Raw genomic sequence first — 57,671 nt, forward strand, 5'->3', positions numbered from 1 at the left:
TTTTTTGATAAAAATACACAAAAACCCCGAATCATGGGGCTTTTTTTAAGTGTCCATGATTCGGGGTACAGTTCATTTTTATAGAAGAGTCTTTTTTATTTAACTTCGCTTTTTTTAATGATATATCTCGCTAACTTTTTTAATTCTCTATAGTTCGGATACACTTTATTTATTTTACAAATGTATCGGACATCCACTCATAAAACTTTTCCTTCTCTTCAAATTGCGGATAATGCGCGGATTTTTCAAAATTAATAAATTCTTTTTTCTCTGCTTCAATTGTATTAAAATATGTTTTTGCTGCATGAGATGAAGTGTTATAGTCATATTTCCCCATAAGGAAATAAAACGGTAGCTTCAGTTTCGTCACCTTAGTAGGCAATGGATTCTTTAAATCCTTTTCTAATAAGATTGTTTGAGATTTTGATAATCCAACGTTATAACGAATTACGTCGAACAAGTTATATTCATTACTGAGTAACATTCCGATGTTATCACCATCTGGATTTTCAATGCGTCTTGATGTTCCACCATATTTCGCAACATAATTTCGCGGAGTGTATGTATCGCCATTTTTAATTTTTTCAGTCAATCCATTAAAATAGGAAACTTCATCTGTATTCCCAGCACTTTGTGCCTGTTCAATTACATAGTTTAAACTATCCATTTCACTTTCTACTGTATCACTCATCTGCCCTATCCCAACATACGCTTCGTATTTTTCAGGTGCTTTATTAGCAGCTTGCATTCCGATATATGTACCGTAAGAATGACCAATTAATATTACCTTTTCTTTTCCCATACGTTTTGAAATATACTCTGTCATAGCTAATAAATCCTCTACAAGAAGATCTGATGTAAGATTTGAATAGTCCTCAAAGAAATGATACGATTTCCCGCTTCCTCTTTGATCATAATTAACTACGGTGAATTTCTCTTCCAATAATTTTTGATACTTTTGAGCATATGGTATTTCTGAAGTACCTGGTCCACCATGTACAAAAATAATTACCGGATTGTTCTTATCTTTGCCGCGTATCATAATTTCATGACCACTTCCATTTATCTCTACTTGCTCTAATGTACTTATACTATTTTCCCTATTTATTTGCGAGGTCCATGTAGGAAATACTAGCGCTACCATTAGTGTGAGTGTAGTTATGACTCCAATAAATGTTATTAATTTTTTTATCTTCTTCATAAGACGCATCCTTTCTTATAAATTTGTAAAAATAACAATTTAATTCTATAAAACTACATTATTAATATCCTATACACTTCTTAACATTCCGCTATATAAACTCTTAATATTTTCTTAATTTTCAATACATTAATCGTAGAAAAACTTGATCACTGGTATTACAAATATAGAAAAAAAGCCCTTGTTTTCAAACAAGGACTCTTTTCATAAACTACTTAGCTACCTCTTCTTTCGGCATTACCATACCTTTATAAAGTTGAACAGTTATCCAGTAATAGATGAAATAAATGACTAAGAAAATCCCAATTGGCACCCACACTTTTACAAACGGGTCAACTAATATGAAGCTAAATAAGTTTAGCCCTACTAACACGTGGGAAATTCCAATAACCGCTGGGAAGATAAATAAATATGAAATTTCTTTATATATACTTTTTGTTAACATACTACGTCTCACACCAATTTTTCGTAACATTTCATAACGTCGTACGTCACGAGAAGCACCTGTTAATATTTTGAACATAAGGGAACTTGCCATCATTGCTAAAAATGCAATTCCGAGGAAAAATCCCATAAACATTGTTCCGCTCATGAAGCTGTTCATAAATTGATAAATTGTCATTTTCGTAAATAAGTCTACTTTTGCACCTGTTGCTTTTTCAATTTGTTCTTTTTGTCTCTTATCTATATCAATCAACAACGGTTTATATTTTTTCATATCGTCTACTTTTGCTAATGTTACAGTGTGTTCTGTTCCTTGAATTCCTTTATAATGTGCTTCATCTGCAATTCTTACAGGTTTTCCGTTAAATTGATTATGTGTAATTTGTATTTCTCTTACAATTGCATCTTCCCAATCTCTCGGCATACGAGGAAATTTTGCTAATTCAGGAGACTCTAAAGCAGAATATACTGGTTCAGTTAAAGGTTCAGTCACACGTTTACGAACAGGCTCTTTTAAGGTTTTTGTATCAAAGTGGTCTGAAACAAGTGGCGGTTTCGCAGTTAAATCGTTACGTAAGTAATAAACCGCTTCTCCATCAACTTTATACTTGTACTGGCTTTCTTCAACAATTTCCATTTCTTTTAATGCAGCTGTATCTTGTTCATTTGGATCATGAATTACGACATCATATACACGTGAGAAGTCTGTCATAATACCTACATTTTTTTGGAATGCCATACCTGCAGTCATCGCACCTGCGCCCAATGCAATTAACATTGCTACAGTACCTAGTACTCTCGATAAGCTATTCACTCGGAAACGTAGCTGTGCATATGTAAAACTATTTAAGCCTGTTTCATTTCGTTTTTTATTCCCTTTAATTTTCATCACAAAAAATGGGAGCAATGAACTAAAGATAAAATATGTTCCAAGTGTTGTAACGATTGTTGCTATTATAAAACCGAGTTCAGCAAACGTTTTTATATTTATCATAAAATAGTATCCTGTACTTACTAGTAATACACCAAGTACAGTCATTATAATAATGCGAGTTTTACTTTTCTTCACTTCATCTAGTGTTTCATCTTCACGTATTAATTCTAGTTCTGTTTTTCGTAATAAACGGATACTATTCATTAAACCAGTAATAAAAAATAGTATTACGAAGAAAATAGCTGTAACTAAGATTGCTGGTGTATATACAGATGAATAACTACCTTTTGCTGAAATTTCCATACCATTCATTAAAAAATTTCCTGCTACACTTGCAAGTAACATCCCTACTAAAATTCCTATAATAATACTAACAATACCCATACCGAATGTTTCAATAAATAATAACTGTGCTACTTTTTTCTTTTTCGCTCCGAGCATCATGTACATACCGAGTTCTTTTCTTCTTAATGTGAGTAAGAAAGAATTGGCATATATAATATAAAATACAGTAATGAAAGATAATAGTATGGCACCTACCCAAAATACGAGTCTAATACTACTAATGAGACTATTATCTTTCGTAAATTCACTATTCATCGCCATCGTTTGGAACATGTAGAAAATACTAATGCTAATAACGAGACCGATAAGTAAAACCATATAATCTTTTAACATTTTTTTCATACTATGACGTGATAATTTGAATAACATAGTCTCACCCCCTACTTAGACTCTGCAGCTGAGCCCATATGAGCAAGCACACCTAATATATCTTGATAGAAATCTTCTCGCGTTCCTTGACGCTTTAACTCTTTATATAGAAGACCATCTTGAATAAATAATATACGCTCACAATAACTTGCACTAAATGCATCGTGTGTAACCATCAAAATACTTACATTGTGATTTTCATGTAAATCTTGCATCGCTTCTAATAAGCTTTTTGCATTTTTACTATCAAGCGCTCCTGTCGGTTCATCTGCTAATACGATTGCTGGATTATGTACTAAAGCTCGTGCTGCCGCTGTTCTTTGCTTTTGTCCACCAGAAACAGCAGTTGGATATTTTGTTAAAATTTCAGTAATCCCTAATTTCTTCGCCACCTCATTTACCTTTCCAGTAATCTCACTTGAAGGTACACCTTGCAGAGAAAGTGGTAAAGCAATATTTTCATAAATTGATAAGTTTTCTAGTAAGTTAAAATCTTGAAAGATGAACCCTAATTTTTGAGATCGAAAATCTGATAATGCATTCCCCTTCATAGAAGTAATATTTGTACCAGCTATTGTCACACTACCACCTGTCGCTTGATCCAATGTACTAATCACATTCAATAAAGTTGTTTTTCCAGATCCAGAAGGACCCATAATCCCGACAAATTCCCCTTCTTTAATATTTAATGACACACCCCTTAATGCTTTTGACTGATTCTCATTTCTTTTCCCATACGTTTTTTCTACACTTTCTACAGTAACTACATTTGTTGACATCTCTTTCACTCCATCCCTTTTGTATAAATTTAATTTCTCACACATTTCTTATCTTTTTCTCATGTAAATTCTTAATAATTTTTTAATTATTCTAACTAAAAAGGTTATACAGATAACATAAACCTATTTCCTACTTCATATTCTCATCTTTCTACAACTCGTTCCTTCGATTTCGCTTACATTTACCTTACATTTTTGTAAGGTAAACAAGAAAACACACCAATTTTTAATGGTGTGTTTTCTTTACACTCAATATCCTCTATTCTTTATTTCCTCTTCAATACTTGAGACAAATACATCTAGCGCAACAACTTCTGACTTCTCTCCTCCATATTTACGTACATTCACAGCTCCGTTCTCCAGTTCCTTATCCCCAATAACAAGTACATAAGGAATTTTTTGCATTTGTGCTTCTCTAATTTTATATCCTAATTTTTCATCTCGTACATCTCGTTCGACACGAACACCAGCTTGTGCTAATTTATCCGCAACCTCATCTGCGTATTGTACATGGACTGCATTCGAAACTGGAATGACCTTCACTTGAACTGGCGCCACCCATGCCGGGAATGCACCTCCAAAGTGCTCAATTAATATTGCTAAGAAACGATCTAAAGATCCTAATACTGCCCTATGAATGACAACTGGTCTTTTCTTTTCATTCTTCTCATCTATATAATTTAAATCAAATTTCTCTGGCATTTGGAAATCAAGCTGGATTGTTCCGCACTGGTGACTTCTATTTAAAGCATCTTTAATATGGAAGTCAATTTTTGGTCCGTAAAATGCACCGTCACCTTCATTTAGTCTATATTTATAATTCAATGAATGTAATACATTTGCTAACGCCGATTCTGCTTGTTCCCACAACTTATCATCGCCCATTGAATCTTCTGGACGTGTAGAAAGCTCTACTTCATACTGGAATCCAAAAGTTTTATATACGTAATCAATTTGCGCCATTACGGATTTAATTTCATCTTCAATTTGTTCTGGAGTTACAAATAAATGAGCATCATCTTGGCAAAAAGTACGAACTCTTAATAGTCCATTTAATGCACCGCTAAATTCATGTCGATGCACTTGACCGAACTCACACATACGGATTGGCAATTCGCGATAAGAGTGTAATTTATTTTTGAACATTAACATATGACCAGGACAGTTCATTGGCTTTAATGCAAAGCTCTTATTATCTACTTCTGAGAAATACATGTTGTCCTTGTAATGTCCCCAGTGTCCTGATTTCTCCCACAACTCTTGGTTCATCATAAACGGAGTACGTACTTCTTGATACTTATACTCTTTTTGAATTTCTCTTAAAAATGCTTCTAACTCATTTCGGATAATTTGACCTTTCGGTAAATAAAACGGCATTCCCGGAGCCTCTTCAGAAAACATAAATAACTCAAGCTCACTACCTAATTTACGATGATTTCTTTTTGCTGCTTCTTCAACGAAATGTAAATACTCTTCTAATTCTTTTTGAGAAGCGAACGCAACACCATATATGCGCTGAAGCACTTGGTTATTACTATCACCTCGCCAATATGCACCGGAAACGTGAGTTAATTGAAATGCTTTCAAATAACCTGTAGATGGTAAATGTGGTCCTCTACATAAATCTACAAATTCACCTTGTTTATATAGTGTTACACTTTCCCCACTAGGAATTGCTTCTAAAAGTTCTAATTTCAAGCGGTCGTTCATTTCTTGAAACAGTTTAGCTGCTTCTTCTCGAGAAACCTCAACTCGTTCTATCTTTATATTTTCATTTATGATTTTTTTCATTTCTTTTTGGATTTTCCGTAAATCTTCTATGTTTACACTACTTGGAAGATCCATATCATAATAAAATCCATTTTCAATAACAGGCCCTACTCCAAGATTTATATCACCATACAATCTTTTTACAGCTTGCGCTAAAATATGTGCCGCGGAGTGTCTTGCAATTTCTACACCTTCATCTGAATCTATAGTAATGATTTCTACTTCCGCATTTTCTTCAATATTTCGGCGTAAATCATATAACCCATCATTTACTTTCCCCGCAACTGCTTTCTTTTTTAAACTATTGCTAATGGATCCCGCAATTTCTTCTAAAGTAATTCCTTTTACAAATTCTTTCACACTACCATCTGGAAATTTAATTTCAATCATTTGTTCTTTCATTTTTCATCTCTCCATTTCATAATAAAAAGCACACTCATCCCTAAAATAGGGACGAGCGTGCTTATACCCGTGGTTCCACCCAGATTCCCATCATAAAAAACATAATGGCTTCATTTACGGTAACGTCGTTTACACGGCACTAGATACTTCATTTCCCCAGTGCAGCTCTAAGGTGGTAAGTTATTTTTCTGCGTTAGGAAGTTCTCAGCTTTCCTTCCTTCTCTGTATAACCGGGGAAAATAACTCGTGTCCTTTTCTTCGCTTATTATGAAATTGAATGCAAAAAAGCATATTCATCCCTAAAATAGGGACGAATATGCTTATATCCGTGGTTCCACCCAGATTCCCATCACAAAAAACATAATGGCTTCTTTTGCGATAACGTCGCTTACACGGCACTAGATACTTCGTTTCCCTAGTGCAGCTCTAAGGTGGTAAGTTATTTTTCTGCGTTAGGAAGTTCTCAGCTTTCCTTCCTTCTCTGTATAACCGGGGAAAATAACTCGTGTCCTTTTCTTTGCTTTTTTTAATACATCCATTAATTGTTATTTACTATATCTTATTCATTTTATTTTTGCAAGTGTTTGGAAAAGATTTTTTATTTAATAAAAAAAGAAACCAAAAAATGTTTTTGGTTTCTCCTTCTCAATTTTACCAATCTTGTGGTTCATAATTTAAGTCTGCAAATAGACGTCGTTTCTCTTTCTTCGTTAAATCTCTCCACTGTCCAACAGGTAAATTATTCAATTCGATATTCATAATTCTCGTACGTTTTAACGTGTATACTTGATAACCTAAAGCTTCACACATACGACGAATTTGGCGATTCAACCCTTGTGTTAAAATAATTTTGAACTCATATTTTGATAACTGTGTGATCTCACAAGGAAGTGTTTTTGTACCTAGAATTTTAACACCCGCTGCCATTTTTTCTAAGAAATCAGGTGTAATTGGCTTATCTACTGAAACGATATATTCTTTCTCATGTTTGTTTTCAGCACGTAAAATTTCATTAACGATATCACCATCATTCGTTAACAAAATTAAACCGTCTGAGTCTTTATCAAGACGTCCAATATGGCTAATTCGTAAAGGGTGATTCACTAAATCGATAATATTACCTTTTACTGATTTTTCACTCGTACATGTAATACCTACTGGTTTATTTAAAGCGATATATACGTGATCTCGAGCAATACGAAGTTGCTCTCCATTTACACGTACATCATCACCTGGATTCACTTGGTCACCAATTTTTGCAACCTTACCGTTAATAATTACTCTTCTCTCATTAATTAATTTATCTGCTCCGCGTCGAGACGCTTTTCCAGCTTCACTAATAAATTTATTGATACGCAAATTAGGCACATCCTTTTCTAAAAAAATTTCAAGCTCACACTGCTTCTACCTTACAATACAAAAGGGTAAGCCTCCTATTATAACTTAAATATATTAACATGAAAGGGTATATAACGTCTTCTATTAATTTCTTGTTTATAAGAATTATCTTTATTATACATTCATTTATGCACTTTTTCTGTGCTTAATATACAAGCCATTCTTCCTTACATATAGCTTGTTTACCTCTTATATCTTCTATATCTTCATGAATATTAGCTAGTTTATACAACTCAGGGAAAATCTCTTCTACATAATTTTGATGCGCCATTCCATCTTTCCAATAAGTTAACACTATGTAACGATTTTCATTTTTTAAAGACTTCCCAACAACGCCAGCTAACATTCCTTTTGCTTTTTCCATCCCTTTATTCCAAATTGTTTCTTGTTTATGTAAAAAATACTTTTCTTTTTCCACTTTAATATCACATATAGCAACTCTTACGAATGATCCCTCTGTAACAACGTCTTTCAGAGGCGTATCAGTTATATCATACAAAGTTTGAAATAATTCAATTTCACATGAAAGAAACGTATCCTCTTGATTACTATTTAAATAAATTGTATCGTGGGCACCATTCATAAATGATTGATATGCACTTTTATCTTCCCATAAAGTAAATACACACGCCTCATCTTCATTCCATCCACCAAATTGCCAATGAAATCCATCTAGATGCTGTATATCACACCATTGTTCTTGTGCTTTTGAAAACAATTCCTTTTTCTCTTCTTCTACCTTACAATAGATTGTTTTTAGTAGCATATCTAATTCCCCCTTATCTTACATTCCATTTCTCATCTGCAATACTTTCTACTTTTCCCCTAAACGAACATTATTTTTACTCTCTATTTCTTCAGCTCTTATATATTAAAGAGGACCATTTCATCTCGTATCCTTGTTCAACACGCATATTTATCTTTTTACTTTAAAAGATACGCTGTTAAACATCCATTTGAACTTCCTGTTGCCACGTCTTTCGGAATCCCATAATAGTCTGCAAAATCACGAACATTTAGATCACCTGTTTGTTTACATAACATAATTATATCCTTCTAGTTATCTATAGTATTCAAAAAATCATCCGCTCTTTCTATCAGCCATTCACCAAACGTACTTAAAAATAATAAAATTTCATTTATATCATTTATCGGTTCAATTACATATTGTAATGCCTTTCTCATATTTTTTTCTTGTTCGGGAAAATGCTTACTAAATAATTCATAGGCAGGATATAAGTCTCTGGAGTAAAGTCCTTCTCTCTCAATTGTCAATGCTAGACCTGACCTGATTATTATCTTCATAATCCAACGGCAACAATCCACAATATCATCCACGCCTTTATTATGAATTAATTCTTCGCGTGCTTGTCCAATTTGTTTCCGCAATTGAATAAGGTGTTCATAGGCTAACTCCTCACTTACTTTATATTTAGGTAAAGACAATGTTACATCTTGACCAAATATACATACTCCATGTGTCTGTATCATAAAGCTTATAAAAGAAAAACTCTTGGAATTTATCACTTCTTTTTCACTGTAAAAACTCAATTCCACTCCTGTTATACAATTAAACTTTTGCAAACTTTGAACTTCTAGTTTCTTTCGCCAGCTTAAGTCTATTAATTTAGGATCCTTTCGTACTACTATAATCACATCTATATCTGCAATTCCTTCAATTCCAATCCCTCTTGGAATTGAGCCTCTTATATAAACACTGTGTAAATCATCCTGTAGCAATTCACAACAAGTATTTTTTATTTCTTGTATTACCTCCATAAATATAGGTTGAACTTTTTCAATATGTGCATCATTTATAATATATCCTTCATCATCAGTAGGACAAAAACGACCTATCTTTTTTATATTTGGCAATTTATTATCTCATCTCCATACTAAATATTATTTTATTCTATACACATAGTAATTATAATTTAAATAATTCAGAATTAAAAATCAAAAGAGATAGAAAGTAAACAATTCTACAATATCATTCACTTCCTATCTCTTTTATTATCAATTATTTTTCAAATATATAATACGTAATTTCTCCTGGGTAATGTAATATCTTTACCTTTCTTTCCACTTTTTAAAACTAACAGTATACCCGCTTTCCCCTCCGCTCCACTTACCAGTGTAATAAGCATTACACTCATATATTTATACTCCTCTTCCTTATCATCATTAATATGAATTACTGACATTAGCACTGGAAAATCTTTAATTTTAGATTCTTTATTCATAAATATGAATGCAATTAAACCAACTAATAATACAGTCATTGAAATATTTGAAACTAGTTTTCTTCTATTCATTTTCACTAAAACTCCTATTTTCTCTACTTTAAACAACATTATTGTTATATATTATAATTATAAGTTTTTAAATTTTGGAGGCGTTACATATTGCAAAAATTACTTTTTACTAAATGGACAGTTTTTATTTCTATTCTCATCATTTTCGGTACAATTTTCTACGTTACGAATGGTAAAAATAACACCGAAAAAGCCCCTGTAGAAACAGCGGATACAAAAACTTTCAAAACGAAATTACAGCCTAAAATTAATGAATTGACTACTAATTATAATGATATTATCGAAAAGGATTGGTTGCCTGCCTGGGAAGAGATTAACACGAACGGTGATTCAGTAGACAGAGATAAACTATTTGTTACAATGAATGCTGTTTCCAAACAATATGAAAACATTATGAATGAAATAGACATTTTGAAAATTAAAGAAAATATATCGGAAGTACAAATACAAGAACAACTTCTTTATTTCACAACTGAATTTAAGGCTGCTTCTAAATTTATGAAAAACGCGGCAGATTTAATTATAGATGGAGCCACTAACTCTACTCTAAACAGTGCAACAATTGAAAATACGAAACATGCTTTAGGGCTTGCGGATCAACATATTGTTATTGCTTTATCTACTTTAACTGAAGTTGAAGAGAAATTAGGACTTTCGAAAAAATAGAATTCTTTACTATTTTAAAATAAAAAATGATTGCATTTCACTAATAGTATATCTATAATATTTTTATTGATCTTATACACATTCAATGCGTATAGGTTATTAATTTTATAATTCGGATGAACCATTCAGGAGAAGGTCTATTGATCTACCGACGGGGCAAAAAGTTGTTAACCGACTTTGAAACTCTCAGGTCTTGTTTACAAGTAGAACTGCATGGGGACGAATCTCTGGAGAGACTCCCTCTCGCTTTATATAGCGTAGAGGAAAACGAGCACCGAAGGAGCAAATCCGCTACTATAGCGGATAATCTCTCAGGTAAAAGGACAGAGACAAGCGAAAGAAAATGCCGATTTGTATCGGTTTATTTTTCTATCCCTTGTTTCTCCAGAGACCATTTCATTTACTTGAAGTGGTTTTTATTTTTTCTAAAAAAGGAGAATAAAGATGGAGACAGTAAGTAAAGTATTAGAACAAATCAATCACTATGTGTGGGGATTACCAACGTTGTTGTTACTCGTTGGTACTGGTATCATTCTCACAGTGCGTTTAAAAGGTTTACAGTTTAGTAAACTATTATACGCTCACAAACTAGCTTTTAAAAAATCAGAAGATACATCTTCCTCCGGAGATATTAGCCACTTCCAAGCACTTATGACAGCTATGGCGGCAACGATCGGTATGGGAAATATAGCTGGTGTTGCAACTGCTGTGACGATCGGTGGACCTGGTGCCATCTTTTGGATGTGGATTACTGCTTTGTTCGGTATGGCAACAAAGTATGCCGAAGCAATTCTTGCGGTGAAATACCGTGTTAGTAATGAAAATGGTGAATATTCAGGTGGGCCAATGTACTATTTAGAACGTGGTTTAGGTAAGAAATGGCTTGCAGTTTTATTCGCTATATTCGGTACAACTGCTTCTTTCGGTATCGGGAATATGGTGCAATCTAATTCAGTTGCAGAGGCAATGCGAATTAATTTCTCTTTCCCTCCTGCTTTAACTGGTATAGTAATGTCATTTTTAATCGCTATCGTTATTTTAGGCGGTGTAAAAAAAATCGGGAAAGTAACAGGATATGTTGTTCCTATTAAAGCTTTCTTTTATATCATTGCTGGTCTTATTATTATTTTCTATCACTACGATCAAATTCCAGAAGCATTTTCACTTATTTTTTCTGGTGCATTTAGCGGTACTGCAGCTGCTGGTGGTTTTATCGGTGCAACAGTTGCATCAGCTATTCAAATTGGAATGGCGCGCGGCGTATTTGCGAACGAAGCTGGTTTAGGGAGTGCCCCTATTGCCGCGGCGGCTGCAAAAACTGATTCCCCTGCAAAGCAAGCTTTAGTTTCAATGACTGGTACTTTTCTAGATACGTTTATTGTATGTACAATTACAGGGCTAGTATTAATTACAACAGGCGCATGGAAGTCTGGTAAAACTGGCGTTGAAGCTACAACACTTGCGTTCCAATCTGTATTCGGTACTGCTGGTAGTATGATTCTTGGTATCGCAATTATTTTATTCGCCTACTCTACTATTTTAGGCTGGTCGTATTACGGTGAGAAATGCGTGGCTTATTTATTTGGAGAACGTGCTGTTAAATATTATAAAGCAATCTTTATTGTCATGATTGCTATTGGTGCGAATTTAAAATTAGGCATCGTATGGACATTTGCGGATATTGCAAATGGACTTATGGCGATTCCAAACTTAATTGGTCTTATTGGGTTAAGTGGTATTGTTGTTGCTGAAACGAATCGCTTTTTACAAGCAGAGAAATTGAAAGAAAATAATAAAAAACAGGCAAGTTAATCTATGAAAAAAGGAATGACTCATACATGATGAGCATTCCTTTTTTCATCCCCTCTTTTACTTTATTACTATCATTAAAAATATATTTATATCAATGTTTACTCCTTTTTATTCCTCCAAAAGTTTTTCACATAAATGTCATAAATCGTATGGTCTAACTATATAGTTGAAAAGGAATGCGACATTAAAGTGTCGCTGAAAAACTCATCCAAGAAAAGGGAGGAAAAATCTTTTGAAAAACAAAATCATTGTTTTCCTATCTGTTTTATCATTTATTATTGGTGGTTTCTTCTTTAACACGAATACTTCAAGTGCTGAAACATCATCTACTGATTACGTTCCTAACCAATTAATCGTTAAGTTCAAGCAAAATGCATCTTTAAGTAATGTGCAATCTTTTCATAAATCTGTCGGAGCTAATGTCTTATCTAAAGATGATAAGTTAGGTTTTGAAGTCGTTCAATTTTCAAAAGGTACTGTAAAAGAAAAAATAAAAAGTTATAAAAATAATCCAGATGTAGAATATGCGGAGCCTAACTATTACGTTCATGCATTTTGGACTCCGAACGATCCTTATTTTAATAATCAATACGGATTACAAAAAATTCAAGCCCCGCAAGCTTGGGATAGTCAAAGAAGCGATTCTGGTGTAAAAGTGGCTATTATTGATACAGGAGTTCAAGGATCACATCCCGATTTAGCTTCTAAAGTTATTTACGGACATGATTATGTTGATAATGACAATATCTCTGATGATGGCAATGGACACGGTACACACTGTGCAGGAATTACTGGGGCACTTACGAATAATGGCGTCGGAATAGCTGGTGTTGCACCACAAGCATCGATTTATGCTGTTCGTGTATTAGACAGTCAAGGAAGTGGTACTCTTGACGCTGTTGCCCAAGGTATTAGAGAAGCTGCAGATTCAGGTGCAAAAGTAATTAGTTTAAGTTTAGGTGCTCCAAATGGTGGTACTGCATTACAACAAGCTGTACAATATGCTTGGAATAAAGGCTCTGTTATTGTTGCAGCTGCTGGGAATGCTGGAAACACAAAAGCTAATTACCCTGCTTATTACAACGAAGTTATTTCAGTCGCTTCTACAGATCAATCAGATAAAAAATCTTCATTCTCTACTTATGGTAGCTGGGTAGATGTTGCAGCTCCAGGATCAAATATATATTCTACTTATAAAGGAAGCACGTATCAATCATTAAGTGGTACATCTATGGCAACACCTCACGTTGCAGGAGTCGCTGCTCTTTTAGCAAATCAAGGATATAGCAATACACAAATTCGCCAAATTATTGAGTCAACTTCTGATAAAATTAGTGGTACAGGTACGTACTGGAAAAACGGTAGAGTCAATGCATATAAGGCTGTACAATATGCGAAGCAATTACAAGAAAATAAAGCTTCTTAAGAAATAAAGTAAAACTTTAATCAGTTGATCTACTAAAATAGAAGGAGAGACTTCCACAACTAAAGCCTCTCCCTCTCCTTCTTATAAACTATATTACTCTCCCTGCTTTTTAACCATATGTAAATACAGAACAAAATCCATCATTGTCGACGAATGACCAAGTTGACGGATCATCGCTGTTATATTTCCTCTATGATATGTACCATGATTTACAACATGTTGTACTAACTCTAAAATTGAAGTTTCTAATTTTCCTACATATGGATTCTCGATAACAAATACAGCATTCACATCTTGTATTGTACTTAAAAAGTCTTTATATTGATTTGCCATGTTTTCAAACATTTTTTCTAATTCATGTAACGATTTGTTTTCCATTTGTTTTCGTAATTCTTCTCGGCCTTGTATTGCTTCATTCATACTTTTACCATGCAATATGTGTAACCACACTTGATCTGTAATATAAATATGGGCAAACGTATCCTTGATTGATGGAAATACACTCTGCATCTGTTCAGTAAAAATAGTATCATAGTTTGGTAATTCTTTTAGTCGATTGAATAATCGTAGATTAGCCCAAGCATGGTAATCCACTTGTTTTAACATGTACTCTTTCAATCGAAATCGCCTCCTTATTGTATGAAACGAATAGTTTGTTTCTTCATTTCTGATTCTCTATCAGCCTTTACAATTCCTTTTTCTTCAATTTCACGTTTATCTATAGTTTTATATTTTACATGTGTATGAAATTCCGTTTGAAATGGAAACGGTGTAATCCGAATAGTTTCCTCATCTATCCATTCAGCTTGAATAGGTTTCTCCTCTTTACTATTAAACATTTCTGTTCCTTCAAAACCATCTTTAAACAAATCAATTTCCTCTTCCTTTTCTACACCTGGTTTATTCATACAGACATATAAAGAAAGTTCATCGCAAAACTTTAATAATCTATAATGCTTATCGAACATCACAAATTGCTCTTTTGTTAGCGTTGTCAATATTCTTTTTTGTCGTTTCAATTCACCTGCATAAAATGTCATCATCTCTTCATCTTCCTCATTTAATGGAAATGATAAAAAATGCTTACTACAAAGTAATGCTCCGTATGGATTGGAATCTTCAATTTCATTCAAACCAATCGTATAAAAGACAAAGCGTAATGAACTTGGACAATCCATAAATGTATATGGGATATTTTTAGCATCATTCAAAATTGGTACTTTATCAAGTTCTATCCATCCTCTATCATGCTCATATATTGCATCAATTGTCTCTTTTAAATATGTATCATCTTCAAAAAAATCTTCTTTTATATGCTTTGCAATCTCTCCAGCTAAAAAACCATGATCATGTTGACGAATTAATATACTTTCTTTCTCATCCTTTTCACGAAAAATCATCCGTATACTCCCCCTCATCCTCATATTACAGCGTTTTCTATTCATCAATTCTTAATTAATCCCTAATTGTTAGCAGGGATTCAGTTTCTTGCAACGAAATTAACATAACTATATAGCATTCTTTCTAACAATATAAATAGCTTTATCTTTACTATCTATTATACTAAATCATTCATTCCAAAAAATTTTTTTATGAGGTGAAAACATGAACAAAACAGAATTAATTAAAAATGTCGCACAATCAGCTGATATTTCTCAAAAGGATGCTTCTGCAGCTGTACAATCTGTATTTGACACAATTGCTACTGCATTACAGTCTGGCGATAAAGTTCAATTAATCGGCTTTGGAACTTTTGAAGTACGTGAAAGATCTGCTCGTACAGGACGTAATCCACAAACCGGCGAAGAAATTCAAATCGCTGCTGGTAAAGTTCCTGCATTTAAAGCAGGTAAAGAGTTAAAAGAAGCTGTGAAATAAACAAGAAACCAGCCATTTTATAGGCTGGTTTCTTGTTTTAATTTAGTAATTGCTTTATATTTTCTGCATGATACACCTCGCAAATATAAAATATGCATCTGCAGTTACTTACAATTTGATATTTTCTTGTTGGATACACATGCGCCGAAACAGAGCATCCATCGAACAATTCAATAATATTCCCAGAAGGCTGATATCCTTCATATAATACGTTCCTTCTTACTTCCATCTTTTCTATAAGTTTTTCAACTGGAATGTTTCCACTCTCTAGCTCCCTCTTTATTGTATTTGGTAAAAACGAGGTATCCGCAAAAATGAGATTTTCAGATAATACTTTTCCTTTATAACTAATATTGGATACACGGTAAAGAAATGTTCCGTTTTTATCAAAGAAACTCTTTGCTTCTTTCGGGATATACTGTCTATCCAGCACCTCTTGTTCTAGAACATCAAACTGAACTGTATCATTCAATAACTTTTCTAAAGCATGAATAGATGATGTATCTCCAGAAAATAAAATATTTTTAATTGCTTGTACATTATAAGTGAATTCATTTGTTCTATTTTCCGCTACTAGCATGAGGAACACCTCTTCTATAAAATATTTTATTAAACTTATTTATAATTTAAAAGCGCTACTGCATCCAGCTGTATGATTTCGGTGACTTCTTTACTAAATATTGCAATTGAAGCCATATAATCTACACTTGGCCTTAAATCTCTCATCACTGTATTTTCTACTAACTCTTGTCTATCCTTAAAAACTAACAAGTTTGGAGAATCATTTGGAGCTGATATAGTAATATCCACTGGTGGAATCATTAGACCTTCACCTGTCGCTTTGAGCACAGCTTCCTTTCTAGTCCAATATGTTAAAAAACCTTCTATTTTTTGTTCATTAGGTAATTTCATAACTTGCGCTATTTCAATGTCGGTTAATACGCCTTCTGCCATTTTCATAACATCAACATTTGGATTCATTTGTTCAACATCAACGCCTACAGGTGCAGACTTTGTAAATGCAACAACAACCCACTCACCCGAATGTGAAACCGATAACTGCGGCATCCCCTCTGGTAATTGTGGTCTACCATGTTGTAGCTTACATACTGGGCACATTCGATTAATTGGAACTTGAACTGGCGACATAGAAAGCATTTTACCTAGAACTAATCTACTAATTACACAGCCTATTATAAAACGGGCACGATCTGCCGAATGATGATATGAATTTGCTTTTTCTCGTTCAACATCATTTAGTAAATTGTAATGCCATGATTGTAAATCCGAAATTCTTCCCCACCATATTTGACAATCATTCTCATTCAAAATTGGTATAGAATCTACAACTTTACTTTCTATCATGTAAACTCTCTCCTTCTAAATACCCAATGTAGATTTATTCCAAAATAATATTACCAAACTTATTCATTGACAATTTCTTTCTCTTTTTGTAATACAGGTAACGGTTTTTTCTTCTTTTTTGACATTACCTCTTTATCAGAAATACGTAAAGAAAATAGTAATGCTACGAGTAAAAATATTGCTGATCCAATTAATGCTGCTTGATATGGCAATAAATCTGAATGAGTATTATGTTGTACACTGCTATTTCCAAAACCGGCTAGTATACTAGCTAAAACAGCAACTCCTATCGCTGAACCTAATCGATTTTGCACATTAAATATAGTAGTTGCTCTCCCCATAGAAGGCGGCGTTATATTGTTAAATGCAGAAAATTGAACTGCTCCAACTGATTGGCCTAAGAAAATACCTATGCCAAACAATAATACCCGTATTTGCCAAGGGTTCGTATCGTGATTTACAAAACTTAATAAAATAAAGATAATTGCCGTACAAATTAACCCTATAGAAATTACCTTACGAGCTCCTAATTTCTTATATGACCATGGTACGATCTGTGACGATATCATTAATCCAATGGCCTCTGGGAATGTAGTAAGGCCTGATTCCAGTGCGGATACCCCTATTACATTTTGATACATAAGCGGAAAAACAAATAACATTCCTAGTAAACCAGCTGAAGAAAACAATGAAATAAGACTCATTTTTCTAAAGATTGGTTCTTTGAATAAGCGTAAATCTAGCATCGGTTGCTTTACTTTAAGTTCTACAATGATAAACAGTGTAATAAATACAATCCCAGCTATTCCAGTACTTATAACCTCTGTAGAAATCCAGCCTCTTGATGGTCCTTGACTGAGCGCATAGATTAGCATCGCAAACCCTGGTGCTGAAAAAACAAAACCGAGGTAATCAAAGCGACCAGCTGATCTTTCAATATGCTCTTTTAAAAATAGAAGACCGAATAGTAACGCCATAATTCCAAATGGTAAATTAATATAAAATGCCCAGCGCCAAGACATTTGATCTACAAAAAAGCCACCAATAATTGGTCCTACTGCCGGTGCGACAGCAATTGGCAACACAATAAACCGAGAAATTCTCGGCCTTTCCTCTGGTGAAAATGTTCGGAATAACATCGCCATCCCAACTGGTGTTAGAAGCCCCCCACCAGCACCTTGAATAATACGAAAAATATTCAATGAAGTAATATCGTTCGCTATCCCACATAACGCAGATGCGGTTGTAAATACGAAAAGAGCAGTTAGAAATACTCTTTTCGTACCGAATCGATCTCCTAGCCAACCAGAAATCGGCAGGAAAACAGCTAAGCTAACTAAATACCCAACATTAACTGTCCCCATAGCAGATGGTGGCACTTGCAGTTCCTTACTTATCGTTTGTAGTGCTACATTTACAATCGTTGCATCCATAGCAGCCATAAACATCGCTGTTATATATACGATACTTACCACTACTTTTGGATTTATTTTTTCTTTCATTATCGTTTTCCTGCTATTATTTTTTCGTCAGCTTGATTATTTTTTGGATTCAAATCTTTCCAGTTATTCTCAACATATTGTAAGCAATCGTGCCTGCTAGCTTCTTCATGTACGACATTCCACCCAATAGGTACATCAAGAAAGACAGGCCAGAGAGAATACTGGCCCTCCTCATTTATTAATACTTTATATGTGTAATTATCATTTTCAAATGGATTCGTCATACTCTCCCTACCCCTTTCTTATTCTGCAAATATTTCGCTAATACTTGTCCAATTTCCGTAAGTGGCCCTGGTTGACATAAATCTTTATGTCTACAATCAATATCATGTTGCACAATTTGTCCGTCTAAATAATTTAACCATGTATTTGGAGAGATAGGATCAAACCAGTCCGGTATTACAGTAGATCTAAAGAATAAAATATCTCCGTTATAAACTTTCGGTACGTATCTCCCTAACAATCCTACCGAATTTACATATGTTTCTTTCAAATTTAAAATGGTCTCTTCTTCAAGACTTGCTAATGCACTTCCATCTTTACGAAGTATTTCAATCGCACTTTCCATCGTAAGTGGTTTGCCATCCATGTTGTCTGGATCATATCCACCTAGAGCCAGTAGTGCGATTAACGCTTCTTCTTCAGTAGGCGCTTCCGTATTCGGTAGGAAGTGACCAGGATAAGAATCTAGCATAACGAGTAATTCTACTTCTTCCCCTTCATTTTGTAGTTGCGCTGCCATTGCATGCACAACATTTCCTCCGAGCGACCAACCGAGTAAACGATATGGTCCGTGAGGCTGTACTTCACGAACGTGTTTTAAATAATCTGCTGCCATTTCCTCTAAACTTCTTGGAAGTTCTTCATTTTTAGCGATACCACGTGCTTGCACGCCGTAGATTGGATAATCTGTTCCTAAAGATTTCATAAGTCCTGCATAGCACCAACTTAATCCACCTGCTGGGTGTACACAAAATAGTGGCAATTGGTTTCCGCTTGCTCGTAACGGAAGCAACACATCGAGTGCACTTTGTCCATTTCCCACTTCAAGTCTTTCAGCAAGGCCTGCAACAGTAGGTGCTGCAAATAAAGTTCCGATATTTAATTCGATCCCAAGCGCTTCTTTAATACGGCTCATAAGCTGCACTGCAAGGAGTGAATGACCACCTAAATCAAAGAATCCGTCATCAATTCCAATTTGAGGTACACTTAGCACTTCTGTAAACAAGTCACATAACAGTTCTTCTTGCGGTGTTCTTGGTCCACGACTAGAAGATGATGCGATAAATTCTGGAACTGGCAATGCCTTTCTATCTAATTTACCGTTTGGAGTTAAAGGCAACTCATTTACTACTACAAAAGCATATGGAACCATATAATCTGGTAGACTACCACTAGCAAACAGACGCATTTCATTCGTATCAATCGCTTCATTATTTGATGCGACGATATAAGAAACTAATCGTTTATCCCCTGGTTGATCTTCCCGTACAATAACTGCTACTTGCTCAACTGTAGGGTGTTTCATTATGACCGCTTCTATTTCTCCTAATTCAATTCGGAATCCGCGAATTTTTATTTGATGATCTGCACGTCCTATATAATCGAGCGTCCCATCATGACGCCAACGAGCTAAGTCTCCAGTACGATACATTCTTGTACCTAGCTTGCCAAATGGATCTGCAATAAAACGTTCTGCAGTTAAACCTGCCCTTCCTAAATATCCACGAGCAAGCCCTGCACCTGCAACATACATTTCTCCCACTACTCCAGGTGGCACTGGTTGTAAATAATGATCTAATACGTATATTTTAAGGTCAGGTATACTGCACCCAATTAAACTGTTTGCTCGTAAAGAAACGATTGTTTCGTCTAACTCAATATAACTAACATGTACTGTCGTCTCAGTAATACCGTACATATTAATAAGCTTCGGTGCGTCATGAGGATGTCGACTATACCAATCTTCTAATCGACTTAGCTCAAGTGCCTCACCTCCAAAAACAACATATCGTAAAGATAATTTTTGGCCAATCTCTTCATTTTCACGATCTGCTTGCATCAATTGATAGAACGCTGATGGAGTTTGGTTTAAAACAGTTACCTTTTCTTTAACAAGAAGTTGTAAAAATTCTTTCGGCGAGCGACTTACAGTATGTGGAACTACAACTAAACGCCCTCCGTATAATAAAGGTCCCCAAATTTCCCAAACCGAGAAATCAAAAGCATATGAATGGAACATCGTCCACACATCGTTTCCATCAAACTGGAACCAATGATCAGTTGCTCCTAAAAGTCTTACTACATTTTGATAAGGTATCATAACACCTTTCGGTCTACCTGTTGAACCTGATGTATAAATAACGTAAGCAATATGTGATGGAGTTAATGGCTTCACGCGCTCCATTTCATCAATATTGTCTTCACTATGTTTCTCAATTTCTTCTATTACTTTTACATTATCAACTAAAACTTTTAGTGCCTCATTACATTCAATTTCCACTTCTGAATTCGTTAAAACACATGATGGTTTCGCATCGTGTAGCATAAATGAAATACGGTCTGCTGGGTAATCTGGATCTAACGGAAGGTATCCAGCACCAGCTTTAAGAACAGCTAATAAACTTACAACCATGTTTAATGATCTTGGCATCGCTAAAGCAACGAGTTGATCAGGACCAATTCCTTTTGCTATTAGGAATCGAGCTATTTTATTTGCTTTTCTATTTAACTCTTCATAAGTTAATTTCTTATTTTCAAAGACGACAGCAATAGCATTTGGATTTATATGAACCTGTTTTTCAAATAATTGTGATACTGTCATTTCTGGTACAATTTGAAAACCACCATTCCACTTTTCTAACACTGTATTTTTCTCTGCTAAAGTTAATATTTCTAATCTGCCAATGGATTGATCCGGATTTGTCGCCGCATCATCTAATAACAAAATGAATCGTTCTATTAGTTTTTGAACCGTTTCACGTTTATATAAATCGGTACTAAACTCTAGTAATCCATGTAAACCGTTCGGAGTACCATCAACCCCGTTACTCTCACTAATTTCAAATGTTAAATCAAACTTCGCAGAGCCAACACTTTGAATTTCAAGGCTCGCTTCTATATCCGGGACATCAAAGATTGCTTCTGGCGTATTTTGGAAAGCTAACATAACTTGAAATAGCGGATGACTATTTCGAGTACGCACCGGGTTTAACACTTCAACGAGTCGTTCAAATGGAACATCTTGATTTTCATAAGCTGCAAGATTTGCCTCCTTCACTCTATTCAATAATTCTTTAAAACTTGGATCTCCTGAAGTATTTGTACGTAACACTAACGTATTTACAAATAAACCAACAATATCTGAAAGTACATCATCATTTCTTCCAGCAATCGGACTTCCAATTGGTATATCAGTACCTGCACCTAATCTTGTAAATAGCGCACTTAGTCCTGCTTGCAATACCATAAACAAACTAACTCCGTTTTTCCGTGCGAGCTCTACTAACCTACTATGCATACCTGCATCTATATGAAAATGAATGGTTTCTCCTCTGTAACTCGTTTCCATTGGACGCTGATAATCTGTAGGCAACTCCAATTGATCTGGTAATCCCTTTAACTCTTTCTTCCAAAAATCTAATTGTGTTGAAATGAGACTTTCTTGTGTAGTTTCATCCCCTAACAATTGTTGTTGCCAAAGTGCATAATCTGCGTATTGAACCGGAAGTGTCTCTAGCTGTACTTTGTTACCTTGACATCGCGCTTTATACGCCGCTGTAAAATCTCTCGTTAACGGTTGTAATGACCAGCCATCCCCTACAATATGGTGTAATAGAATTAATATTACATGTTCGTTTTCACTCACTGTAAAAAGTTGCAAACGAACTGCTGGTTCAACATCGAGGTTAAAGCTATATCTTACCGCTTCCGCAAGTGCACTTTCTAATTCACCTTTACATGTTTTTGTTTTAATCATTTCTAGATTTAAATTTTCCATATGTAAAATTTCCTGGTAGGAACTACCTAATACGTTAGGGAAAATTGTTCTAAGTGTTTCATGTTTCTCGACTACATCATTAAAGGCACCTTGCAATGCTTCCTCGTTCAACTTTCCAGACAAACGTATAACTAACGGAATATTATAAGTAGGGCTTGGACCTTCTAAACAATTCAAGAACCATAATCTACGTTGTGCAAATGAAAGTGGAACTTCATTTGGTCTTCTTACTTTCTTAATCGCTGGTCTTGCAGTTTTCGCTTGATCCAATTGTTTCGCTAATTCAGCAACAGTTGGCGATTCAAATAGTTTTCCAATTCCTAATTCGACACTTAACATTTCACGAATTCTTGCCATTAAACGCGATGCAAGAAGCGAATGTCCACCCATTTCAAAGAAATTATCATCAATGCTAATGCGAGAAACACTAAGTACTTCTGCAAATAAATGACATAATATTTCTTCTTTCGGATTTCTAGCAACCCTCTCATTGTTCATTCCATTAAAATCAGGAGCAGGTAATTTCTTTCTGTCAACCTTACCATTTGGCGTTAATGGTAATTCTTCTAGCAATACAAATGCTGATGGCACCATATAATTCGCTAAACTTTCTGAAACATAAGAACGAATTTCTGCAAGGTTAATCATTTCCTTATCTTTGGCAACAATATACGCAATGATTCGTTTATCATTGGGACGATCTTCTCGTACCATAACCAATGCTTCCTTAACATTTTCATGTCGTTGTATTACCATTTCGATTTCAGCTAATTCAATTCGGAAACCACGAATTTTAATTTGATAATCTGCGCGGTTCATGTACTCTAAAACACCATCACTGCGCCATTTTACTAGATCACCTGTACGGTACATGCGCTGCCCTGGTTTTCCATAAGGATTTGCAACAAACCGTTCAGCTGTTAACTCTGGTTTTCCTAAATATCCGCTTGCAAGTCCTTCCCCTGCAATATATAATTCACCAATAACTCCAGGTGGAACTGGTTGTAACCCTGCATCCAATACATACACTTCTGTATTGCAAATTGGCTTTCCGATAGGAGGTATCCCCTTTTCACTTTCATCAATGTTCATGAAGGTAGACCAAATCGTCGTTTCAGTTGGTCCATATAAATTAGTTATTGAGCAGCCTAATTCTCTTAATTTATTTGCTAAATGCCCTGGAAGAGCTTCACCACCAACAAGTATATTTAGCCCTTGTAACTTCTCTGGATAATCAGTTACTAACGCCTGCCAAAGCGTCGGTGTAGCCTGCATAATGGTCACTCTTTCTTCATGTAAAAGTGTCGTTAATGCAGAAGGCTCTTGTATGTCTTCCTTTTGCGCAATTGTTAAACTCGCACCACTAATAAGAGGTAAATAAATTTCTAGAGCAGAAATATCAAACGCAAATGTTGTAACTGCTAATAAATGATCATGTTCATGTAACGAAAACTTTTGTTGCATAGCCATTAAAAAGTTACTTAAACCTCTCATAGGAACAATTACACCTTTTGGGTTTCCTGTTGAGCCTGAAGTATATATTGTATAGGCTGAGTTTAAAAGTGATACATCATTCTTACATGCTATATTCATACGAGAAGATGTATGTAATGCTAGTTTCGTTTCTTCATCATCTAATACAATTTTTTTTATATCATTTTTTATAACTAACTTAGATGAAACAGATGAATGTGTTATGATACAAACTGGTTTTGCATCATTTACTATATAATTTATTCGCTCAGCTGGATATTCTGGATCTATTGGTAAATACGCTGCACCAGCCTTTAAAACTGCTAGCATACTAACCACTATTTCCGTTAATCTTGGAAATACTAAAGCTACAAGCTGATTTGGTCGTATTCCTTCTTCTACTAAATAATGTGCTAGTTCATTCGCTCGTTCATTTAGCTCTTTATACGTAAAGTTTACACCGTCACAAGTAATCGCTAGTTTATTTGGAGTTTTTTGCACTTGTTTTTCAAATGATATAGGTAGACTGATTAACTCATCGTCTTCCTTCGTTTCATTCCATTCCAATAAAACTTTATGATTTTCTTCAGGAAGAGTAATATTTATCTTTCCAATCGACTCGTCTTTTTGATAAGCATTTATCATTAATTCTAATAATTGCATAAATCTTTCTTTATGCAATGCTAGCTCCGCACCATTATATACTTCCGGATTCGCATCAAAATGAATCATTAGCTCATTTTGATCAAAACGTTTATATACATTTATCGATAAATCATCCACAGGTCCTGCTGATAAGTTATGCGTAATACCACGGTTCCCACCAAAGTTAAGCCCGTAATCAAAAGGCATAACATTCACTAACGGTCCAAATAATCTTTGATTTTCACCTAATAACTTTAAGTCTCTTCTTAATTCCTCATGACGGTATTTATGATGGCGACGTACATCTTGGATTTCTTTAGAAACTTGCTGTAATAATTCTACGAGAGTTATATTTGGAGTTACAGTAAGACGAAGTGGTACTAAATTCATTACCATACTAGGTGTATGAATAGATGCAGAACCTAGACGCCCCATCATCGGTAAACCTAAAACAATATCATTTTCACCTGTTAATTTATGCATATAAATACTTGTTACAGCGACAATGAATTCCGGCCAACTTGTTAACGAAATATTGATATCTTCTAGTAAAGTTTTTGTACTAGAACTAGATAAACAAGCTGTTTCGCGTAAAAATCCATTTGATGTTCTCGGTGCTCGTTCTGCCAAACTTACAACTTCTGGTTCATCCGCAAATTTTTCTAACCAAAAAGCACGATCTTCCTGAAATTGTTTAGACTCACGATACTCCATATCTTCTTGCACAACTTTTGCAAGAGAGCCAAATGTCTTTTCATTCTTGTTTGTTTCTTCTATAAGTGATGTATACTCATTCGCTACCTTTTGGCTAAGAAGTGAAAATCCATAGCCATCCATCACAATGTGATGGATGCGCTGATACCAAAAGAAACGATTATTTTCAACTTGAATAAGCGCTTCAATAAATAAAGTATCTTTTTTCAAATCGAATGGCATAGATAAATCATTTTTCATCCATGCTTTAGCAGCCTCTTCAGGATTTTCTTCTTTACGAACGTCAATAAAATGCATATGAAACTGTGATTCTTCAATAACTTGCCATGGGCCAATTTCATCTTCTTCGAAACGAACATGAAGTGCCTCAGCTTCCATTACAACTTTACGTACTGCTAATTCGAAAATTTCTTGATTCATATTTCCGTTTATTTCTACATATTCCCCAGTATTATAAATCGGATTAAGTGGATCTAATTGTTGCGCAAACCACATGCCAGACTGCGCAGATGATAACGAATGACGAATCTTTTGACTGTTAGGCATTCTTTACTACCCCTTTATTATGTAGTCTATTTGTTACAGCACCTGTGCTGTTTGTGAAGATAGTAAACTGTACCAACCCGCAACAGTTGGACGTTCTGCTAAATCTGCAAAAGTGATTTCTTTCCCTTCACGACGCCACTTCTCTACTAAACTCATAATTCTGACCGAATCAAGCCCTCTATTTAATAAGTCCTCATCAATATCAATACTCTCTACTGGCTCACGAAGTAGTTGTGCAACTAATTCATGCACTTCCTGTATAGTGATCCCTTCACTCTCATCACCTTTGACACTTTGTAAATCGTTTAACAGTAGGCTTGTTGATGTCGTTACTGCACATCTATTAGATGCATACTCCAATGCTTGTTTATGATGCTCTAGTGAAAAATCAGCAACTGCATCTGCTACAAAGAACGGCTGAATACCATCCATAAATGCTTCACAAGCTGTTAAAAGGCAGCCAATATGCGCATAAATACCGCAAATAATGAGTTGATCTCTTCCTTGTTCATGTAAAATTTCTAATAGATTTGTCTTTTTAAATGCACTATATCTCCATTTTGTTAGGAATATATCATCCTCATCAGGAGTAAGTTCATCAACAATTTTCTTTTTATCTGGTCCAGCAGGAATACCGTCACCCCAAAAGTCTTGTAATAAACCTCGTTGTTCTAACGTTTGCCCACCAGGTTGCGCTGTATAAACAACTGGTATACCAAGTTCCTTACATTTTTCTCTTATCATTTTAATATTTGAAATAAGTTCTACTTTCGGTGATTCTTTATCGCTATATGCATCAAGAAAATATTCTTGCATGTCATGAATTAAAAGTACTGCACGTTTCGGATCTGGTGTCCAATTCACTTTATTTTTTGGTAGTTCTGATTCAATTGGCATTTTATATACTGAAATAGATGGGATAGCCATCTAATCACTTCCTTCCTGTTTTTATTATTGTTTTACTGTAATAAGTTTTTCAGCAATGACTTTACGTAATTCTTTTTTGCTTATCTTTCCAACGCCTGTTTGCGGGAATGATTCAATAAATTCAATTCGATCTGGAATCTTATAAGCTGCTATACCGCGTTCTCTTAAAAACATTTTTAATTCACTTACTGCCGGAGCTTGTCCGCGAGCTATAACAAATGCACAAGTACGTTCTCCTAAATAATCGTCAGGCATAGATACAATCGCTACATCATGTACTGCATCATGTGCTAATAGATGATTTTCAACTTCTTCCGCGGCAACTTTCTCACCACCACGATTAATTTGATCTTTATCTCTTCCTTCTACAATGATGTAACCTTGTTCATTTACTTTCACAAGATCTCCTGTGCGATAAAATCCATCCTTTGTAAACGATTGTGCATTATGCTCTTCTGCTTTATAATAACCACGAATTGTATATGGCCCTCTTGTTAATAAACTACCTACTTCGCCAGGTTTTACATCGTTGTCATTTTCATCAACAACTCGTACTTCATCGAGTGCAGACATTGGTCTACCTTGTGTATGAATAATAATTTCTTCAGGATCATCTAATCTTGTATAGTTCACTAATCCTTCCGCCATACCGAATACTTGCTGTAATGTACATCCAAATGTAGGGCGTATACGTTTTGCAACTTCAGCACTAAATTTCGCGCCACCTACTTGAATCACTTCTAGACTCGATAAATCGTTATTACGTGAAGATGCAGCATCAAGCCATATCATTGCTAATGGCGGTACGAGAGCAGTAATCGTAACTTTTTCTTTTTCAATAAGTGCAAATGCCTCATCTGGACTACCTCCAGTTGCCAGCACTACTTTTCCACCCGCATAGAAAGTTCCAAATGTTCCAGGAGAGCTCATCGGGTAATTATGTGCTACTGGAAGAACGGCCATATAGACACTCTTTGCACTTAAATTACAAATTTCAGCGCTAACACGTAAACTATAAATATAATCATCATGCGTTCGAGGAATTAATTTAGAAAGTCCTGTTGTCCCCCCTGATAATTGGAGAAACGCAACATCACTTGGCTGAACTTCTGGTAATGGAACGGGATCTATATATAAATCACTTATGTTCACAAATTCTTCTTCTTCTCCCACTACAATTACATGTTGTAAAGTTGGCACTTTCTCTTTCACTTCTCTTGCTAGTTTTCGATAATCAAAACCGAGAGCTTTATCTGAAATAACGTAAGCACTCGCCTCACCAAACTCACAAAAATAACTAATTTCACTGCTTCGATGTGAAGGTAATGCAAAAACAGGAAGTGCCCCAATTCGAAATAGCGCAAAACATACTTCGAAAAACTCAATAACGTTAGGTAGCTGGATTACAACTCGATCCTCTTGCTTTATTCCTAAATTCAGTAGCCCTGAAGCTAATCGATCTACTTTTTTATCAAACTCACTATACGTAATATGCGTATTACCACTTACAACTGCAATTTGATCGCCATATTTTTCAGCTCGCTCTCTTAACATCACGCCAAATGTTTCCCCAAGCCAACACCCTTCCTCTCGATAACGATCAGCAAATTCTTTTGGCCATTTTGTATAACCTGTTAGCATTCTTTCTGCCCCCTACTTTTCATTAAGTGAACTATCATTTAATCCTAAAGCTTTCAACATTGTTTGGAACTTAGCTGATGTTTCTGCTAATTCATCTTCTGGTTTTGACTCAGCAACAACGCCCGCTCCTGCATATAAACGGAGTGTATTTTCTTGTACTTCAGCACAACGAATTGTAACAATCCATTCACCGTCTCCATTTAAATCACTCCACCCTAGCATTCCTGTAAAGAATTCACGGTCAAATGGCTCAATTTTTTGAATCGCCTCTCTCGATTCTTCCATCGGTGTGCCGCAAACTGCTGGCGTCGGATGAAGAGCAATTGCTAATTCCAAAGAAGTAGTATTCGGATCCTTTAATTCACCTTTCACTTCAGTAGATAAATGCCACATCGCTTCACTATGAATAACGGATGGCTTTTCCGGAACATGTAATGTATGACAGTACGGACGAAGCGCTGCAGCAACTGCTTCTACTACTACCGCATGTTCATGTAAATCTTTTGGAGAAGAAAGTAATTCCTCTGCTCTTCTCTTATCTTCAACTGAATCCTCACTACGTGGCCTTGAACCAGCTAACGGATTAGAAATAACTTGCATACCATTACGTGAGACGAGTAATTCAGGGCTCGCTCCAATTAACGTCTTACTATTCTCATTTTCATCTTTCGATAAATTCACAGCAAATGTATATCCGTGCTTATTATGCGCTGCTAATTCTCGAAGAAGTTTTTGCTTATCAATCTTTTCGGAAGAATTAACATCTAACGATCTGGATAGAACGATTTTTTTTAAATCCCCGCCCTTTATTTTTGCAATTCCTTGCTTCACACCATTCATATACACTTCCGGCGCTGGTACAGGCGTCATTTCGAATGTTAAGTTCTCATTTATTTCAAGCTGATTTGTTGTATCCAATTGTAATCGCTCAGAAGTCCTACTATATTCTGGTACGATAAGTTGGACTTCTTTTCTACGATCAAATGGCAAAGCACCGACAACGATAGGATTCGGATTTCCGGCTTGTTTTGCATTACATAATACTGCTTGTACAAGCTCTGGGAAACTTTCAATTTCATGATGCTTTACTGTAGTAAACTCTCCTTCTGCTAATATCGTTCGAGTTGGTGAAGCGAAAAAGAATGAAGATTCAGTCTTATAATCTTCTAGTAATTTTTCTGACAGTTCCTTTACAGCCGTAAATTCCTTCATTGTATAGTAACCCCCTGAATTTTTTATTAAACGCCTAATGTAGCTCCGCCATCAACACTTAAATTATGCATTGTAATATGACTAGCTTTATCTGAAGCTAAAAACAATACTGCTTCAGCAATTTCTGAAGGCTGTGCAATTTTTTGTAACGGTATACCGAGTCTATATGTACTTTGAGAACCAGCAATTATATTTTTTTCTCCATTCTCATCAGCCCATAGTAGCCTTTGCATTTCAGTTTCAGTAGAACCTGGAGAAACTACGTTACAGCGAATGTTGTACGCTGCAAGTTCTAATCCTAAACATTTCATAAACATCGTCGTAGCAGCCTTTGATGCAGCATATGCAGCCATCTCCATTCTCGGCGTATTTGCTGCATTTGAACCAACTGTAACAATTGCCCCTGACTTTCTTTGCATCATATGTTTACTTACTGCTCGGGACATATAGAAAACTCCTGTAGAATTTACAGAAAACGTTTTATTCCAATCTTCATCACTTAACGAGTGAATCGCTCCCATACGTAAAACCCCTGCAACATTTACTAATATATCTATTGGCGCTATTTCATTTTCAATATCATTTACCATCTGTTCAACTGCGGTACTATCACTCACATCTAAGCAAAACGTTTTCAAATGTATTTCATTTAAGAGTTCGTTTAATCCCTCTTCATTTTGATCAACCGCAATAACTGTAGCTCCTCTTTCTAAAAACATTTTGGCAACAACACTACCTATACCTTGAGCTGCACCTGTTACTAAAACAGTTTTCCCATCAAATTCCCCTAAGTTCATTTCCTCTATCCTTTCATTTAAAAATCAATCTAATTAAACAAACAATGATAATGATTATCATTATCATTATAAAAAATAATACACTTACTAAACTAATTGGTCAAGTGTACTTTTCATTAAAATATTATTCATTGATAATGTTTTTCATTTAACGTTCTTACACCGAAATGATAATCTTTCTCAATAAACTTGTCAACCTATTTTTATTTTTCAGATAAAAACTTTAGTGCTTTTCAATACAATTACATCTAAAAGTATTAATAAATACTTACATTAATACTTTAATTCTTACTCCTCTTTGTAAAAATTGAAGATGATAAACTGGAGATCCCTTCAGTTACAAAGCCTTAACAAAAAATCGAGCATTTATTTTCTCAATATTTTTCTGAAAATATATCTTGCAAACATCAATGCATATTTTCTTTATTATTTAAGATTTAATACATATTTCGAATATGATGTATCGATTTATTATATTCCAATATAATCCAAATGGACATTTCACTCACTTTTATATCAAAAAAAATAAAAAATAATTTAACCTTGTTAAAATAACTCAAAAAAAGCACCCTATTTAACAGGATGCTTTTTCGTAACTATAGTGTTATAGAAGATTTATATACTTATGCTACACTGCGATACTCTTCTTCTTGTTCTTTTTTCTGTTTAGGTGCTTGAATTAAAATTGCGATAATGAATGACACGACACATAATACACCGATCACCATAAAGGTTGGTTTGAATCCACCTAGAAGTGCACCGATAAAGGAACCTGCAAGCGCTCCAAATCCAAATCCTTGATACACAATTCCGTAGTTCTTACTATGATTTTTCATACCGTAGAAATCACCAACAATAGCTGGGAAAATCGTGATATTTCCACCAAAGCAAAACGCTACACTTGCTACACATACGAAGTAGATACCGTAATTCAAATCTACGAAACTTAGAACTAATACCGAACTCGCCATAACCACAAAAGTACCCGTAACGATTTTTAAGCGGCCGATTTTATCTGATAACGGTCCTAGAATAATACGACCTAATGTGTTAAATATTGCAACCATAGCCACCGCATTAGCTGCTGTCGCTGCGCTAAGCCCTACAAGTTGAACACCAATGTCTTTTACCATACCAATTAAGTATAAGCCACTCATACATGATGTAAATAACATGATGAATAATAAGTATACTTGTTTTGTGCCTAACATTTCTTTCATTGTATATTCATGAGTGTTTGTTTCCTGAACTGCACCTTGATCAGCAGCTTGATGGATTAAACAAGCTCCAAGGACAATCATAGCTGTAACAATTAAACCCCAATATATAAACGCTTGCGATACACCAACTGAATCAATTAACTTTGCATTTATATATTTGAAAATCAAGCTACCTGTACCATATGCAGCTACAGATATACCAGAGATTAAACCTTTACGTTCAGGGAACCACTTAATTAAATTAGATAGTGAAGTAATATAAGCTGTACCATCTGCGTAACCTACAACAACTCCTGCTAGTACATAAAGCAATATTAACGAAGAAGCTTGTGAACTAAGTACTAATCCTAGTCCTAATGCTAGTCCAGCTATCATAATAAGTTTACGAAGTCCCCATTTTTCTTGTAATTTACTTGCAAATAAAGTTGAAAATGCTAAGGAAAGACTAGTAATTGAGAAAGTTATCGCAACCGCGTTAAGACTCCAACCGTATTTACTAACTAAAGGCTGATTGAATAAACTCCATGTATATATCGTTCCAAGTCCCATTTGAACTATGACTGTACCAAGGACAACAAGCCATGGATTAACAGCTGATTTTTTCATACCTTTCCGCCTCCTCTTTCTATTTCAATGCTTTTCGCTAAGTCTTGTTTTTTTATATTCATTTTGGTCACCTCTTTTGATTTAACACCTTCATTGTATAAGATGTTTTCAGTTATGTAAGCACTTACAAGACAGAGCGTCAAAAACATGGAATCAGTTACAGAAAACGAAGGATGAAATACAAAAAACTACTTATTAAATACGTAACAGTTATTTAAACTGGTTTGTATAAGTTTGATTCACATTTGTTTTTGAACCCTTTCTAAAAAATGACCTAATAAAACCGTCTCTTTAATGTTCATTAAAGAGACGGTTTTATTAGGTCAATTCATAATCCTGACTTTCTTTATACGTTTATCATTGTTTCTTCAAATGTAACAATCGGCTCTACAAATTCCATCATAATGAAAGCATTTTTAATACGTTTTGTTAAAACTTCTTTTCATTCTGCACACATAGACAACAAATATTTTTTTGATAAATAAAACTAAATATTCACTAATATACTTATACGTGGTTTAATATATATAATAAAAAATATTTCTGTCTTTAATGAGGAGGTACTATGAAAGCAAACGTAGGGGATACTATACTTTTTCAACGAAACAATTTAAAGATTACAGGATCTGTACTAAAACTTTATACTGAATCGGTCTTAGTTGAAATTACAAATGTAAGCGGTGGTACTTTTGAATTTGAACGAACAATTGTAAATCATAAAAACTATAAAATATTAAATACGAATACATAAAGTGAAACTTTAATCAGTGGGGGTTTTGTTCATCCCCCACTGATTATTAGTTGAACCAATCGGACGTTTACGGACAGCCCGACTCCCATCTAACTTCTTTGCTCCAACTGAATTTTGAGATGGGAGTTTTACTGTCCGTTAACGCGGGATAAAACAACACAAAATAGCCCCTGCTCATCAGCAGCGGCTATTTTATATGAAAATACTTCATTAGTTTATATATCCTAAAACACTTACAATCTTACTCGCTTTTAAATTGTTAATATGATAATAAATTTCTAAACCTCTTCTCTCTGCTCGTAACACTTTACCCTTCATTTTTGATAAATGTTGTGAAACAGTAGATTGTGGAATATTTAGTAATTCTGTTAATTGTGTTACATTACAAGTTTTTCTTGTACTTAATTCATTTACAATTTGCAGTCGGATTGGATGCGCCATAATTTTTAAAATATCTACATCTTCTTCTGAAACTAAACTTTTTCTCATTTCACTCGTATATGTTGTCATAAGACATTCCCCTTTTATATGAATTCCTTTTATTTAGATCTATTTCCAAAATATTTAAAACTCCGATGTGAAACCTTTATATAAAAATAATAGAATTTTAAATTTTTAAAAACAGAACGAAATACAATTCACTTTATTTATTTGGTACATATACATAATACAATGTTAATATGTGCTCTATGTGAAGTTAGCATAAATTTATAATGAAGATTTTTCAAATAATTCACATCTAACTATATACTCCCTCATAACACTATCCAGTGATTTTAACATATTTTAGGCGTTTGTATATACTATCTACAAAATAAATGTTATTTAGGGGGAATTCAAATGCCTACAATGTTACAAGAAGAAGTTGAAGAAGCGCGCGAAACATATGTCAGTCGTATCATTTTGGTCGGTGGATCGGCTTTATTTTTAGTAGGTGGTGTTATCTCGGCAATTTCGGCTTTTAAAGCTTATAATCGTTTGGAAAATACGCCGCCTTCTACAGATAACTCATAGGTGAATTATCTAATTTTGAATAACAAATAAAGAGGCTGTCCAAAAGATGCTTTTTAGCCAAAATCGTATAAAAAGTGAAAGACAGAAATGTTGATTTTATAACATTTCTGCCTTTTCGATTTCATGTGATTTTACTTCGAAAGAGACTTATGAGACAGTCTTTTTATTTTATCAAAAGTTCTATACTAAAGAATCGCAAATAATATGAATTACAATTGAACTTACTTCACCACAAACCGTGTCTGACTACACCCATCCTTCTGCTTCGTTACTTCTAATACAGCTGGCATTGCGTTTTTCAGCTCTTGAACGTGTGAGATTACACCAATAAATCGACCTGATTTTTGTAAGTCAATTAAGGCGTCAACCGCTTTTGTTAATGACTCCTCATCTAATGAACCGAATCCTTCGTCGATAAACATCGTTTCGATTGAAATACCGCCTTCATATGCTTGAATGACGTCTGCCATGCCGAGCGCTAAGCAAAGTGAGGCATTGAATTTCTCGCCGCCAGATAATGTTTTTACATCGCGTGTTTGGCCAGTATATGCGTCGTATACATCTAACCCTAATCCACTTTGACGATTTCTCTTTTCAACTCGTTCACTGCGTTTTAAATAAAATTGTCCATTTGATAATTTACGTAATCGTTCGTTTGCAATTTGAACAATTTGTTCTAAATACTCAATTAAGATGTAACGTTCAAATGATATACGGCTTTCGTTATCACCTTTCATTACTTCATATAAGTCAACAAGTTCTTGGAAGGCTTTTTCTTCCTCATGAATTTGCTCATCAATACGTCTAATATTTTCATGTAAATCAGAAATATATGCGACAGCATTTTGCGCACGTTGACGTTTTTCTTTAATGATATCAAGGTTAATTTCTAGTTCTTTAATGTGTTCACCTAACGCCGTAATATCCATATACTCTTTATCTTTTAATTCAGCATGTAACTCTTCAATTTGTTTTGCAAGTACTTCAAGAGATGAATAATAGCTTTGAATTTCTTTTTGTAACATATCCATCTCGGCATCACTTAATTTCGCTTCTTTATACGTAATTTGATTTGTAAATCCACTCTGTTCAAGCTCTTTCATAAAGCGCGTGAAAGTCTCTTCTTTCTTCGATTTTGCACTTTCAAATTGATTAGAAGCACCTTCCTGTTCTGCTTGAATACGTATATTTTCATTTTGCCAATGTTGATACGCCTCCTGCACTTTCTTCCATTCGTCCTCCATTAATTTGAGCTCATGTATAGCTTGGTCAAACTGGACTTTCCAAGCTTGGACTGTTTGTAAGTTTTCAGGAATGTTTTTCTTATCATGTTCATATGACGTACGAAGCTGCATACAATCCATTTCTATACGGTGCTGTTCTGTTTCTACCTCATGTTTTTGTTTCTGAAGTGCATCTACTTTTTCTTCTATGCTTTTTATTTTTACAGCTGTTTGCTTACGCGTTTCTTCACTTGCTTTTAACGTATTCACTTCAGTTGCTAATTGTTTTCCTTTTTGAACAAGCGCACTATATGTTTCAGCTAATTCTTCTGAGCGATAACCTCGCTTCTTAACCTCTTCTATTACTTGTTCATATTGAAGATGATAGAAATTCCATTTCTCCTCTACTTGCACATGTAATTTTTCAGCAATGTTCTTCTTGTCTCTTAAATCATTTAACTCTTTTTCATTAATGGCATCACTTTGCTCTGAAGCTTTTTTCGGATGGTTCGTGCTGCCACATACTGGACAAGATTCACCATCATGTAGATGAAGAGCCAATATACCAGCTTGTTCACTTAACCAGCGACGTTCCATATTCTCATATGCACGAACTGTCTCTTGCATCTTAGTAAATGCAGTTTCTTTTTCTTGCTCGAATTTTTGTTTTTCTTGCCATACATCATATGCTTGCTTTAAAACTTTTGCATCTTCTCGCATATTCGTTAGTTCTTCTACTTTATCTACATATCGTTCAAGCACTCGCTCTAATTGCTGTAATTCACCAGACATTAGCTGTTTTTGATTTGTATGCTCTTCTAATTGTCGATCTAAGTTTTGCATACTTTCTTTTAATTTTCCTAGTTGAATTTCTGCATTTTGTAAATTCAACTGTTTCTCAGCTAATGATGCAATAATCGGTTGTAACTCTTCTAATCTTTGAACAAGTTTTTTTGCATTTTCTCTCTCAGGTTCTTTATTCTTTATTGCTTCATATTTCTCCTGAGCAAGTTCAAAATTATTCATTATATTTTCTTTTTTAGCGATAATTTGTTTTAACAAACTTTCAGCTTTCTGCTCATTTTCCATCGCTTCTTCGTGCCATTGTTCAAATGGTAATAAGCGCTTCGCTTGTTCCGCACGCTTAAAAGATATTTCTTTCATTTCAATTACTGAACGGTTTTCTTGTAAAGTATTATATTTCTCATTCTTTTGTTGTAAATCTATAAATTTCTCATTTACAGACTTCGCTGCATGAAAACGTGTTTCAGCATCCTTTAATTGCTTCGTTTGAACATCTTGTTCTACTTGTAATTGCTCAACCTCTGCCTTATACACAGCTGTTTCTTGTTCTAATGCTTCTACTACTTGATGTGTATTTACATGCTCTTGTTCCACTAAAGCCTCTAATAATGCTCCATCTCGAATTGGTAATTTAAAAACATTACGGAAATATAGCTCTCGCTCTTTCTGTTTTTCTTGTAAGACGTCTTTCCATTGTTTTCGTTTTTGGTCAAGTAACTCACGCATTAACTTATAACGATCTGTTTTAAAAATACGACGCAAAATTTCTTCTTTGTTTTCTGTCTCAGATGTTAATAGTTTTCGGAATTCCCCTTGCGGTAACATAACAATTTGGCTGAATTGATGTTTACTTAAACCAATTAAATCTTCTACTTTTTTATTTACATCCGTCACATGGAAACGATCAACAGCCGGAATCTTCTCTTCATCAATTACTTCATATAATTCTACTGCATGTCCCGTAATCGTCTTGTTCCCTTGTTTTTTATGTCCCAGTTGTCGTTTTATTTCATAACGTTTCCCTTTTAACTGAAAGGTTAATTCTACGCTTGTATACACATTATCATCAGCAAATTGACTGCGGAGCATGCTCGTATCACTTCGTTCTTCTCCGCTTGCCTCACCATATAAAACATAACAAATCGCATCAAAAATCGTTGTCTTTCCAGCGCCCGTGTTTCCAGAAATGGCGAAAATACGATGCTCTCCCAAATCGTCAAAATCAATTACTTCTTTCTGTTTATATGGGCCAAATGCCGTCATAATAAGCTGAATCGGTCTCATCCTCGTTCACCTTCCCGTTCTTGCACTGTTTGTAATACTTCTACAAATAGACGTTCTTTCTCTTCTGATAAATCTAAGCCTTTCATTTCTTTATAAAAAGCCTTTAATAATGATAAATCATCCATTTTATGTCTTGAAACAGTTACTTCATTTGACTCCGTGAACTCTCGTCTTTGAATGGCTCTTTCAACATGCATTGCATTTGGATAAACAGAGCGTATTTTTTCCATTGGCTGCAAGACAGGATTTTCATCTAATAATTTTACAAACACGTAATCTTCACTTACTGGATGTTGTAACAATTCATCTATTTTCGCTTCTACTGTTCGCATTTTACGGCGTGGATTAAGTAACCTTTTTTCAATTGTTGCTTCACCTTGCTCGTTCAGTTCCACAATATAATATCCTTTTTTATGTTTTTCTTCAGAAATAGAATAGGCAAGTGGCGAACCGGAATATCGAATTGTCTCATTACGTACGAAATGCGCTTGATGTAAATGTCCAAGCGCTGTGTAATGAAACTTATCAAAATAATGACTATTTACGTATTCAGCACCACCAATTGAAAGCGGTCGTTCAGCATCACTTGTATTCTCTTCCGCTTCTCCAGCAGAAGTTACAAATGCATGACCAACAAACACATGTCTAGCTTCTTTATCCATCGTTTCAGATAGCTCATTCATAAAAATACGCATCGCATCATCATGAGAACGTACGTCTTCGTTTTTCAATACATGTCTAACTATACTTGGATCCGCATAAGGAATGAGATGGAAGTGAACCTCCCCATATTCATCATTTAATATAATCGGCTCATATGGAAATTGAAATTGCCCCACAATAAATAATCCTTGTTTCTTCATTAAACTACTTCCAAAATGAATACGATCTGGACTATCATGGTTCCCAGCAACTGCAATAACTGGTGTTTGTAAATCAATCACTATTTTTTGCAGCACATCATTTAATAAGTCTACTGCTTCTGTAGGTGGAATTGCTCGGTCATATAAATCCCCTGCAATAATTACGGCATCTGGTTTTTCTTCTTCAACAGCTTGTACAAACTGATCTAGTACAATCTTTTGATCTTCAGTCATATACACGCCATGAACAAGCTTTCCTAAATGCCAATCGGCTGTATGAAATAACTTCATGGTTTCCTGCTCCTTTTAATTTACTGAATTTAGTGATACAAGTTGATAGTTTATTGTAGTTTTTCCGTTCTCCCATTCTAACTTTTGTATCATTGCACTACCGATTCTTTCTTCATTTGATTTATATAAAGGTAATATTTCTTGAACTGTAAATAAGTGATAACCATCCAATTTTAATTGAAATATGTTTTCTTCTATATGTAATCTTACTTCTTTTTCATTTGAAATAATTTTTGTGTGCATCTCAAATTTCATGATAGATACAACCCCTTTTTCTAATCTCTACACTATTAATAGTATATTGGCTATGCAAGATTGACAAGTAAATACACGGTAAAGTACATACTTTTCTATTGCGATATGTTTTTTTATTTTCACATATAATACGGTATGTGAAATTTTATTTTTTCCAAAAATAAAAATGTCTCATACGACATCTTTATTTTTGGATAAAGTCTTTCATTACATAATATAAAACTGTAATGAAAACAATCGCTACAAAAAATGAAAATACTGCAACAATGTACCCATCTTTATTTAATAAAATGCAAAAAGAAATAGATATGATAAAAATCGGAAATACAAGTCGTACTTTATCCTTCACTTCCTCTGTCGTATCTGTATGATGAAAATACTGCGTTATCCCTATCATTAAAGAAGACAAAATAATCACCGACAATAGTAAAGGTACTGGCATTCCGATTTCTCCTTTCTCTATTTCTAATGAAAAGCAATTTTTCTTTCATTATAATCACTTCAAATACTCTTTTCGAAGTGATTATGTACAATTTACACATATATAATAGCGTTTTTATCATGGTAACTTCAAATAATTACAATTACAGTAATGTTGTAATATTCATTTTCAACCTCCAAAATCCTGCAAATATAACTCGTCAAAATATGCAGTGAACAAATTAACATATACCGCCAACTTTAGACAAAATTTATAAAGGACATTTCAGTACGTATAAAGAATTAAGAATAAGAAGATATGTAAGGGAGGATGAATTATGACTGAACACGTTTTATTTTCTGTTAGCGAAAACGGCGTTGCATCAATTACTTTAAACCGCCCAAAAGCACTTAATTCTTTATCTTATGACATGTTGCAACCAATTGGGCAAAAACTGAAAGAGTGGGAAAATGATGAGCGAATTGCGCTTATCGTATTAAAAGGAGCTGGCACAAAAGGTTTTTGTGCAGGTGGCGATATTAAAACTCTTTATGAAGCACGTTCAAATGAAGCTGCATTGCAGCATGCGGAACGTTTCTTTGAAGAAGAGTATGAAATTGATACATATATTTATCAATATAAAAAACCGATTATCGCTTGTTTAGATGGAATTGTAATGGGTGGTGGTGTCGGTCTTACAAATGGTGCGAAATACCGAATTGTAACTGAGCGTACGAAATGGGCAATGCCAGAGATGAATATTGGCTTCTTCCCAGACGTCGGTGCTGCTTATTTCTTAAATAAAGCTCCAGGGTATGCTGGCCGCTATGTCGCTTTAACAGCATCTATTTTAAAAGCTTCTGACGTATTATTTATAAACGCTGCTGATTATTTTATGGCATCTGATTCATTACCAAATTTCCTTACTGAACTGGAAAGTGTAAATTGGCATAAAGAAGATGATGTACATACTCATTTAAAAGAAGTCATTCGTACATTTGCAACTGCTCCAACATTAGAAAGCGAGCTTGCTCCTTCATTAGAAGAAATTAATTCACATTTTGCATTCGATACAATGGAAGAAATTATTCATTCATTAGAGAAAGATCAAAGTTCCTTTGCTTTAAAAGCGAAAGAAACGTTATTATCAAAATCTCCTATTTCACTAAAAGTAACATTAAAACAGTTTATTGATGGACAAGATAAGTCCGTTGAAGAATGTTTCGCTACTGACCTTGTACTTGCTAAAAACTTCATGAGACATGAAGATTTCTTTGAAGGAGTACGATCTGTTGTCGTTGATAAAGACCAAAATCCAAATTATAAATATAAGCAGTTAAGTGATGTTTCAGAAGAAGATGTAAACAGGTTCTTTAACTTACTTAATGCGTAAAGTGAAAATTTAATAAGTAGGGTTTATCTCCCTCTTATTATTAGTAGAAGCAATCGCCCTTTCATACGGGATAAAATTGAGGCTATATAGTCGTATAATTACACGCCTATATAGCCTTTTTCCTATTTAATAAATTTTAATAAAATTTAATTTTTTTAAATCAAATTATGTGCTACACTATTTTTAATTAAATATTCTAAAAATAAAAGAAGGAGGAGCGACTATGATTGAAAATTATTTTCTTTTCATCATTATGTCTATTTGTCTTATTATTTTACCTGGTCCTGATACTGCAATGGCTACGAAAAACACATTAGTTGCTGGTAAGGTAGGCGGGGTGAAAACAGTGTTCGGTACATGTGTTGCACTATTGATTCATACTTTAGCAGCGGTAATCGGACTTTCCGCACTTATTGTAAAGTCAGCTCTTTTATTTTCTATTTTCAAGTACGTTGGAGCTCTATATTTAATTTATATTGGTATTAAAGCCCTTTTAGCAGTAAGAAATAAAGAAGGCGTCAATACGAACGATATATCTTTGAATAACGCAAACGAGCATACTTCTTGCTTTCGCCAAGGGTTTCTTACAAATTTATTAAACCCTAAAATCGCAGTCTTCTTTTTAACATTTTTACCGCAATTTTTAAATCCAAATCATAATACGTTTATCCAACTTCTTATAATGGGCCTTACTTACCTAGTTTTAACAGTTATTTGGTTCGCTTTTTATATATTTTTAATTGATAAAATTAGTGCTTTTATGAAAAAACCGAAGACACAACGTTATATTCAAGGGTTAACGGGAATTGTCTTAATTGGTTTTGGTATTAAACTAGCTTTTGAAAAAAGCAATTAACAAGAAGAAAACCACCACTATTCATAGTGGTGGTTTTCTTTTAACAACTGATTTGGCTGTCTACTTTATATTAAAACCAGCGCTCAGTTACAACTTTTTTACGTGTATAGAATTGAACGCCATCTGTACCATTTGTACCTAAATCACCAAAGAATGAAGCTTTATTTCCTGCGAATGCGAAGAATGCCATTGGTGCTGGAACGTTTACGTTTACACCGATCATACCCGCATCGATGTTATCACGGAACGTTTGTGCATGTTTACCGTTTGACGTATAAATAACTGCACCATTTGCAAATTTAGATTGATTTGTTAGTTTAATACCTTCTTCTAAATCTTTAACTCGTACAATGCTTAATACTGGAGCAAAAATCTCATCTTGCCAAATTTTCATTTCTTGATTTACACCGTCAAAGATTGTCGCACCTACAAAGTAACCGTCTCCAACTTCTTCCTTAATTTTACGGCCATCTACTAATAAAGTAGCTCCATCTGCTACACCGCTGTTAATATAGCCTAATACGCGTTCTTTATGAGACTCACGAATTAATGGTCCAACATAATTATCTTCGTGGAAACCGTCACCTACTTTTAACTTCTTCGTCTCTGCTACTAGTACGTTGATGAACTCATCTGCAATTTCATCAACTACTGCTACTACTGAACATGCCATGCAGCGCTCTCCACTACTTGCAAATGCAGATCCAATTACACCTTGTACCGTTTTCTCAAGATTGCAATCTGGCATAACAATCGCATGGTTTTTCGCACCAGCTAACGCTTGTACACGTTTCCCATGTTTCGTACCTGTTTCATATACGTAACGAGCTACCGGCTCAGAACCAACGAACGAAACAGCTTGAATATCTTTATTTTCTAAAATGCTATTTACAACATCTTTTCCGCCTTGTACTAAATTTAATACTCCTTTTGGAAAACCAGCTTCATAGAATAACTCTACAAGTCGCTCTGCTAAAAGCGGCGTTCTTTCAGATGTTTTTAATACGAATGTATTACCACAAGCAATTGCAAGCGGGAACATCCATAATGGAATCATCATCGGGAAGTTAAACGGCGTAATTCCAGCAACAACTCCAATTGGGTAGCGCCAAATTGATCCATCAATGCCGCTAGCAATATTCGGAAGTGCTTGTCCCATCATTAAATTTGGAGTAGATGTTGCAAGTTCTACTGCCTCAATACCACGTTGTACTTCACCAGTTGCATCCGTTAATGTTTTACCATTTTCAAGCGTAATGATTTTTGCAAGTTCTTCTTTGTTTTCTTGTAAAAGCTGTAAATATTTATACAATTGTCTTGAACGATTCGGAACTGGTACTTTAGACCACGTTTCGTATGCTGCTTTTGCCGCTTCAACAGCTTTTTCAACATCTTCTTTCGGAGATAGCGGAACGTAAGCGATAATTTTTCCAGTCGCTGGATTTGGAACTGCTTCTACTTCTGTACCAGTAGATTCTACCCACTCACCATTAATATGATTTTTTACTCGTTTAATTTCAGTTGTAATCATTGTATTCTCTCCTTTGTATAATTTATTTTTGATTAGAAATTAATTGCTCGCTAACTTTCTTATATAAGGCAGCCATATCGTTTTCTCCATATCCAGCTTGACTCGCTTCGTCATATACGTTTAATAACATTTCGCTTACTGGTAAATGGAGTTCGCTTTCCTTAGCTAAGTCAACTGCAAACCCTAAATCTTTCTTTAATAAATTCACAGTAAATCCTGGCTCGTAGTTTTCGGGTGCTATAAAACTTTTATAATTACGTTCATAAATTCTACTTTGACCGTAACTTACATTTAAAATATCAAACATTTTATCTAAATCCATATTGTTCTTTTTCGCTAATGTTAAAGCTTCACTCACACCAGCTGTATAAAAACCAATTAATAGGTTATTAATTAATTTAACTGTTGTCCCACTATCAATTTGCTCACTAACATGGAAAATGTTCGCACCTAGTACACCCATGATAGATTCCGTTTTCTCATATACCTCTTTTGATCCACCAACCATAAATGTTAATGTACGGTTTTCAGCTCCAATCACCCCACCACTAACAGGTGCTGCTAAAAAGTCTACTTTCTTTTCCTTTGCAGCTTCCTCTAACTGTTTGTTTAACTGTGGAGATACAGTACTTGTATCAATTAAAACTACATTCGAGTGACTATTTTCAAATAATCCTTCTTCGCCAAAATATACCGCTTCAACAGCGCGAGGTGAAGGTAAACTTGTAAAAATTACATCGCATGTTTCTGCTAGTTTTGAAATTGATAAGCCGATAATTCCGCCTTCTTTTTCAAAAGAAGCTTCAGCATTTTTATTTAAATCCACACCATATACTGTGTAACTTGATTTAACTAAATTTTTAGACATCGGAAGACCCATGTTACCTAAACCGATAAAACCAATCTTTTTCATATCGCTTTCCTCCTATTTACACAATATACTTTCCGCGATTTATAATAGCTTTCGCAATTTCTCTCTTTTTTGTAAATACGTTCGTGTATAAAGGCACTAGTAATTGACGAATTTCAGTTAAAATCACGTGTCTATCTTGTTCTTCTGTAATAGCCGCGGAAAGTATAGAAATCGCAGCTTCTTCTACTTTGCGATAGCCTTCTTCACAAATAACGTCAGTTATCATTTGTTTCGTACCCTCTTTTTCTGCACCATTTTTACTAATTGCTTTACTCGTACGTAAAAATGCTGATTCCATGACGTACACGTCCGTTAACATATTTGATAATACACGTGAATATTCTTGCTCTTGATCAATTTTTAAACCTGGAGTTTTAGAGAGCGTTTTCAAAGATTGTTTCAACAATTTTTTCGCTAATAAAATGTAACGATGGTTTCTTTCGACATTTTCTACATCAATCTCTATTTCAGTATCTTCAATTTGTTCCATTTGTTTCATTAACATTTTAGCAACTGTTAATCTATTAATTTCGTTCGTCCCTTCAAAAATACGACTAATTCTAGCATCACGGTATAATCGTTCTACTTCATACTCTTGCATATAACCGTAACCACCATGAATTTGTACAGCTTCATCTACGATATGACCAAGTGTTTCAGAAGCATTTACTTTATTCAGTGCACATTCAATAGCAAATTGAGACATTTGCTTCATAAGATCCTCATCACTCTCATGAATTGCTTCATCAATTACACCTGCTGTACGATAAGCTGCACTTTCTGCTCCATATGTAGCAATGATCATATTTGCAATTTTCTCTTGAATCATCGTAAAGTCTACTAATTCCGTTTGGAACTGTTTGCGTTCTTTTCCGTATTGAACGGACAATCCAATTGCTTGCTTTGCTGTTCCAATATTTCCAAAGGCAAGTTTTAATCTAGCGAAGTTAAGAATATTAAGAGCTACGTGATGCCCTTTCCCAACTTCCCCTAAAACATTTTCAGCAGGTATGACAACATCTTCTAAAATAAGAGTCGCTGTTGAAGAGCCTTTAATCCCCATTTTCTTTTCTTCTAGTCCAATGGATACGCCTTCACATGTTCTTTCGACAATAAACGCTGTCATTCCTTTATTTGTCTTCGCAAAAACAACGTATACATCTGCCATATGAGCATTTGTAATCCACTGCTTCTCACCATTTAACTTCCAAGCAGTTCCATCTTCATTTAATACTGCGCTCGTTTTTGCGCTTAATGCATCAGAACCGGCATTTGGCTCAGTTAAAGCATAAGCCCCAACCCATTCTCCTGATGCAATTTTCGGCAAATATTTTTCTTTTTGTTCTTTCGTTCCGTAATATATGTAAGGCAATGTACCTACACCAGCGTGTATATTAAATGAAACGCTAAATGCACCAGCGTATCCCATTTTTTCTGCTACAAGCCCTGAAACTACCTTTCCTAATTCGAATCCGCCATATTCTTCTGGGACTTCGATACTTAATAATCCAAGTTCTCCAGCTTTCTCAAACAATTGACGAGAAACTTTATAGTTATGTTGTTCAATATTCTCCATTTGTGGAACAATTTCTTGTTTAACGAATTGTTCTGTCGTTTTTGCGATTAAATCTTCATCTCCTGAAAAATCTTCTGGCGTAAAGAAAGCATGATTCACATCTTTATTAAGTGAAAAAAATTCATCCCACGGTAACTTCGTTTTCTCCATCTGAATCCCCCTATCATTTCGGCCTTACTTGCTACTACATATGCTCGTCTACGATGAGTGGAATATCTTATTTTTGAAAACAGAAGGCGATGAATTTTCACATCAAGCAGTTTATTTTGCCAAAGATGTACTCTCATCGCCTTAGTTGTTTTATCTATTGATCTTCTGATAATACTGTTTTTGCAATTCCAGTATCTAATTCTTCAAAGTCATGATATGAAATTGTTTCATATAACTCACTTCTCGTTTGCATATTTGAAAGTGCATCTTTTTGAGAACCAGTTTCCTTAATTAAAGTAAACACATTCTCATACGCTTTCGCTGCAACACGAAGTGAAGTTACAGGGTAAATAACCATTTGGAAGCCCATATTCGCAAATTCCTCTGCACTATAATACGGCGTTTTCCCAAACTCAGTCATGTTGGCAAGTAAAGGTGCATTTACTTTACTATTAAATAGACGGAACTCTTCTTCTGATTGAAGCGCTTCTGGGAATATTGCATCTGCACCTGCTTTTACATAGGCGTTTGCTCTTTCAATTGCTTCATCCAAGCCCTCTACACCGCGAGCATCTGTGCGCGCTACAATATATAAGCTCGGTGCAACTTCTTTGATCGCTTTAATCTTTTGAACTAATTCTTCTGTCGTAACGAGTTTTTTACCATTTAAATGTCCACATTTTTTTGGTAATTGTTGATCTTCAATTTGAACAGCTGCTACTTTCGCTTCCACCATTTCTACTGCTGTTCTCGCTACATTTAGGACACCACCGAATCCAGTATCAATATCAACAAGAACTGGTAAGTCTGTAGCTCTTACTAGATCCCTCGCTCGCTCTGCTACTTCAGTAGAAGTCACGATTCCTAAATCAGGTAGCCCTTTACTTGCAGTATAAGCTGCTCCTGATAAATAAAGAGCTGAAAAACCTGTATTTTTCGCAACAAGAGCTGCCATTGCGTCATGAGCACCTGGAATTTGCAAAATTTCATTTGCTTCTACTAAAGCTCGGAAGCGATTCGCAAGCTCCTCTTGTGTTGACTGTTTATTCACAACCCAAGCCATTCTAAATTCCCCCTATTATTAAATTAAGAATAGATCTACAAATTCATTTACATTCATATTTTCTAGTTTCTCTTCATTTAAACAAGCTTCATGAATTTGTTCTTGTTGCTTACTAGAATAATGACCTGCCATATTTGCAGTGAATTTTTGAACAACTTTTGGAATTGCTTCGTCTCTACGGAAACGGTGACCAAGTGGATATTCACATTCCACATTTTCTGTTACAGTTCCATCTTTGAAATGAACTTGAACAGCGTTGGCGATTGAGCGCTTGTTCGGGTCAAGGTAATCTAAACTGTACTGTTTATTTTCAACAACAACCATCTTATTACGTAATTCATCTACACGTGGATCATTTGCTACTGCATCCTCATAATCATCCGCAACGATATCTCCTTTTAATAAACCAATTGCCGTAATGTATTGTAAGCAGTGATCACGATCAGCCGGGTTATTTAATGGACCTTCTTTATCAATAATACGAATTGCTGATTCATGAGTTGTAATTGTAATACGGTCAATTTCATCTAATCTTTCTTTAATTTCTGGATGTAATTTCACAGCACATTCTGCAGCTGTTTGTGCATGGAATTCTGCAGGATATGAAACTTTAAATAATACATTTTCCATTACATATGACTCTAGTGGTCTTGCTAATTTTAATTCTTGTTTATTAAATAATACATCTTGGAATCCCCAGCCCGGTGCAGATAATGCTGTCGGATAACCCATTTCACCTTTTAAGGCAGTCATTGCAAGATGAACACCGCGGCTCGTTGCATCACCTGCTGCCCATGATTTACGTGAGCCTGTATTTGGAGCATGACGATATGTACGAAGACTAGAATTATCAATCCATGCATGTGATAATGCATTAAAGATTTCTTCACGTGTTCCGCCAAGCATTTTTGCAACTACTGCAGTTGTTGCTACTTTTACATATAATACGTGGTCAAGACCAACTCTGTTTAAGCTGTTTTCTAAAGCAAGTACACCTTGAATTTCATGTGCTTTAATCATCATTTCTAATACTTCACGTACTTTTAACGGTTCTTTTCCTTCTGAAATACGAACACGGCTAATATAATCTGCCACAGCTAAAATTCCGCCTAGGTTATCAGATGGATGTCCCCACTCTGCTGCAAGCCAAGTATCGTTATAGTCTAACCAACGGATCATACAGCCGATATTAAATGCACCTTTCACAGGATCAAGTACATATGACGTACCTGGTACACGTGTACCATTTGGCACGATTGTTCCTGGTACAACTGGTCCTAATAATTTCGTACATTCTGGATATTGTAATGCTAAAATTCCGCATCCAAGTGTATCAAGTAATACGTAACGAGCAGTACTAAATGCTTCTGCACTTGTTACCTCTTTATTTAATACATAATTGGTAATCTCTTCTAATAATGCATCTTTTTGTTTAATTTCATTTGTTTTAATCATGCTATCCTTCCCTTTCTGTCGAAAATTCGTTATTATTAAGGATGGGTGTCGGTCAAACACCCATCTGGCGGGCGGCGCTAACAACTCCCCAGTTGTTCTTATTTACTAAGCACATGTCGCTCGCCAATATAATTTACACGTGGACGGAACAAACGATTGTTCGCATGTTGCTCAATAACGTGTGCACAAAGCCCTACTGTTCTAGAGCTAAAGAAGATTGGTGTGTACAGTTGAATTGGAATACCAAGCATCCAATATACTGGAGCTGCGTAATAATCAAGGTTTGGATAAATTCCTTTTTCCTTCTCCATAATCTTTTCTCCAGCTTCACACATCTCATACAGTGTATAATCACCCTTCACATCACATAACTGCTTTAAAGCTTCCTTCATCATCAATGCTCTTGGATCCATCTTCTTCATGTATACACGATGTCCAAAGCCCATAATTTTTTCTTTGTTATATAGTTTCTTCTGTAATAACTCTTCAAACTTTTCAACATTACCAGCTTCTAAAAGCATGTACATAACCGCTTCGTTCGCACCGCCATGTAAGCTACCTTTTAAAGATGCAACCGCACCTGTTAAAGCACCATATAAGTCGGATTGCGTAGACGCAATAACGCGCGCTGTAAATGTAGAGTTTGGCATTTCATGTTCACTATATAAAACAAGGGAACGATCAAAAATCTTCTCCTCAAGTTCAGTTGGTTTTTTACCTGTTAACATATAGAAGAAATTCGCGCTATATGATAATTCCTTAAGTGGTTCGATTGGCTCTTCATTATTTAAAATATGATAGCTATTCGCTACAATGTTTGGTACTTTACTCAATAATTTGTATCCGCGGCTTTTGTTTACTTCTAACGAGCGATTTTCAATATCATTATCGTAACCAGCTAATGCGGACACACCTGTACGCAATCCATCCATAGGGTGTGTTTCTTTCGGTAATGCCTTTAATACGTTAAATACACCTTCTGGTACCGCGTATTCTTCTTTTAATTTCTTTTCAAGTTTTGCTTTTTCATCCTCATTTGGTAGATGTTCTTCCAATAAAAGGTGCACAATGTCTAAATACTCTTTTGTTTTTGAGAGTTCGATTAAATCATACCCTTGAATTACAATTTCACCTTTTACTGTGTCAAGAAACGAAATCTTCGTCTCCGCTGCCACTATACCATCTAATCCCGGGGAAAATTTTTCTTCAGCTTTCATCATTATTTCCTCCAATCCTAATAGATCTTCGTGCACATAACTGTAAGCCTTTACAATATTGCGAAACTACATTTCTATTTCAATGTATCAGAGTTTTTAGAAGATTTCAATTTATTTTATAATGATAAGTTTCCTACACTTTTACCGATGTAACAATACAATTTTTCAAAAATAATTTTCATATTTTATAAGGAAAGGACAGACTTCTTTGCGTGTTTTATTAAAACAAAATATAAGAATGAGCGAGAAAATCCCACAGAACATATCATTCACCCAATTTTTTTAAGAAAATAAAAAAAACGAGCTGTATACATATACAACTCGTTTCTACATGAAATTTATTTCACTATCCTATCAATATAATTCTTATATAAAACTTATTTACTTTTAAAAAAGTTATTATTTTACATAATTAAATTAAATTCCTACCGTTTCCTCATGATAATATTCATCAAAAATAGAATGTCTTCTTTCTCAACTGACACGATTTTCCTATCTAATTTCTTAGAAACTATCCCTCAAGAATAGTCAGACTGAATTGAACTATTATCATGTTAAACCATTGTAAATCGTTATGTTCAATTGAAATCCCCCCTCTTTGTTATTCCCGTTTACGCAAATTCTTTTTTACCTAATCGCTTTTTTACAAAAATGACAAAAATAATGAAAGCAATTAATCCTGAAATTGCACTACCTGCAAATAAAATACGGTAACCAAACATTTGCGAAACAACTCCAAGTAAAATCGCACCAAGTCCAATCCCTAAATCAAATGCGGTAAAGAATGAAGCGTTAGCGACTCCTCTTTTACTCGGATGAACAATTGTAATCATCGCTGCTTGCAATGCCGGCTGTGCCGAACCAAATCCAACACCGTATAATGCAGCGGCGATAACTACCCCCATTAAACTATGTGAAATCGTTAATACAACTATTGCTATAATAGTAATGCATAGTGCCGGGATTATGATAAATACTTCCCCATACTTATCTAATAGTTTTCCTGAAACTGGTCTGATAATCGTTAAAGAAACTGCATATACAAGAAAGAATGTCCCAGGATTCACATCAATTGACGATGCAAATAGCGGTAAAAATGTCGTAATCCCTCCATATGCAAATGATAAAAAGAAAACAACAATCGTAATGGACAGAACGGACTTTTCAAACAACTGCATTTTCCTTTTTTCTTTTTGTGGTGTGAATGGTATTTTCGTGATGAACGATAATAACACTGCCACAAAGGATAAAAGGGTTGCTAACAAAAATAGGCCGTGAAATGAATAATGTTGTACAACCGATAATCCAATCATCGGGCCGATTGCCATTGCAATTGTCATAGCCATCCCGTACCATCCCATACCTTCACCACGGCGTGAATCTGGAATAATATCAGTTATCGCTGTTCCAACAGCTGTTGTAGAAACAGCCCATGTTACACCGTGAATCACACGTAAAGTAGCTAGAAGGACAATAGTCGACGCTAAATTATAAGAATACATCGTTAACCCAAAAAAGATGAGTCCGAAAATAATAAAAGTTTTTCTACCATATTGATCTAACATTCCTCCAATAATTGGTCGTATTACAACTGCTGCAATTGTAAACATCCCCATCATAAATCCAACTTGTGATTCATCACCACCAATCTCTTTAATAAAGAGAGGGAGCGTTGGAACAAGTAAATAAAATCCTGTAAATAAAAATAACATTGCGAAAGTCATTTGAATAAATGATTTCGTCCATAATCGTTCCATTAAAATTCCTCCATAAACACATAAGTTATTACAATTAACACCTCCATTTTACATTTTCTTCGTTCCTTTGCCTTCCGTAAATAGACGTATCTTTTTATAATAAATGGTCCAAAATCAATTTAAATTGGTCTTACAACTTTATACGTATGTTTTAGCCTAAAGTCCCATTTATTTGTACCTTTATATGTGTGAAAAGAATATACTACTTTATTATCGCAACTTAGGAGTGAATATTTTTATGTGGGTATCATCAAGAGTAACTGCCGTAGTTCCTTCGACCCCGGAAATACACGTTCCAGCCGTTCATACGGCTAGTTCCGATGTTGGAATTGAACTTCCTGCAACTTGGCAACAATATCAAATTCCAGGTCAAATTACTCCCTCATTTTGGCATCATGGCGCACATCCAAGTAGTACCACCTTTCAAAGCCACGGTTATCCTCCGTTACCTCAATCTCAAGTTTTTTATCATTTCCCTTCAATTTATTTTCAAAATTTCTATGGTACTTTTAATATTTAAAATACATTGTCTCATAGCTACTGCATTTAAAAGAAAAAAGCACTTAAGATTGTAATGTTTACAAATCTTAAGTGCTTTTTAATGTTTTTCATAAAATTTTCTTATTGTCCATTATTAGCAGGGGCCTCTCCTGCATTCCCGCCAGTATTTGGTTCTGTGGTTGCTGGTGGAGTTGTATTCCCTTGACCCCCTCCGTTATTCGCTGGAGGTGTCGTATTCCCTTGACCTCCTCCGTTATTTGCTGGAGGTGTCGTATTTCCTTGGCCTCCTCCGTTATTTGCTGGAGGTGTCGTATTTCCTTGACCTCCTCCATTATTTGCTGGAGGTGTCGTTCCTTGGCCATTACCATTATTTTGTTCATTTTGTTTCTTTTCTTCTTCTTGTTTCTTTTGCTCTTCTAGTTTCTTTTGTTCCTCTTGCTTCTTAAGTTCCTCTTGTTGCTTTTGTTCTTCTTGTTTTTTCAGTTCTTCCTGTTTCTTTAATTCTTCTTGCTTTTTCTCTTCTTCAGTTTTTTGCTGCTGATCTTGTTTTGGTTGCTCCGTTGTATCCGGTACGCTAGTATTTGGCGATGAATCACGTTTTTCACCTTTTATACGTAGCTCACTACCTTCTTGAATAACGCTACTTGGCATTTTAAAGCGTGATTTATCTGTAGCCATTTCACTCATCATTTCTTTAAAAATCAACTGTGCAATTTTCGTATTTTTACTACTAATATACTCGTCTTTACCATCTTTCATATACCCAGTCCATACTGCCATCGTATATTGCGGTGTATATCCAGCAAACCAACTATCACGAGTTGCACTTTCTGGAATGTTAAATTTCGCTAATTGTTTTGAATCATAGTTTGTTGTACCCGTTTTACCAGCTACATCTAAAGAACTAATATTTGCCGCTGTACCAGTACCTGATGTTACTACTGAGCGAAGCATATCAGTAATCATATATGCTGTAGAGTCAGCTATAACTTGTTTTGGTTTTTGCTCAAAACTTTGTGATTTGCCGTCTGGATAAACTATTTTCTTAACAAAATGCGGTTTTGCATACTTTCCACCATTTCCAAATGTCGCATAAGCACCCGCTATTTCAGTTGGTGATACTTCGTTTGTACCAATAGCTGTAGATTCTGCCGGCGCTTTATTAAATGTAATACCTAATTTCTCAGAGAATTCCTTTGATTTATTAAGCCCTACTTCTTTTGCAGTTTTAACTGCCGGAACGTTACGCGACATTTTTAACGCTTCACGCATAGTAATTGATCCTAAATGACTTCTGTCCGCATTTCGAACTTCTTGTCCAGTTGAATATTTAAATGGAGAATCATCAATTTGATGATACGTAGCCCATTTTAAGTATTCAATTGCAGGACCGTAATCAAAGATTGGTTTCATAGTTGAACCAGCTGCACGATCTAATTCAATTGCCATATTATGCCCTTTAAATACTGCTTTATTTTCACCGCGTCCACTACCTATAGCACGAACCTCACCTGTTTTCGTATCCATAAATGTGAAAGCACCTTGGAATTTATCATTTGGATAATTAATAATATTTGTATTTAAAATATTGTCAGCTAATTTCTGTGCTTTTGGATCCAAAGTTGTATGAATTTCTAAACCATCAGAGCCAATATTTACATCTGGTATTTCCTTTTCTACTTCTTTCACTACTGCATCTATAAATGCAGGATATGGCATCGCTTGTAGCTCAGCTGCACTCTTAACATTTTTATCCACAGGTACTTTCGATGCTTCTTCCATTTCTGCTTTTGTAATATAACCATGTCGATTCATTAATTTTAGTACAACATCTCTTCTTTCTGTTGCTCTTTGAACATTTTCTGGTTTCGATGGATCATAGTTATTTGGAGCTTTTGGTAACCCTGCAAGCATCGCAACCTCTGGTAATGTTAAATCTTTCAATTCTTTACCATAGTAGTTTTGTGCTGCTGTTGCGATACCATATGAACGGTTTCCTAAGTTAATTTTATTTAAATACATTTCTAAAATTTCATGTTTTGAATATTGTTGTTCTAGCTTATACGCTAAATATATTTCCTGGACCTTACGTTTCGATGTTTTTTCCATCGATAAGAAGTAGTTTTTAATAACCTGCTGTGTTATCGTACTTCCACCTTGTGAACCGTAATCTCCTTTAAGACTCACCAAAACAGCACGGGCAGTACCTTTGAAGTCTACCCCGCTATGCTCATAAAAACGTGCGTCTTCTGTTGCTAAAAATGCATTTTCTACTAATTTAGGAATTTGATCATACGTAACATTCGTCCGCTTTTCTTTCCCGTATTCATATACCAAATCGCCATTTTTATCATAAATTTTTGAGGATAACGGATTAACAAGTTTTGCTTTCTCAAGTTTTGGTGCATCCTTAATCATTACAAAGAAGGTAGCAACTCCCCCCACTAAACCAACAATACCAAGTAATAAACAAGTAATTAAAAACTTGCGAAAAAATGATGTTTTACCTTTTGGTTTTTGTGTTTTAGAAGCTGGCTGTTTTTTCTTTTTAACTTGTCGTCGCTCCTCTCGAGAACGATAATTTTCTGACATGTTACTTTCTCCTGCCTTTCAATTCTCCCGTTGATTTACTTAAAAATATTGAGGTCACTTTCTAAAATGAATTTAATTAAGAAAGTATATTGACCTGGAGCATTCAATATTTTCCCAATTCACAGATTATAAATTTTAGAATACTTCTTATACAAAGTATTTTCACTTCTATTTTTCTAATAATGCTGCCCCTTTAAGCATAGAATGTAAAAAGTGAATTTTTAATACCTCGTATAAATAATATACCTTTTTTTCAAATGGTCAATATTTTCTTATTTATAAATCAAAGGTGAAATAAAAATAGCACAACGATATGTACTTCGTGTGAACTTCCTTATAATTACGTATAACGAACATTTAATATATTGCATATAAGTATAATACCTCTTTAATTATAAAGATTTCAACACCACAACCTCAACATCTATAAGAAATTATTAAAAATGAAAAGTGAGGAGTTGCGTAATGATGGAGTTATCTCCCGTGATTTCCAAAACTATAGTTGCTGTTGGATATAATCCTTTTTCTATGATTTTACGCATTCAATTAAAGCATGGAATGTATGATTTCTTTAACGTTCCTGAAAACATTTACACCGGTTTATTAAACGCACACTCTAAAACGAATTATCACAATACTTATATTAAAAATTCTTACCGCTACACTAAAATTTAAACTTAACTAGAATAAAAAAAGAAAGGAGGTGGTCCCCCCTTTCTTTTTTAAATCGTTTCACAACTCAGCTATCTTCTGTTCTTTTTATTTATTTCATCATATGCTTGAATTTGTTTTTTTAAACGCCGATCTGCTTTTTTATCATGTACAACTAATATCGCATGAATAACGCCTGGAACCCAAAATATTAATGTTAATATGAAATTAATTATTGCTTGAAATGGTTTTCCACAAAATAATACGGCTACAGGTGGAAGAAGAATTGCCAACAAATACATCATCTCTTGAAAACTCCTTGTTTTGTATTTTTTATCTCTCCATACACTATAAGGACCAATGACTTTTGCATTTCTAATATTTTTATTAACCACTAATAACTGTTCTACTGTTATATATTCTATTTTAATGCATAAAACCTACCACTTCAATTTTTCTACTTATGTAAAATTGAAATTTTACATACAATCTTTCCATGAACAATTTCATATTATTTTTTCTAACCTTTCTTCCTTCTCTATTATAGTTAATCCTATCGCAGAAATAGCAGTTCCTATCGCTTGTATCCAAACACCAATGAGTGCTATTATTCTCTCATCTTTCTGATCAACTATACTTTCTTCATTTTCGATTCTATTCTTCATTACATTAATAATACCTTGATACGCTTGAAGTCCAGCGCCTAAACTTTGCAGAGAATTTCCTATTACTATAATTTTCTGCAATATCCCAACCTGAAGCAAAGCCGCTTCTACTCCTAAAAAAGCTCCAATCGATTGTAAGCTATTCCCTATAATTATGAGATAATCATTCTCTTTCAATTGTTCCTTTATATTAAAATATATTCCTATTACATTTGATATATTCCCTAACGCTAATAACTCAATGCCCATTTTATCGAGCATTTCACTTTTATTCTCCAAACACATATTTTGATTTTCTTTTTCACCTTCATCTTTGGTTTCATTACTCGCTATCATTTGCAATATATACCCGAGGGCTTGTAATGAGCTTCCTACAATTACAATTTTCGATTCAGCTTTCTCCTCCCCCATAAAACCTCTTGTCGTCCCAATTGCCGCTGTAAGATTTCCTCCTACTTGAAACCATGCTCCTGTCACTTTTAAACCGCTTGGATTCATTCTTATCACCTATTTAGAAGTTTTCTAGTGCTTTCGAAATACATAAATGGCCTCCTTTAACTCATATTTATTTTCTACATTTAATTTTGTGCATTCTATAATGTGTTAAAAATACAAAAAAGAGTAACCCATAACAGTTACTCTTTCCTATATATCAAAAAAATCATTATTTATTTCGTTATTGCTTTTAAATTTCAACTTCTCTTTCCCGCACTTCTCACACCTATACACATAAGCTACACCTAACTTACCACTTTTGAAATCTTCATTATCCTGCATCTTAATAAAACTATATTTATGTTTACAGTGAGATTCGTCTAAAAAATTTTCAAACCATTTTTTCAACATAGAACTGTTCACCTCTATGAAAGAATCTTCATCTTGTCTTATTACATACTTTTACTTAAATACTCAATCTCATGTTGCAACTTTTTAAATTGTTCAAAATGCATAGTGATAGATTGACTGTTTCCATACTCAGCACTATGCTTCACCAATAAAACACCCGTGTCATGAAAAAACGCGTCGAGCTCTTTTCTGATGGATACTTTCATTATATGCGCCGTTTTAATAGCCGATAAAATTGCAATTTCATTAAACTTTAATTTTATTTCATTTGGACAAAATGCTTCTTCAATCAATATAACTTCATTGCTATAAATAAGTGCAACAAGATTACTTGACTTTGCATCTGTTAAATCTACTTTTTTTATAACATTATTCATTACATTTTGCCTCCTTTGTTTTCATATATGATAATTATACAATTTTCATTTTTAATTACGTAACCTTACATTCAGTTTAACACACTTTTATTATGGGATTAAGCTACACTTCAAACGTTTTACTATTCCGCAATTTTTGTTAGATGAACCATTTGGACTATAAGACCATATAGTAGTGTTAACAAATGATTGTAAAGTGGGTGAAAACTATGCCCTCAGTTGTAGGGAATTTAGTTGTACAAAATAGTAACGGTTCATTTAACTTAGGTGATTTCTACAACGTTTCTCCAAAAGAAAATACGAAGGCTTATAATGGATCTGGCGCTTCCAACGTTGGTTTTGTTGTTAATACTTTTAATGGTGTGAGTGCGACTAATACGTTTGATTCTGACCTTGCGGATCAAAACCAAGTCGGTACAGCTTAACCCTATTTTTTCATCGTTCTGTTTAAGAATTTTAAATTTGTCCATACTATAATCAGGCTGTTATACAGCTATTGTTGATTTTTGGAGTACCCTATCTTTTTCTCCCTTTCCCTGGGGCTTAGCAGCTAGTATGAAGCTAGCTGCTTTTCCGTTTCATTTTTTCTGTTCCACATCTAACATAACGTAAAGTAAGCTAAAAGTTAACTTTTAGCTTACTTTACGTTATTTCAATAATATCCGTAGTATTAAATACGTAAGTTTTATAAAACGCGTCAGTACACATTACAATGCGCTTTAGCGGATTTATATGTACAACTGTCATATAGCTTGTAAGTATGTACCCATCTTCAAAATATGTCACCAATATTTCTTTCTCAGACAATAATGACATTAATAATTTATCAGAAATT

48 protein-coding genes, 1 pseudogene, 1 riboswitch and 2 other annotated features (1 of these 52 running past the window's edge) are annotated in these 57,671 nt (G+C 34.6%); of the genes and pseudogenes, 11 read left to right on the plus strand and 38 right to left on the minus strand.

Translation table 11 applies throughout. The annotated features are described in order from the left end of the window. Nucleotides 1-169: 169 nt before the first annotated feature. The 8 genes and pseudogenes from PDK19_RS05120 to PDK19_RS05160 form a co-directional block, all read right to left on the minus strand. Nucleotides 170-1,201, minus strand: a complete 1,032-nt coding sequence (locus PDK19_RS05120) for an alpha/beta hydrolase (protein WP_000721365.1) — start codon at nt 1,199-1,201, stop codon at nt 170-172. 211 nt (nt 1,202-1,412) lie between these two features. Continuing rightward, nucleotides 1,413-3,293 carry an FtsX-like permease family protein gene (locus tag PDK19_RS05125; protein ID WP_000897897.1) on the minus strand — a complete coding sequence of 627 codons (1,881 nt, stop codon included), beginning with the start codon at nt 3,291-3,293 and terminating at the stop codon, nt 1,413-1,415. Nucleotides 3,294-3,304: 11 nt separating this feature from the next. Next, nucleotides 3,305-4,072, minus strand: a complete 768-nt coding sequence (locus PDK19_RS05130) for an ABC transporter ATP-binding protein (protein WP_000106418.1) — start codon at nt 4,070-4,072, stop codon at nt 3,305-3,307. 249 nt (nt 4,073-4,321) lie between these two features. Further along, nucleotides 4,322-6,244 (minus strand): threonine--tRNA ligase, encoded by a 1,923-nt coding sequence (gene thrS / locus PDK19_RS05135; RefSeq protein ID WP_049113122.1) that lies wholly within the window; start codon nt 6,242-6,244, stop codon nt 4,322-4,324. 44 nt (nt 6,245-6,288) lie between these two features. Beyond that, nucleotides 6,289-6,512, minus strand: a binding site (T-box leader). Nucleotides 6,513-6,547: 35 nt separating this feature from the next. Beyond that, nucleotides 6,548-6,771 (minus strand) — a binding site (T-box leader). A 124-nt stretch (nt 6,772-6,895) separates the two neighbouring features. Further along, nucleotides 6,896-7,603 carry a 23S rRNA pseudouridine(2604) synthase RluF gene (gene rluF / locus PDK19_RS05140; RefSeq protein WP_001222167.1) on the minus strand — a complete coding sequence of 236 codons (708 nt, stop codon included), beginning with the start codon at nt 7,601-7,603 and terminating at the stop codon, nt 6,896-6,898. A gap of 184 nt (nt 7,604-7,787) precedes the next feature. Beyond that, nucleotides 7,788-8,408, minus strand: coding sequence for a YdbC family protein (locus tag PDK19_RS05145; RefSeq protein WP_014893762.1), 621 nt, complete (start codon nt 8,406-8,408; stop codon nt 7,788-7,790). 290 nt (nt 8,409-8,698) lie between these two features. After that, complete coding sequence (locus PDK19_RS05155) at nt 8,699-9,517, minus strand: hypothetical protein (protein WP_001132912.1); 819 nt, start codon at nt 9,515-9,517, stop codon at nt 8,699-8,701. 145 nt (nt 9,518-9,662) lie between these two features. Continuing rightward, nucleotides 9,663-9,996 (minus strand): annotated as a pseudogene (locus PDK19_RS05160) (hypothetical protein). A gap of 51 nt (nt 9,997-10,047) precedes the next feature. Between PDK19_RS05160 and PDK19_RS05165 the strand changes: the two are divergent. The 3 genes from PDK19_RS05165 to PDK19_RS05175 all read left to right on the plus strand — a co-directional run bounded on the left by PDK19_RS05165 (nt 10,048) and on the right by PDK19_RS05175 (nt 13,861). Next, complete coding sequence (locus PDK19_RS05165) at nt 10,048-10,623, plus strand: hypothetical protein (RefSeq protein WP_049112413.1); 576 nt, start codon at nt 10,048-10,050, stop codon at nt 10,621-10,623. A 217-nt stretch (nt 10,624-10,840) separates the two neighbouring features. Then, nucleotides 10,841-10,960, plus strand: a riboswitch (glycine riboswitch). Nucleotides 10,961-11,067: 107 nt separating this feature from the next. Next, nucleotides 11,068-12,435, plus strand: a complete 1,368-nt coding sequence (locus PDK19_RS05170) for an alanine/glycine:cation symporter family protein (protein ID WP_000451026.1) — start codon at nt 11,068-11,070, stop codon at nt 12,433-12,435. Between the two features lie 232 nt (nt 12,436-12,667). Further along, the gene (locus tag PDK19_RS05175) at nt 12,668-13,861 is read left to right on the plus strand and encodes a S8 family peptidase (protein ID WP_000790939.1); all 1,194 of its coding nucleotides are present in this window, start codon (nt 12,668-12,670) and stop codon (nt 13,859-13,861) included. Between the two features lie 93 nt (nt 13,862-13,954). On the opposite strand, the gene PDK19_RS05180 is transcribed toward PDK19_RS05175, so the two are convergent. Both PDK19_RS05180 and PDK19_RS05185 read right to left on the minus strand, forming a co-directional pair. Further along, the gene (locus PDK19_RS05180) at nt 13,955-14,479 is read right to left on the minus strand and encodes a DinB family protein (RefSeq protein ID WP_000666444.1); all 525 of its coding nucleotides are present in this window, start codon (nt 14,477-14,479) and stop codon (nt 13,955-13,957) included. Between the two features lie 14 nt (nt 14,480-14,493). Next, nucleotides 14,494-15,261: a DUF3891 family protein gene (locus PDK19_RS05185; protein WP_014893763.1), complete on the minus strand. Its 768-nt coding sequence runs from the start codon at nt 15,259-15,261 to the stop codon at nt 14,494-14,496. Between the two features lie 205 nt (nt 15,262-15,466). Between PDK19_RS05185 and PDK19_RS05190 the strand changes: the two genes are divergently transcribed. Next, entirely contained in the window at nt 15,467-15,739 is a 273-nt protein-coding gene (locus PDK19_RS05190; protein ID WP_001043907.1) for an HU family DNA-binding protein, read from the plus strand. A 37-nt stretch (nt 15,740-15,776) separates the two neighbouring features. Here the strand turns inward: PDK19_RS05190 and PDK19_RS05195 are convergent, their stop codons facing one another. The 10 genes from PDK19_RS05195 to PDK19_RS05240 all read right to left on the minus strand — a co-directional run bounded on the left by PDK19_RS05195 (nt 15,777) and on the right by PDK19_RS05240 (nt 32,387). Beyond that, the gene (locus PDK19_RS05195; protein ID WP_014893764.1) at nt 15,777-16,319 is read right to left on the minus strand and encodes a hypothetical protein; all 543 of its coding nucleotides are present in this window, start codon (nt 16,317-16,319) and stop codon (nt 15,777-15,779) included. A gap of 35 nt (nt 16,320-16,354) precedes the next feature. Continuing rightward, nucleotides 16,355-17,104, minus strand: a complete 750-nt coding sequence (gene sfp / locus PDK19_RS05200; RefSeq protein ID WP_000572994.1) for a 4'-phosphopantetheinyl transferase Sfp — start codon at nt 17,102-17,104, stop codon at nt 16,355-16,357. Nucleotides 17,105-17,163: 59 nt separating this feature from the next. Then, nucleotides 17,164-18,606, minus strand: a complete 1,443-nt coding sequence (locus PDK19_RS05205; RefSeq protein ID WP_000659966.1) for an MDR family MFS transporter — start codon at nt 18,604-18,606, stop codon at nt 17,164-17,166. Further along, nucleotides 18,606-18,830, minus strand: coding sequence for an MbtH family protein (locus tag PDK19_RS05210; protein ID WP_000184062.1), 225 nt, complete (start codon nt 18,828-18,830; stop codon nt 18,606-18,608). The genes PDK19_RS05205 and PDK19_RS05210 overlap by 1 nt, the downstream gene beginning before the upstream one ends. After that, nucleotides 18,827-25,984, minus strand: a complete 7,158-nt coding sequence (locus PDK19_RS05215; protein WP_270706699.1) for a non-ribosomal peptide synthetase — start codon at nt 25,982-25,984, stop codon at nt 18,827-18,829. Before PDK19_RS05215 ends, PDK19_RS05210 begins: the two co-directional genes overlap by 4 nt. Before the next feature lie 33 nt (nt 25,985-26,017). Beyond that, the gene (locus PDK19_RS05220; RefSeq protein WP_001007250.1) at nt 26,018-26,911 is read right to left on the minus strand and encodes an isochorismatase; all 894 of its coding nucleotides are present in this window, start codon (nt 26,909-26,911) and stop codon (nt 26,018-26,020) included. Between the two features lie 24 nt (nt 26,912-26,935). Continuing rightward, nucleotides 26,936-28,552, minus strand: coding sequence for a (2,3-dihydroxybenzoyl)adenylate synthase (locus tag PDK19_RS05225; protein ID WP_242296310.1), 1,617 nt, complete (start codon nt 28,550-28,552; stop codon nt 26,936-26,938). 12 nt (nt 28,553-28,564) lie between these two features. Continuing rightward, on the minus strand, nt 28,565-29,764 hold the full coding sequence (dhbC, locus tag PDK19_RS05230) for an isochorismate synthase DhbC (RefSeq protein ID WP_073530897.1): 1,200 nt from the start codon (nt 29,762-29,764) through the stop codon (nt 28,565-28,567). Between the two features lie 26 nt (nt 29,765-29,790). Next, nucleotides 29,791-30,561 (minus strand): 2,3-dihydro-2,3-dihydroxybenzoate dehydrogenase, encoded by a 771-nt coding sequence (dhbA, locus tag PDK19_RS05235; protein WP_049111590.1) that lies wholly within the window; start codon nt 30,559-30,561, stop codon nt 29,791-29,793. A gap of 623 nt (nt 30,562-31,184) precedes the next feature. After that, entirely contained in the window at nt 31,185-32,387 is a 1,203-nt protein-coding gene (locus tag PDK19_RS05240) for an L-lactate MFS transporter (protein WP_049111588.1), read from the minus strand. Between the two features lie 565 nt (nt 32,388-32,952). Here PDK19_RS05240 and PDK19_RS05245 point away from each other — a divergent pair. Then, on the plus strand, nt 32,953-33,138 hold the full coding sequence (locus PDK19_RS05245) for a YkvS family protein (RefSeq protein ID WP_000646794.1): 186 nt from the start codon (nt 32,953-32,955) through the stop codon (nt 33,136-33,138). A gap of 210 nt (nt 33,139-33,348) precedes the next feature. On the opposite strand, the gene PDK19_RS05250 is transcribed toward PDK19_RS05245, so the two are convergent. Beyond that, on the minus strand, nt 33,349-33,648 hold the full coding sequence (locus PDK19_RS05250) for an ArsR/SmtB family transcription factor (protein WP_000214798.1): 300 nt from the start codon (nt 33,646-33,648) through the stop codon (nt 33,349-33,351). 330 nt (nt 33,649-33,978) lie between these two features. Here PDK19_RS05250 and PDK19_RS05255 point away from each other — a divergent pair, with 330 nt between their 5' ends. Continuing rightward, nucleotides 33,979-34,152 carry a hypothetical protein gene (locus PDK19_RS05255; protein ID WP_001142746.1) on the plus strand — a complete coding sequence of 58 codons (174 nt, stop codon included), beginning with the start codon at nt 33,979-33,981 and terminating at the stop codon, nt 34,150-34,152. Between the two features lie 221 nt (nt 34,153-34,373). Here the strand turns inward: PDK19_RS05255 and PDK19_RS05260 are convergent, their stop codons facing one another. The 4 genes from PDK19_RS05260 to PDK19_RS05275 all read right to left on the minus strand — a co-directional run bounded on the left by PDK19_RS05260 (nt 34,374) and on the right by PDK19_RS05275 (nt 39,314). Beyond that, on the minus strand, nt 34,374-37,463 hold the full coding sequence (locus PDK19_RS05260; protein WP_074615335.1) for an AAA family ATPase: 3,090 nt from the start codon (nt 37,461-37,463) through the stop codon (nt 34,374-34,376). Then, nucleotides 37,460-38,617, minus strand: coding sequence for an exonuclease SbcCD subunit D (locus PDK19_RS05265; RefSeq protein ID WP_000765139.1), 1,158 nt, complete (start codon nt 38,615-38,617; stop codon nt 37,460-37,462). The genes PDK19_RS05260 and PDK19_RS05265 overlap by 4 nt, the downstream gene beginning before the upstream one ends. A gap of 15 nt (nt 38,618-38,632) precedes the next feature. Continuing rightward, on the minus strand, nt 38,633-38,872 hold the full coding sequence (locus PDK19_RS05270; RefSeq protein ID WP_000667348.1) for a DUF2584 domain-containing protein: 240 nt from the start codon (nt 38,870-38,872) through the stop codon (nt 38,633-38,635). Nucleotides 38,873-39,056: 184 nt separating this feature from the next. Beyond that, a complete protein-coding gene (locus PDK19_RS05275) occupies nt 39,057-39,314 on the minus strand; it encodes a hypothetical protein (RefSeq protein ID WP_001145040.1) in 258 nt (85 codons plus the stop codon). A gap of 316 nt (nt 39,315-39,630) precedes the next feature. On the opposite strand from PDK19_RS05275, the gene PDK19_RS05280 reads away from it, so the two are divergent. Next, nucleotides 39,631-40,686, plus strand: coding sequence for an enoyl-CoA hydratase/isomerase family protein (locus tag PDK19_RS05280; RefSeq protein WP_000134914.1), 1,056 nt, complete (start codon nt 39,631-39,633; stop codon nt 40,684-40,686). 223 nt (nt 40,687-40,909) lie between these two features. Next, entirely contained in the window at nt 40,910-41,542 is a 633-nt protein-coding gene (locus tag PDK19_RS05285; RefSeq protein ID WP_000572338.1) for a LysE family translocator, read from the plus strand. Between the two features lie 70 nt (nt 41,543-41,612). On the opposite strand, the gene PDK19_RS05290 is transcribed toward PDK19_RS05285, so the two are convergent. From PDK19_RS05290 to PDK19_RS05320, 7 genes are all read right to left on the minus strand, one after another. After that, complete coding sequence (locus PDK19_RS05290; RefSeq protein ID WP_000633360.1) at nt 41,613-43,073, minus strand: CoA-acylating methylmalonate-semialdehyde dehydrogenase; 1,461 nt, start codon at nt 43,071-43,073, stop codon at nt 41,613-41,615. Between the two features lie 22 nt (nt 43,074-43,095). Beyond that, nucleotides 43,096-43,986 carry an NAD(P)-dependent oxidoreductase gene (locus tag PDK19_RS05295; RefSeq protein WP_000719434.1) on the minus strand — a complete coding sequence of 297 codons (891 nt, stop codon included), beginning with the start codon at nt 43,984-43,986 and terminating at the stop codon, nt 43,096-43,098. A gap of 16 nt (nt 43,987-44,002) precedes the next feature. Then, nucleotides 44,003-45,712: an acyl-CoA dehydrogenase family protein gene (locus tag PDK19_RS05300; protein WP_270706704.1), complete on the minus strand. Its 1,710-nt coding sequence runs from the start codon at nt 45,710-45,712 to the stop codon at nt 44,003-44,005. A gap of 154 nt (nt 45,713-45,866) precedes the next feature. Next, complete coding sequence (gene prpB, locus PDK19_RS05305; protein ID WP_000312650.1) at nt 45,867-46,775, minus strand: methylisocitrate lyase; 909 nt, start codon at nt 46,773-46,775, stop codon at nt 45,867-45,869. Between the two features lie 18 nt (nt 46,776-46,793). Continuing rightward, a complete protein-coding gene (gene prpD / locus PDK19_RS05310; RefSeq protein ID WP_000598150.1) occupies nt 46,794-48,230 on the minus strand; it encodes a 2-methylcitrate dehydratase in 1,437 nt (478 codons plus the stop codon). Nucleotides 48,231-48,328: 98 nt separating this feature from the next. Then, entirely contained in the window at nt 48,329-49,450 is a 1,122-nt protein-coding gene (gene mmgD, locus PDK19_RS05315) for a citrate synthase (RefSeq protein WP_041184530.1), read from the minus strand. A 608-nt stretch (nt 49,451-50,058) separates the two neighbouring features. Further along, nucleotides 50,059-51,204 (minus strand): MFS transporter, encoded by a 1,146-nt coding sequence (locus PDK19_RS05320; protein WP_000440649.1) that lies wholly within the window; start codon nt 51,202-51,204, stop codon nt 50,059-50,061. Between the two features lie 238 nt (nt 51,205-51,442). Between PDK19_RS05320 and PDK19_RS05325 the strand changes: the two genes are divergently transcribed. Then, entirely contained in the window at nt 51,443-51,724 is a 282-nt protein-coding gene (locus PDK19_RS05325) for a hypothetical protein (protein WP_000270178.1), read from the plus strand. A gap of 101 nt (nt 51,725-51,825) precedes the next feature. Here PDK19_RS05325 and PDK19_RS05330 read toward each other — a convergent pair whose 3' ends face one another. Further along, entirely contained in the window at nt 51,826-54,297 is a 2,472-nt protein-coding gene (locus PDK19_RS05330; RefSeq protein WP_061661257.1) for a transglycosylase domain-containing protein, read from the minus strand. Between the two features lie 465 nt (nt 54,298-54,762). On the opposite strand from PDK19_RS05330, the gene PDK19_RS05335 reads away from it, so the two are divergent. Next, nucleotides 54,763-54,972 (plus strand): KTSC domain-containing protein, encoded by a 210-nt coding sequence (locus PDK19_RS05335; protein ID WP_000970365.1) that lies wholly within the window; start codon nt 54,763-54,765, stop codon nt 54,970-54,972. A gap of 68 nt (nt 54,973-55,040) precedes the next feature. On the opposite strand, the gene PDK19_RS05340 is transcribed toward PDK19_RS05335, so the two are convergent. The 4 genes from PDK19_RS05340 to PDK19_RS05355 form a co-directional block, all read right to left on the minus strand. Next, nucleotides 55,041-55,253, minus strand: coding sequence for a YqaE/Pmp3 family membrane protein (locus PDK19_RS05340; protein WP_000990223.1), 213 nt, complete (start codon nt 55,251-55,253; stop codon nt 55,041-55,043). A gap of 201 nt (nt 55,254-55,454) precedes the next feature. Next, entirely contained in the window at nt 55,455-56,111 is a 657-nt protein-coding gene (locus PDK19_RS05345; RefSeq protein ID WP_014893766.1) for a DUF6944 family repetitive protein, read from the minus strand. Nucleotides 56,112-56,258: 147 nt separating this feature from the next. Next, the gene (locus PDK19_RS05350; RefSeq protein ID WP_000915130.1) at nt 56,259-56,459 is read right to left on the minus strand and encodes a hypothetical protein; all 201 of its coding nucleotides are present in this window, start codon (nt 56,457-56,459) and stop codon (nt 56,259-56,261) included. Between the two features lie 41 nt (nt 56,460-56,500). Continuing rightward, complete coding sequence (locus PDK19_RS05355) at nt 56,501-56,836, minus strand: hypothetical protein (protein WP_001066864.1); 336 nt, start codon at nt 56,834-56,836, stop codon at nt 56,501-56,503. A 209-nt stretch (nt 56,837-57,045) separates the two neighbouring features. On the opposite strand from PDK19_RS05355, the gene gerPF reads away from it, so the two are divergent. Continuing rightward, nucleotides 57,046-57,261, plus strand: coding sequence for a spore germination protein GerPF (gerPF, locus tag PDK19_RS05360; RefSeq protein ID WP_001141565.1), 216 nt, complete (start codon nt 57,046-57,048; stop codon nt 57,259-57,261). A gap of 217 nt (nt 57,262-57,478) precedes the next feature. On the opposite strand, the gene PDK19_RS05365 is transcribed toward gerPF, so the two are convergent. Continuing rightward, nucleotides 57,479-57,671 carry the 3' portion of a YolD-like family protein gene (locus tag PDK19_RS05365; protein ID WP_001000621.1) on the minus strand. It continues 143 nt past the right edge of the window, so 193 of the gene's 336 nt are visible here — the last part of the coding sequence; the start codon falls outside the window, past its right edge; the stop codon is at nt 57,479-57,481.

The organism is Bacillus cereus group sp. BcHK124, assembly GCF_027712065.1.
GTDB classification, from domain to species: Bacteria; Bacillota; Bacilli; order Bacillales; family Bacillaceae_G; genus Bacillus_A; species Bacillus_A pacificus.

Excerpts from the sequence above, each read along its gene's own strand:
- PDK19_RS05190 (WP_001043907.1), top strand. The coding sequence starts at position 15,467 with ATGAACAAAACAGAATTAATTAAAAATGTCGCACAATCAGCTGATATT.
- mmgD (WP_041184530.1), bottom strand. The coding sequence starts at position 49,450 with ATGATGAAAGCTGAAGAAAAATTTTCCCCGGGATTAGATGGTATAGTG.
- PDK19_RS05205 (WP_000659966.1), bottom strand. The coding sequence starts at position 18,606 with ATGAAAGAAAAAATAAATCCAAAAGTAGTGGTAAGTATCGTATATATA.
- PDK19_RS05125 (WP_000897897.1), bottom strand. The coding sequence starts at position 3,293 with ATGTTATTCAAATTATCACGTCATAGTATGAAAAAAATGTTAAAAGAT.
- prpD (WP_000598150.1), bottom strand. The coding sequence starts at position 48,230 with ATGATTAAAACAAATGAAATTAAACAAAAAGATGCATTATTAGAAGAG.
- PDK19_RS05275 (WP_001145040.1), bottom strand. The coding sequence starts at position 39,314 with ATGCCAGTACCTTTACTATTGTCGGTGATTATTTTGTCTTCTTTAATG.
- PDK19_RS05260 (WP_074615335.1), bottom strand. The coding sequence starts at position 37,463 with ATGAGACCGATTCAGCTTATTATGACGGCATTTGGCCCATATAAACAG.
- PDK19_RS05325 (WP_000270178.1), top strand. The coding sequence starts at position 51,443 with ATGTGGGTATCATCAAGAGTAACTGCCGTAGTTCCTTCGACCCCGGAA.
- PDK19_RS05320 (WP_000440649.1), bottom strand. The coding sequence starts at position 51,204 with ATGGAACGATTATGGACGAAATCATTTATTCAAATGACTTTCGCAATG.
- prpB (WP_000312650.1), bottom strand. The coding sequence starts at position 46,775 with ATGGCTTGGGTTGTGAATAAACAGTCAACACAAGAGGAGCTTGCGAAT.
- PDK19_RS05240 (WP_049111588.1), bottom strand. The coding sequence starts at position 32,387 with ATGAAAAAATCAGCTGTTAATCCATGGCTTGTTGTCCTTGGTACAGTC.
- PDK19_RS05210 (WP_000184062.1), bottom strand. The coding sequence starts at position 18,830 with ATGACGAATCCATTTGAAAATGATAATTACACATATAAAGTATTAATA.
- PDK19_RS05215 (WP_270706699.1), bottom strand. The coding sequence starts at position 25,984 with ATGCCTAACAGTCAAAAGATTCGTCATTCGTTATCATCTGCGCAGTCT.
- PDK19_RS05195 (WP_014893764.1), bottom strand. The coding sequence starts at position 16,319 with ATGCTAGTAGCGGAAAATAGAACAAATGAATTCACTTATAATGTACAA.
- PDK19_RS05340 (WP_000990223.1), bottom strand. The coding sequence starts at position 55,253 with ATGATGTATTTGTTGGCAATTCTTCTTCCACCTGTAGCCGTATTATTT.
- PDK19_RS05130 (WP_000106418.1), bottom strand. The coding sequence starts at position 4,072 with ATGTCAACAAATGTAGTTACTGTAGAAAGTGTAGAAAAAACGTATGGG.
- PDK19_RS05355 (WP_001066864.1), bottom strand. The coding sequence starts at position 56,836 with ATGAATAATGTTATAAAAAAAGTAGATTTAACAGATGCAAAGTCAAGT.
- sfp (WP_000572994.1), bottom strand. The coding sequence starts at position 17,104 with ATGATAGAAAGTAAAGTTGTAGATTCTATACCAATTTTGAATGAGAAT.
- PDK19_RS05185 (WP_014893763.1), bottom strand. The coding sequence starts at position 15,261 with ATGATTTTTCGTGAAAAGGATGAGAAAGAAAGTATATTAATTCGTCAA.
- PDK19_RS05265 (WP_000765139.1), bottom strand. The coding sequence starts at position 38,617 with ATGAAGTTATTTCATACAGCCGATTGGCATTTAGGAAAGCTTGTTCAT.
- PDK19_RS05120 (WP_000721365.1), bottom strand. The coding sequence starts at position 1,201 with ATGAAGAAGATAAAAAAATTAATAACATTTATTGGAGTCATAACTACA.
- PDK19_RS05220 (WP_001007250.1), bottom strand. The coding sequence starts at position 26,911 with ATGGCTATCCCATCTATTTCAGTATATAAAATGCCAATTGAATCAGAA.
- dhbC (WP_073530897.1), bottom strand. The coding sequence starts at position 29,764 with ATGAAGGAATTTACGGCTGTAAAGGAACTGTCAGAAAAATTACTAGAA.
- PDK19_RS05350 (WP_000915130.1), bottom strand. The coding sequence starts at position 56,459 with ATGTTGAAAAAATGGTTTGAAAATTTTTTAGACGAATCTCACTGTAAA.
- PDK19_RS05170 (WP_000451026.1), top strand. The coding sequence starts at position 11,068 with ATGGAGACAGTAAGTAAAGTATTAGAACAAATCAATCACTATGTGTGG.
- PDK19_RS05250 (WP_000214798.1), bottom strand. The coding sequence starts at position 33,648 with ATGACAACATATACGAGTGAAATGAGAAAAAGTTTAGTTTCAGAAGAA.
- PDK19_RS05330 (WP_061661257.1), bottom strand. The coding sequence starts at position 54,297 with ATGTCAGAAAATTATCGTTCTCGAGAGGAGCGACGACAAGTTAAAAAG.
- PDK19_RS05335 (WP_000970365.1), top strand. The coding sequence starts at position 54,763 with ATGATGGAGTTATCTCCCGTGATTTCCAAAACTATAGTTGCTGTTGGA.
- PDK19_RS05345 (WP_014893766.1), bottom strand. The coding sequence starts at position 56,111 with ATGAATCCAAGCGGTTTAAAAGTGACAGGAGCATGGTTTCAAGTAGGA.
- thrS (WP_049113122.1), bottom strand. The coding sequence starts at position 6,244 with ATGAAAGAACAAATGATTGAAATTAAATTTCCAGATGGTAGTGTGAAA.
- dhbA (WP_049111590.1), bottom strand. The coding sequence starts at position 30,561 with ATGAACTTAGGGGAATTTGATGGGAAAACTGTTTTAGTAACAGGTGCA.
- PDK19_RS05255 (WP_001142746.1), top strand. The coding sequence starts at position 33,979 with ATGCCTACAATGTTACAAGAAGAAGTTGAAGAAGCGCGCGAAACATAT.
- PDK19_RS05225 (WP_242296310.1), bottom strand. The coding sequence starts at position 28,552 with ATGCTAACAGGTTATACAAAATGGCCAAAAGAATTTGCTGATCGTTAT.
- PDK19_RS05280 (WP_000134914.1), top strand. The coding sequence starts at position 39,631 with ATGACTGAACACGTTTTATTTTCTGTTAGCGAAAACGGCGTTGCATCA.
- PDK19_RS05245 (WP_000646794.1), top strand. The coding sequence starts at position 32,953 with ATGAAAGCAAACGTAGGGGATACTATACTTTTTCAACGAAACAATTTA.
- PDK19_RS05285 (WP_000572338.1), top strand. The coding sequence starts at position 40,910 with ATGATTGAAAATTATTTTCTTTTCATCATTATGTCTATTTGTCTTATT.
- PDK19_RS05295 (WP_000719434.1), bottom strand. The coding sequence starts at position 43,986 with ATGAAAAAGATTGGTTTTATCGGTTTAGGTAACATGGGTCTTCCGATG.
- PDK19_RS05145 (WP_014893762.1), bottom strand. The coding sequence starts at position 8,408 with ATGCTACTAAAAACAATCTATTGTAAGGTAGAAGAAGAGAAAAAGGAA.
- PDK19_RS05270 (WP_000667348.1), bottom strand. The coding sequence starts at position 38,872 with ATGAAATTTGAGATGCACACAAAAATTATTTCAAATGAAAAAGAAGTA.
- PDK19_RS05290 (WP_000633360.1), bottom strand. The coding sequence starts at position 43,073 with ATGATTACAACTGAAATTAAACGAGTAAAAAATCATATTAATGGTGAG.
- PDK19_RS05300 (WP_270706704.1), bottom strand. The coding sequence starts at position 45,712 with ATGGAGAAAACGAAGTTACCGTGGGATGAATTTTTTTCACTTAATAAA.
- gerPF (WP_001141565.1), top strand. The coding sequence starts at position 57,046 with ATGCCCTCAGTTGTAGGGAATTTAGTTGTACAAAATAGTAACGGTTCA.